Source organism: Desulfogranum mediterraneum DSM 13871 (genome assembly GCF_000429965.1).
GTDB classification, from domain to species: Bacteria; Desulfobacterota; Desulfobulbia; order Desulfobulbales; family Desulfobulbaceae; genus Desulfogranum; species Desulfogranum mediterraneum.
The window spans coordinates 56,021-113,691 of sequence record NZ_AUCW01000018.1; the positions used below are offsets into that span (position 1 = coordinate 56,021).

Consider the following 57,671-nt stretch of genomic DNA (forward strand, 5'->3'; position numbering starts at 1 on the left):
GCGATCCTCCAACCGGGAGGCTGATGGCGTAATCAAACGCCAGGAGGCCGAGCAACTCCTGGCCCAGGTCGGGGCCCTTAAAAAGGGGGTGGTGATTGCCCTCGATCCCCTCGGCAAGCTGCTGGATTCCGAGGGCTTGGCGGCACTGCTTAAACAGTGGCAGGGCAGGGGAGTGGGCACAGCTGCCTTTCTGATCGGCGGTCACCTCGGCCTGGACCAGTCGGTGCTGAAACGGGCCGATCTCAAGCTCTCCCTTTCCCCGCTCACCTTTACCCACGAGATGAGCAGATTACTGCTGATCGAGCAGCTCTATCGGGCCTGTACCATCAATGCCAATCATAACTACCATAAGTGAGGTGACTCAGGCTGATGATCCAGCCCCGTCGGCAGCAGCGGGCGTCTCCGTCTGCTGTCGGCCTGCCTGGGAGGGTGATCTGGACTCCCTGGGCCCCCTGCTGCGTACCCTGGGCTACCGGGTAACCCCGGTTGAGCTGGCGCAGCGCCTGGTCCTGATCCGCCGCCAGTCCGGTGAACTCCTGGTCGCGGAGAAGGGTGAGCAGCTGGTCGGCTGTATCCAGGCAGCCAGGGATATCCGGCTTGCCGAGGGCCAGTGGGGTGAGATCGTCAGCCTGGTGGTCGCGGAGTCGTACCAGGGGCAGGGGGGCGGCCAGCGCTTGCTCTCCTCTGCCGAGTCCTGGTTGCGGGCCCAGGGCCTGGACTCCATCCGCATCCGGGCCAACAGCCGAAGGACAGCGGCCCACAGATTTTATCTTCGCCAGGGCTACCAGGCCCAGAAGCAGCAGCAGCTCTTCATCAAGCAGGGCTGAGTTCGGAGGGGGCCATAGCTTCCGGACCTCTGCAGGGTCGGCCTGGATGGGTTGTGAGGAGCGACTCGTGCCAGGGTCTTTTTCGTCTCCCTTCAGGCTGCGCTTATCTGGGCAGCCATCTCTGCTGCGTACTGATCGGCATTGTTACCGGCCAGCAGGTGGATGAGGTCGTCACCGACCAGCATCACCGCGCCGATCCCCCTGGAGGTCAATTCCTGCTCCTTAATCGCCTCCATATCCACCACGCTGAGCCGCAGCCGGGTTGCGGCGCACATTTCAACCTTACGTATATTGGCTGGCCCTCCCAGTGCCTCGATCCAGGAGGCCACCTTCTGCGGAGCGATGGGGTCGCGTAGCCTGGGAGTCGCGCTGTCGGCCCGGTAGGAGATCTCTGAAGGTGCCTCCTGTTCAGAGATTTCTGCCTCGTCACCGGCCTCTGCCATATACATCTTCATGTCGGTCATCAGGTTTTCAGAGCGCGGACCGAAAATGGCCTGTAAGCCGCTTCCCACCGAGACAACTCCGGCCGCGCCCAAGGCCTTGAGCCGCTCAGGGCTGGCCCTGCCAATATCCGCCACTTCAACGCGCAACCGGGTTATACAGGCATCCAGGTTCTTGATATTCGACCTGCCGCCAAAGGCGAGGACCAACTGCCGGGCCAGGGTATCGGCTGCCACCTCCCTGGCCGTACCAAGGTCAACTTCAGCTTCCTCGCGGCCCGGGGTTTTCAGGTTGAAGAGGCCAATGGCAAGGCGGAAGATAGCGTAATAGACCAGGGCAAAGAGGGGGCCCAGGATCAGCAGCAACCAGGGTTTGATGTCAATGGCATAAAAGAGCAGATAATCGATCAGGCCGTGGGAAAAGGAATAGCCCATGCGTACACCGAGGAGATAGGTCACCAGAAAGGCAAGGGAGACCAGGACAGCATGGGAGAGATAGAGGAGTGGTGCCAGAAAGAGGAAGGCAAATTCAAGGGGTTCGGTGATGCCGGTCAAAAATGAGGTCAATGCCGCCGACATCATGATACCACCGGTCTTTACCCTGTTTTCCGGTTTTGCCATGTGATAGATGGCAAGGGCGGCCGCAGGCAGGCCGAACATCTTGAAAACAAAGCCGCCCCCCAGGATCCCGGCTTGATAGTCTCCGGCAAAGAAACGGTTGAGTACGCCCCGGACGACCTCTCCGTCAGGGGTTGTGTAGCTGCCCAGTTCGAAGAAGAAGGGTACGTTCCAGATATGATGGAGGCCAAAGGGCAGGAGCAGCCGTTCCACAAAGCCGTAAATAGTCACCGCAAGGGCGGTATTGCCTGTCGAGGCAAAATGGGAGAAGGCGTCAATGGCGTGCTGGATAGGCGGCCAGATACCACTCAGGACAAGGGCAAGCCCGATGGCTGCAAAGGAGGTAACAATGGGAACAAAACGCTTTCCAGCGAAAAAACCCAGATACTGGGGCAGGCTGATCCGGTAGAATCGGTTAAAGAGTGAGGCCGCGACACCGCCGATCATGATGCCGCCGAACACGCCGGTGTCGATGGAATCCATCCCCATGACCATCCGGGTATCGAGTCCAAAAATTTTGGCGATAACGCCAAGGGTTGCCACCATGACCGCATAGCCCACGGTAGCCGAGAGCGCGGCGACCCCGTCATTCTTGGTCAGTCCCAGGGAGACCCCAACGGCAAAGAGGAGTGCCAGGTTGCCGAAGATGGCCCCGCCTGCGGCCTTCATGGTGCTGTTGACCACCTCGGGAAGTATGGCAAACTCGGCACTGCCGACACCAAGCAGAATACCTGCGGCCGGCAGAATGGCGACCGGCAGCATCAGGGCCTTGCCGATTTTCTGCAAGAAGGCAAATGAGCTGTTCCACAACTGCTTCATGATGACGCTCCAGGCTTTGAGTCTTCTACAAGTTCACGCACTTCATCCCCTGAGCAGCAGGCGAGTGCCTGCCGGGCCAGAGATTTACAGGCACTAAGCGACCACTGCCGCACCACCGCCTTGGTGGAGGGCAGTGCGGGCACTGCCACGGAAAGCTCATCAACGCCAAGGCCGAGCAAGACCGGGACAGCCTGAGGGTCGGCAGCCATGCCGCCGCAGACTCCCAACCATTTCCCCCTGCTGTGTGCACCTGAGGCGGCAAGCTGGATCAGGTGCAGCACCGCAGGATTGAGGCCATCGATCTTTGCCGCCAGTTTCGGATGGCCGCGATCCATGGCCAGGGTGTATTGGCTCAGGTCATTGGTTCCCACAGAGAAAAAATCGACTTCCTGGGCAAACTGTTCCGCCATGACCGCGGTGGCAGGGACCTCCACCATGATTCCGGTTTCCACCGGCTCTGCCCCAAGCTTCTGTCGTTCCTGTTCAAGCATTGCCCGGGCGTCCCGAAGCTCCTGGATGGTGGCAATCATCGGAAACATGATCCGTATTTTTCCGTGGGCCCCTGCACGCAGGATGGCACGGGCCTGGACCCGGAAGAGTTCCGGCCGTTCAAGGCCGATGCGAATACCCCGCTGGCCGAGAAAGGGATTCTCCTCTCTGGGCAGCGGCAGGTAGGGGAGAGGTTTGTCGCCCCCCACGTCCAGGGTGCGCACGATCAGGGGCCTGCCTTCCAGGGCCAGGAGAACATCGCGGTAGACCGCATACTGTTCCTCCTCTGTCGGTGCGGTCAGCCGCTCGAGAAAGAGAAACTCCGACCGGAGCAGGCCGACTCCCTCTCCCCCCATCTGCACGGATTCAAGGGCGTCCCCAACCCCGCCTATATTGGCGACCACCTCTATGGCTTTGCCGTCGGTGCTCACTGCAGGCTCATGGGCATGGGCCAGATCCAGTTCATGCTGCGCCTTCAGGGCGGCCTGCTCGCTGAGGGTCCTGGCGATACGTTCATCGCCGGGGTTGATGTGGAGCTGCCCCTTGCCGGCATCGAGGATCAGCGGGGTGGCGTCGGCGATCTCCAGGGCTGCAGCCTCGATGCCGGCAACTGCAGCAATGTTGAGCGATCGTGCCAGGATTGCGACATGGGAGGTGGCGCCGCCGGTGGTGGTGCAGAATCCCCTGACCCGGTCGGTGTCGATGGTTGCGGTAAAGGAAGGGGTGAGTTCTTCGGCAATCAGGATGGCATCCTCCGGGACGGTGTGCTCTTCGCTTTCCCTGCCCGTCAAGATGCGCAGCACCCGCTTGCCCACATCTTTGAGGTCATTGGCCCGGCCGGCAAGAATCTCGTTGCTCAAACCGCTGAGTTCCTCGGCTGAGGAGGTGTAGCCACGTTGCCAGGCGTATTCACTGCTCTTTCCCTTGGCCGTAAGGCTGCGCGCCATCTCGATCAGATCAGGGTCGTCAAGGATTTCCCGGTGGGCGGCAAAGATGGCCGCCTTTGCCGGGTCAGCCTGTTTGTGCAGGGCGGCCTGGAGGGCCTCCAGCTGATTTTTTGCCGTTTCAATGGCCGCATCCAGCCTGACGTTTTCCCGGTGGCTGTCTTCGGCCTCTTCGGCAAAGTCAAAGCGCTCTTCCCGGATCTGAAAAGCCTTGCCCACAGCCAGCCCGGGAGCGGCAACCACCCCCAGCAGGAGCGAGGGGTCACCGCTCTTGGGCTGAGGCGGCTGGTACCGGTCCTCGGTCGTTTCCAGGGATGCAGGCGAGTTTACCGGGGTTGTGCCCTGGTCGCCAAGTCCGCTCTCCAGCTTGGGCAGGATCTCCTCCAATGCTGCAGCCGCATCGGGTCCTACCGCGCAGATCTGCACCTTGTCCAGGTGGGCGACATTGAGCTTCATGATGGAGACCACACTCTTGGCGTTGGCTCTCTGCTCTCCCTTGAGGAGACCGATTTCAGCCTGAAATTTTTTTGCCAGGCCGGCAAGTACTGCAGCAGGTCGGGCATGGAGGCCGGTGGTGTTTGGGATGATAACCGCCTCGGAAATGAGCTGCCGACCGGATGGTTCAACTGCGGCAGCAGCCCCCTCGGCAAGGGTGAGGGTGAGGAGGTCTGTTTGCTCTTCTACGGCAAAGCCTGCCGCCCTCACCACCCCCTCCACGATTTCACCGTTTGTCAGGATAATCTGGGTAAGGAGGCTCTTGGCATTGGTGGCCACGAAATCGCTTTCAAAGGTGATAAGCACCTCTCCCTGTTCAACCCGTTGTCCCTCCCTGACCAGGGCCTTAAAGCCCTTGGACTTGAGGGTAACCGTGTCTATCCCGATGTGGATCATCACCTCCAGGCCCGAGTCGTGGGTAAGGGTAACGGCATGCAGTGCACGGTGAAGCTGGGAGATGACACCGGGAAAGGGAGCCTTGAGCTGGTCGCTGACAGGGTCGATGGAGATACCGTCTCCAACCAGTTTCTGTGAAAATACCGGGTCAGGAACCTGCTCCAGGGGGTAAATGACGCCGGACAGGGGCGCCTTGACAAGCACTTTTTGCATAAGGACCTCGTTGCGAAGGGGTTAGAAACTCACACTGCACTTGATACCTGCGACTATCGCTTCAGCAAAATCCTCTGAGCCGTTGGCTCGGATGATGTATTGGAAAGAAGGCATGAGCTGGATTATGTCTGCAGGCCGAACTTCAAGGGAGCCGAAAGATCAGGAGGCCCTTTCCCGGAGGCCTCGCAGGAGGGTGACCATGAAATCCTGGGCATTGGTGAGGATGGATTTTGCGGTGAGGGAGCCCCGGTCGGACAGTTTGTTGACCGCAAACTCGCTCATGTCCACCGAGTAGAAGTAGACCGGCCTGACCTGACCCTGGGGCGTAAGGGTGTAGGAGGGGGTCATGTTGCCGGCGGCTATGGTGTGGAGTTGGGTGGCCAGGGCAATGACCGTGGTAGCCTGGGAGGTATAGCGGCGCATGGCGTCCTGGGCCTGGTAGACATCGCCGAAGATCTCCGGCAGGGGGCCGTCATCACGGATGGAGCCGGCCAGGACATAGGGCACCCCGGAGCAGACCAGGCTGTGCATGATGCCTTCAGTGATCAGCTCCTGGTCGATGGCGGCCTGGATGGAACCGGCCCTGCGGATGGTGTTGAGGGTATCCAGATGATGATAGTGACCGTCAGCAACCGCCCGTTTGTGGTAGAGTTCCTGGCCCAGGGCGGTTTCAAAGAGGCTTCCCTCCAGGTCGTGGGTGGCCAGGGCGTTGCCGGCCAGCAGGGCGTGGACATAGCCAAGCTTGATGAGCCGGGAAAAGGCCTCCCTGGCGTCATGGTCAAAGGTCACGGCCGGACCCAGCACCCAGACAATGAAGCCCTGGTCGCGTTCGTGATCCAGCAGCTGGTAGAGCTGGTCATAGTCGATGCTGAACGAGGTCTCCCTGGTGCGGTTGGAGCGGAAGGCAAACTTGTCGTCCAACTGGTCTGGCCCGGCAAAGCCCTGGGTGTGGACATAGATTCCCTGTTCCCCGTTTTCGCTGCGGCCGACCGCCACCAGGTCGCCCTGGCGCAGGTTGCGAAACTCTTTGACCAGGAGCTCCTTTTCGGCCAGCACCACCACACAGTCCATCCGGGACCGAGCTGCCAGGACCCACTGGCCAGGGCTCAGCTGGAAGTATTCTGGAAAGACCGTGGTGGCATGGTACCCTTCCGGGGCAACCCCGTGTCGGCGTACCGGCGTGAAGGTGGCTGTCGGTGCGGTGCTGAGCCGGGGGGTGGAGAAATCGGGCGGGGTATATCCTGGGAGAGAAAAATTCACTTCACACCTCATCGGGTTGTGGGCTACCATGGAGGAAGGGAGCTTCTAGAGCAATTGTGCGTTGTTAACGCTGAAATGTCAACCACTCACTGGCCTGATAAGGTGACGGAACTGCCATGACCACGAGCAAAACCGGTATCGACCTGATTGGCTTTCCCATGGATCTGGGGGCAGATCGCCGGGGGGTCGACATGGGCCCGTCGGCACTGCGGATCGCCTGTCTTCGGGAACGGCTGGGCCAACTGGGTTACCTGGTCAGCGATCTGGGGGATATCCCCATCGAGATCCGGGAGCGACTCCTGGTGGACAACCCCAGGCTCAAGTACCTCCAGGAGATTGTCCGCCGGGCGGAAATTCTGGCCGGCATGGTGGAGGAGTCCCTGGCCGCTGATCGTCTGCCCCTCTGCATCGGCGGCGATCACTCCATCGGTTTGGGCAGTATCGCCGGAGTCGCCGCCTCCTGTCGGCAGAGGGGCTCTACCCCCGGGGTGCTCTGGATAGACGCCCATCCGGATATGAATACCGAGTCCACCACCCCCTCGGGTAATATCCACGGCATGCCTCTGGCCGCCAGCCTGGGCTATGGTCACCCCGGCCTGGTTAACCTCCATGTTCCGGGCGCGAAAGTTGCCCCGGAACATACGGCCCTGATTGCTGTACGGCGGATAGATCCTGGCGAGCGTGAGCTCATCCGCCAAACAGGGGTGATGGTCTACACCATGACCGATATTGACCGCCGCGGCCTGGCCGAGATTATCGATGAGGTGCTGGATATCCTGGCCCGTCGCGTCCAACACCTCCATGTCAGCTTCGACCTGGACAGCGTAGATCCCGAAGTTGCCGTGGGGGTCGGCACCCCTGTGCCGGGCGGTTTAAACTACCGGGAAGCCCATTTACTGATGGAAACCATAGCAGAATACGGCTGTCTGGCCTCCATGGATATCGCAGAGGTCAATCCCATTGTGGATAGTCGCAACCAGAGTGCGGTCTTTGCGGTGGAGCTCATTGCCTCTGTCCTGGGGATGCGGATTTTATAGGATCTCTGGGAAAGCGTGCTCGAAATGATATCGTTTTCAGGGGAAATTGGGTATAGTGTGTGAACCCTCCCAATTCAGGGATGGAGAAGAGATGAATGACAGGATGAAACGAGATGCAGCCAGGAAACACGGCAAGCCTCCCTGGGGCTTACCAGGGCCACTGTAAAGACATGCGAACAGACGACAACCAGCCCCTCAGCTGCCCCGGGCCCATGAACCTTGACCAGCTCTCCCTGTTCGGCCGACAGTTGGCTGGGATGCTGCTCCCAGGCGATCTCCTTCTCCTCCAGGGAGAACTCGGCGCCGGCAAGACCACCCTGGTGCAGCAGATTGCCCAGGGCCTGGAGGTCGGAGCAGACCAGTATGTCTCCAGCCCCTCGTATGCCCTGCTCCATGAATACTCCGGCCGACTGCCTGTCTATCACATGGACCTCTACCGGCTCAGCGGTGAGGAGGATGTGGAGGGCGCGGGTCTCCTGGATTACCTCAACCATCAGGGGGTGACCCTGATCGAATGGCCGGATCGGCTTGGTTCGCTGCTTCCTGACCAGTACCTTGAAATCCACCTGGCCATGGTCGACGAAGAGAGACGTCGCCTGACCCTGATCTGTCATGGAAAGAGCTGGCAGCTCAGATGCAGGGAGCTTGAGCGGCTCAAGAGCCTCCCCGGTGCCATGGAGTAGCATGCATAACTACCTTGCCCGGCAGCCTGTCTTTGATCGCCGTAAACGACTGTTCGCCTATGAGATCCTCTACCGGGGCAACCTGGATAATGTCTTTCCCGAAAACTTTGACGGTGAGGTCGCCACCAGCACGGTGCTGGCTCACGCCCTGATCAACATCGGCCTGGAGACGATCACCGCCGGTAAGAAGGCCCTGATCAACTTTACCGAAAAGCATCTCCTGGACGGCACCCCCACCCAACTGCCGCAACAGTACTGTATCGTCGAAATCCTGGAAGATGTCCCTGCCAGCGAGCCGGTGCTTGCAGCCTGCCGGGAGCTGAAGCGTCACGGCTACACCCTGGCCCTGGACGACTTTAACTTTGATCAGAGGCTGGACCCCCTGGTGGATTGTGTGGATATTATCAAGGTCGATTTTCAGGCCGCCTCCCTGGAGGAGATTCAGGGGGCCATGGATCGCTACCGCGGCCATGGTAAGCTTAAGTTTCTTGCCGAAAAGATCGAGACCTATGAAGAGTTTGAACGCTCTCTTGGTATGGGCTTCCATTTTTTCCAGGGCTTTTTTTTCAGTAAACCCGAGCTTATCAGGAGACGGAAGCTGGATATAGCCGCGGTCTCTCTCCTGACCCTGATGGCAGAGGTCAACCGCCCTGACTTCAGTTTTAAGCGGGTGGAGAAGATGATCTCCGCCGATGTGGCCCTCTCCTACAAGTTGCTCCTCTATATCAACTCCGCCTTCTACTCCCTGGTGAGTAAGGTCAAGTCCATCCGCCATGCACTCTCCTACCTGGGGGAGTCGGGCACCAGACAGTTCGTCTGCCTGGCGGTGACCTCTCAACTGGCAGTGACCAAGACCTCGGAGTTGATCAGGGCTGCCATGGTCAGGGCACAGCTCTCTAAATTACTGGCCAAAAAGAGTCATCTTGATTACGATGAGTCCGAGCTTTTCCTGCTGGGCCTCTTCTCCCTGTTAGAGGCCATGCTGGATACCCCGATCAAGGATCTGTTGGCCAAACTATCGCTGGCACCGGACCTGAATGCCGCCCTCAGCGACCGCTCCGGTCCCCTGGCGCCATTTTTATGTACCATATTGGCCTATGAAACAGGTAACCTGGACGAGTGTCTGCAGCATCTCGAAGAGATAGGGGTCAGCAGTGAAGACATGGTCACCCTCTACTTTGAGGCCCTGAAGTGGGCCGATCTTTTCAGTGAAGAAATGCCAGACACCTAGTGGCTGTAACCCTCTTTTCCCAACACTCCCTGTAGACATTTTATGAAGATGCAACAACTCCCTCTGCAACCGTGCAAGAAGCAATACACCTATGACCAGGATAAGGCCTGCAGTCCTGAAGAGACGGTTCAGCGTTTCCAGGCGCGTCTCAAGGCGACCAACCTGGATATTTTAAAGGAAGTCAAACGAATCGATAACGGGCGGCTGGATATTCCGGTCTACTTCTCGGTGTGCGGTGCCGATGCTGTCCGGACCATCGGCAATAAAAAACAGATGGGCAAGGGCTCTACCCCGGAACAGTCCAGGGCCAGTGCCTGCATGGAGTTGGGGGAACGATTCAGTTTTTTCAGCTTTAAAGATAATCCTGATAATTTCCTGGTCGGCGACTACCAGCAGATGGAGGCTGCCGGTCATCCGCTCCTGCCCCTGGAGGTTCTGCTCCAGTCGGTCCACGATACCTCCACCTCTGAGGCCACCCTGGCCGAGTTGCTGACCGGTCTGCCCCTACTCTGGACCTGGGCCACCAGGCTCTCCGATATGGAGCTCATCCTGATCCCGTTCAGCTGGTTTTACGCCATTAACGAGTTCAACGGGCCGTCGGCCGGCAATACCTATGAGGAGGCGGTGATTCAGGGGATCAGCGAGGTGATCGAACGCCATGTCTGTGCCCTTATCTCCCGGGACCAGCTGGTTACACCGATCATCGATCAGGACTCCATCACCGACCCGGTGGCCCGGGGCCTGCTCGAAAAATTCAAGGCCCATGATATCGAACTCGTTCTCAACGATTTTTCCCTGGATACCGGCATCCCCACGGTGGGAGCCCTGGCCTGGGACCCTGCCACCTTTCCCGAGAAGAGCGAGATCGTCTATACCGCCGGAACCACCCCGGATGCCACCAAGGCGGTGATCAGGGCCCTGACCGAGGTGGCCCAGCTGGCCGGTGATTTTAACTCCGGTTCCAACTATGTGGCCAGCGGTCTGCCCAAGCCGCTGCAGCTTTCAGAGGTGGAACATGTGGTCCGGAGCAGCCGCCGTATCCGTCTGGAAGAGATGGTCGATGTGGATGATTCGGATATCTATCAGGAGGTGCAAAACTGCGTGGCTGCGGTCCGCCGGATGGGGACCGACGTCTATGTGGTGGACACCATGCATCCGGAACTGCAGATTCCGGCCATCTACACCATCATCCCGGGCGCCCATTTCCGCGAGCGTGCCATGGGCGGCGACGGGGCCATGTTTGCCGCCAAGCTGGCTTCCCAGCTCTTGGAGGGAGCCGCCCTGTCCGCCAAACTCGACGCCATGCAGCAACTCCTGCCCAGCGCCTACTACCTGATGTTTTACTGCGGCAGAGATGCCTATGAGAGCGGCAAGCTGGAGATCGCCCTCAACTACTTTGAGCAGGCCCTGGCTGCGGACCCCAATGAGGAAGACCTCCCCTACCTCTACTCCTACAAGGGAAGCTGCCTCAAGGACCTGGAACAGTATGAAGCGGCTGCTGCCGCCATTGGCCAGGGTCTGGAACTGGATGAGGAACGGCCTGATATGCATAACATCGTCGGCGTCTGCTGTTATAAGTTGGAGCAGTATCCCCAGGCGATTCATCATTTTACCCGGGCCGTGGAGTTGAACCCGGTATCTGCCATCGACTACGCCAACCTGGCTCTCAACCTGGAGATGGTGGGGCAGGGGCAGGAGGCCATCGAGCAGTATCAGATCGCCCTTGGTCTGGATCCTGCCATCGCCTTTGCCCTGGAGCGGCTGGAGGGGCTCCTCCTTGGGCAAGGGGCTGGTCAGAGTTGATGCGTCCCTTACCCCAAGATCCGGAAAAGATCCTGATCCGTTCCACCAACTGGATCGGCGATGCGGTGATGACTACCCCGGCGGTGCGGACCATCCGCGAGCATTTTCCCGACAGTGAAATCTCCCTGCTGGTCCTGCCCTGGGTCAGTGATGTCTTTCGCCATAGCCCCAGGGTGGATCGCCTGATCAGCTATGATCGCCAGGGCCGCCACCAGGGTGTTGGCGGTACGGTGCGCTTGGGCAGGGAACTGGGCAGGGAGAGGTTTGACTGTGCCATCCTGCTCCAGAATGCCTTTGAAGCAGCCTTCCTGGCCAGGGTGGCCCGAATTCCGGTCAGGGCCGGCTACACCACCGATGGTCGCAGTCTGCTCCTCTCCCACCGGGTGCGGAAAAGGCCCGATATTCACACCAGACACCAGGTCTTTTATTACCAGGAGATGGTGGCCGGCCTGGGGATGAGCCCGGGGGCCAATGCCCTGGAACTCTTTATTCCCGCGGAAATCAGCCGCCAGGCCCGGGAAAAACTGGAGCAGCTGAGTGGTGGTGTTTTTGCCGACAGGCCCCTGGTGGGGCTTAATCCCGGTGCGGCCTATGGCCCTGCCAAGCGCTGGCCCGCAGAAAAGTATGCGGCCCTGGCAGCCAGGATCGTCACAGAGTTGGACGGTCAGGTGGTGGTCTTTGGGACCGCTGCCGATAACGAGGCGGCCAGGCAGATACAGCAGGCGGTGGACCATCCTGAACGGGTGATCGATGTGACCGCCAAGACCGATCTGATCGAGGCCATGGCGATGATAGAGCTCTGTCAGGCCTTTGTCACCAACGATTCGGGCCTGATGCACGTGGCTGCGGCGCTGAAGGTGCCTTTGGTGGCCATCTTCGGTTCCACCGACCACATCGCCACCGGACCCTTTTCCCAGCGAAGCTCTGTGATCCGCAGGCCCCTGGCCTGCAGCCCCTGCAAACAACCTGTCTGCCCGGAGCAGCACCTCCAGTGTCTGCGCCTGATCGGGGTGGACGAGGTCTTTGCCGCCACAGCCACCTTCCTGCCCTAACCTCCGCCCCATGAGCAGACGACCATGACCTCAAGACCTCTCAAGCCCGCCGTATTCCTTGATCGCGACGGCACCATCAATGAACAGATGGGCTATATCAACCATATCTCCCGCTTTCAGCTGCTCCCGGGGGTGGCTGCGGCCATTGCCGAGCTGAATCAGCTCCAGATCCCGGTGGTGGTGGTAACCAACCAGTCGGGCCTTGCCAGGGGCTATTTCCCGGCAAGCCTGCTCGAGGAGGTACACCGGAAGATGGAGCAACAGCTGGCCGAGGCCTGCGCCCATGTGGACGGGATCTACATCTGCCCCCATCACCCGGAGGCCAAGGAAGCCCGTTACCGCCTTGCCTGTAACTGCCGTAAACCCAAAACCGGCCTGCTGGAACAGGCTGCAGCAGAGCTGCAGTTGGATCTGAAACGTTCCTTTGTGGTGGGGGATCGCTGGTCGGATCTCCGCTGCGGAGCAGCCGTGGGCGCAAGCCCGGTGCTGGTGCTCACCGGCTATGGTCGGGGTGATGCCCAATATATCGGGCCGCAGCAGGCGGTACAGCCAGAGCATACGGCTACGGATCTGCAGCAGGCCGTTTCCTGGATCAGCAATCAGTTAGCCCTGAGGGGAGCTGAAGAGTAGACTGGTTGGCAAACTGCCGGCTGTGCCCCTATCCCAGAGATGGCTTCTCGTCTCACCCCGGATCGGTCAGGGGAGGCTGGGGCCGGGGAGCCCGTCAGCTAGCCTAGAGGACACTCTGGTTGAAACGCCCCAGGCCGTCGATAAAGCGGGCGCCCACCCGGTCGATGGCAATATTCTGAATCCGGATCTTGCGCTGGCTCATGATCCCTGTGCTGGAACGGTACTTGATGTTCAACTCCTGGTTGAGCTTGAACATCCGGGCATTGCCCCTGGTGCGAAAACCGATGCCACCTGGTGAGATATCGTTGAGCTGGACCGATATCTGACGCTGCTGGCCCATGATAACCTGAGCCCTGCCGCGGATGGATTCCCTCGGTGCACCGCGATAGTTGAGGGTATATACCCCTGATTTACCGCACTTGCAGCGCACCGTCTTCCTCCGCGAAGAGGAAGAGACCGACACATAGCGGATGGCCTTACATCGGGCACAGACCACCCGAATCCTGCCGCCCTTGACGTCGTAACTTCTTGATCTGCCAAACATCTGTCCCCCTTGGATTCTGGAGCCCCATTCTGGGACTCTGACCGCCATTGCCAGCGCTCTTATTAGCTGGCAGGGATCAGGGCAGCCCCCCCTGGTTCGACCTAGAGAAGCTCCCCTGATAAATTGTGGTGGAAATAGATAAAAGTATAGTATTTAATAGAACAACTGTCCACGGAATCCAAGGGGTATCGGGAAATCACCTTGAGCCATCATCCTGTAGTCCCCTGCGCCTGCCGTCGCCCTGCTCCAGCTGTCCTTTGACTCCGGATACAGCCCGGTCAACGGCGAAGCAGAGCCCCAAGAGAAAGGGCGGCGGAGCTTGAGCTGTCCCTTTTCTGAGCTGAGTCCACTGTCCAAGGAGGATGTATGTCCCCCCCGCAAAAGGATGTACGTGTCTGGCGCCCCTTTATTGTCCGCATCATCCTGCCCTCCCTGTTTGCCATCACCCTCTTTGTGGCGGTGATCTTTTTTCTGATCCTGCCCAGCCTGGAAAAATCGATGATGTCGGCCAAACGGGAGATGATCAAGGAACTCTCCATTGCAGCATGGAGCATCATCGACAAGGCCGAGAATCTGGAAAAAAACGGCAGCTTGAGCCGCAGTCAGGCCCAGGAACAGGCCCTGCTCTACATCCAGTATCTCCGTTATGGTGATGAGATCAAAGACTACTTCTGGGTTATGGACCTGACCCCCAGGATGCTGATGCACCCCTATCGATCCGACCTCATCGGCAAGGATCTCAACAGTTATACCGACCAGGAGGGACGCCGCCTCTTTGTTGACTTTGTCAGGATAGCAAAGGCCAGCGGCGATGGCTATGTCCAGTACTTCTGGGAGAGTAAGGATGAGCCTGCCAGGCTGGTGCCCAAGCTCTCCTATGTGAAAAATTTTGAGCCCTGGGGTTGGATTATCGGCACCGGCATCTACCTGGACGATGTCCGGCTGGAGATCCGCTCACTGACCAACCGCCTGCTGGGGAGCTCCCTGGCGATAACCCTGGTGATCGCCTCGCTGCTCTTTGTGATCACCAGGGAAAGCATGAAGATCGAAGCCAGGCGTCAGGAGAATGAGGCTCGCCTGCGTGAGGCCGGGGAAAAGTACAAGACCCTGGTCGAGGCCTCCACCGAAGGGGTGATGATGATCATCGATCAACAGATCATCTATGCCAATAAAATTCTGGAACGTATCAGCGGCTACAGCGAGCGGGAGATTATCGATCTGGGATTGGCAGATCTCATCGTGCCTGGTCCGCTTCCCGGTCCTGGTATCAGCCGGGTCAGCGAGATCCTCTCCCTCAGAGAGCAGGGCCAACTGGAGGTACTTATACGCCATAAGTGCGGTACCACCTTTGATGCCCTGCTCTCTGTCTCACCCATTGAAATGGGCGGCCGCCAGGGCGTTATCCTGATTATCAAGGATATCAGCACCCAGAAACAGATCGACAAGGAGCTTGGCTCCAGGCAGGAAAAGTTTGAGCACCTCACCGATAACATAGCGATCGGTGTCTTTCGTACCACCTTCGGGGATCAGGAGGTCCTGGTGGAGGCCAATCCTGCGGCTGCGAGGATCTTTGGTATGGCCTCCAGGGAAGAGCTCTTCTCCCTTACCCTGAAGCAACTCTTCACAGATCCGGCAAAGTATCAGCTCTTTGTGCAGACCCTGCGAACCGAGGGGAGAGTCAGCGACATGATCCTGGATCACAGTCAGCCTGGCGGTGCGCGCTTGACCCTGTCGCTGACCGGAGTCGTGGTGTGCAACGAAAGCGGCAGGCAGGCCTACTGCGATGGTCTGGTCGAAGATATCACCGAGCGCTACCGCAGGGAACAGGAGCGGGAGGGGCTGTTGAGTGAGCTCCAGGCCAGTCTGCTCTTCCAGAATGAACCGATACACCGTGCCCATGCCGTGGCCATTCCCTGCTGTCAGCTGGATACCTCCATCGAGCTGGCTGCGCGGTTCATGGTGCATGCCGGCTCAAGCGCCATCCTGGTCCAGGCCGACGGCCAGAGAGAGCCCATCGGGATCCTTACCGACAACGATATTCGTGAACGGGTGGTCGCCGCAGGCCTGCCCTCGAGTGCAGCGGTGTCCACCATCATGAGCGCCCCGCTGATCGGCATCTCCGCCGATGCCCTGGTCTTTGAAGGGATCGTCAAGATGCTGGAGAACCGGGTGGATCATCTCCTGGTCCGCGATGCCACGGGAGCATATTATCGGGTGATCAGTGCCAAAAACCTGCTTAAGAATCAGCAGTATATTCTGACAAAATTGATCAGCGACATAGAGCGGATCGAGAGTCCCCTGCAATTGGCCGAACTGCGCGATCGCCTGCCCAGGCTGGTCCAGCGACTGTTCGACAGTGCCCCGGACGCCCGCAACCTCACCCGGATCATCTCGGCGGTTGCCGAGGCCATCATGCGAAAATGTCTCCTCCTGGCCGTGGACCAACTGGGGCAGCCTCCCTGCAGGTTCGCCTTCATGGCCCTGGGCAGTGTGGGGCGGGAGGAACAGACCCTGGTCACAGATCAGGATAACGCCCTGATCTATGAGGATGTCGACTCTGCCTCGGCGGACAGCACAGCCGACTATTTCCATGCCATGGGTGAGCTGGTCTGTACCTGGCTGGACCAGGCCGGCTATGCCCTCTGCAAGGGTGAGGTCATGGCCAAAAATCCTAAGTGGTGTCAACCTGTATCGGTCTGGGAGGAGTACTTCCGGACCTGGGTCTCGGCCATGGAACCTGCCGATCTCCTCGACACCAAGATCTTTTTTGACTTCCGTTGGGTTTATGGCGACCAGGAACTGGTGGATAATCTTCGTGGCTATCTCCATGAACTTACCGCCAAGAGGCCGTTGTTTTTCTATCACCTGGCACAGAACTGTCTCCAGTCCAAGCCTCCCCTGAATATCTTTAAAAATATAGTGGTGGAATCCAGCGGTGAACACCGGGAGAAGTTCAGTATCAAGAAGGCGATGACTCCGCTGGTGGACTATACCCGGATCTATGCCCTCAGGTATGGGATCGGCCAGACCAACACCTTTGCCCGCTTTCGCCAACTCCTGGCCAAGGGACATCTCAGCGACAAGGAGTGTCAGGAACTGACCATGGTCTACAAGTACCTGCTGGAGTTACGCTTCAAGCACCAGATCCTTGCCCTTGGCGAGAACCGTGAGCCGGACAACTACATCAATCCAAAACTGGTTACCGAGATGGAGCAGGTGCTCCTGCGTGAGGCCCTGGTTCAGGTGGCTGATTTTCAAACCAAGATGGGCTTTGACTTCAAGCAGGTCTGAGCCGCAGCAGCCTGCGCCCAGGGAAAGTTCGGCCAGGCGTGACAACAGGGAGAACCCATGTACCGCACCCCATCCCTCTCCATGATCATCCTCTGCATCCTCCTTGGCCTGGGCGGCTGTGGCTATAACGAACTGCAGGTCAGGGAGGAGGGGGTCTTCAAGGCCTGGGCAGATATCGAGGCCAACCTCCAGCGCAGAAGCGATCTCATCCCCAACCTGGTGGCAACAGTCAAGGGCTACGCAGCCCATGAACAGGCAACCCTGGAGGCCGTGGTCGCAGCCCGGAGCAGGGCCTCCTCGCTGCAGCTGGGGCCGGAGGAGCTGAGCAGCCCTGCGGCCATGGAGGCGCTCCAGGCAGCCCAGGGAGGATTGACTGCGGCCCTGTCCCGCCTGATGGTGGTGGTGGAGCGGTATCCCCAGCTCAAGGCCAGCGCCAACTTTCTCGACCTCCAGAACCAGCTGGAAGGTACGGAGAACCGCATCAATGTGGCCCGCCAACGCTACAATCGGGCGGTGGAGATCTTTAACAGCGGACTTCGCCGTTTCCCGGCCAACCTCACCAACCGCTATCTCCTCCAGCTTGAGCGCAAGGAGTACTTTCAGGCCACGCCCCAGGCAGGTCCGCTCCCCCAGGTCAACTTCAATGGGGCATAGAGGGGCTGGAAGGAGACCGGTGTTCGGGGGCCTGTCCCTGGCCGCGCTGCTGCTCCTGCTCAGCTGGCCTGCGCTGGCCCTGCTCTCACTGCCTCCCCTGACTGCTCTGGTCAATGATCATGCCGACCTGCTCTCCCCTGAGAAGAGGCAACTCCTTGAACAGCAACTGGTACAACTGGAGGCAGAGGATTCCAGCCAGCTGCTCCTCCTGACCGTCCCCTCGCTCCAGGGGGCATCGGTTGAGGAGTATGCACTTGAGGTGGTGGAGCGGTGGCAGCCCGGTCAACAGGGCTTGAACAACGGGGCCCTGCTGTTGGTTGCCGTGAAGGAGCGCAAAATCAGGATAGAGGTGGGCTACGGCCTGGAGGGGGTGCTCACCGACCTCGTTGCCGGTCGGATCATCCGGGAGATCATGGTGCCCGCGTTTCGGGACAATCGCGCCGAGCAGGGGGTCGTGGACGGGATGGAGGCCATGATCCTGACCGTCAGAGGCGAGTTCAGCCGAGTCGCTCTGCCGGCTAAGGAACCGGGCGGTGACCTTTTTGGGGTAATGGTCGCCGCCCTGGCAGGGATCTCATTTTTAGGCCTGATATTTCGACGCAGGCCGCTGTTGGCGAGCCTGGCAACTGGAGGCTATGGGGCCCTCTTAGCCCTGGTAACGCCTCTTATCCAGGGTGGCCTGGCCCTGGCCGCTGTGGCGGCTGCTGCAGCCCTTGGTGGACTGCTGATGGCGGTTGGCGCTCTCAGGTTCTCTGTTGGTCGCAAGCCCGGTGGTCGGCGCCAGGGGCGCCCGGACGGGCCGCGTCGCTCTGCCAACCACTCTGTGGACAGATCCCGGCTGAATGGAGAGGGGAGAGAGGAGGGCAGGGCAGAGACTTCCCGGGGGGCAGGAAGGGGAGGTGGCGGTGGCTCCGGTGGCGGCGGTGCCTCTGGGGAGTGGTGATGATTCGGGGCTGCTGTAGTCCCTGTATCGCCTCGACCGGTCGGAGAGGCTACCAGCAGCGAAAACGGACGTTCCAGCCGCTGTTGAGGATGGTGCCGATCACCGGCGACTTGATTTCCCTGGGCCGGAACTCAAAATCGTGGGCCTGTCTGCCCCTGTAGGCCTCCAAATTCCACTGCTCGCCGCGTTTGAGCTGGAGCATGGGCCTTGGCCGGGCAAAGAGGGCGGTCTTGGCCCGGGCCGTACCCGGCTCAAAGCTGACCCTGCGAAAGCGATCACTGACCAGTACCGTCCGGGTGGCCGGCTGAAAGACCAGGTGCAGTTCATAGAGTCGCTTCAAGCCGGCCCGTTCCAGGTGCTTGCGCCAGGCCTGGTCCTGGTGATGCCAGCTGATGATCAGCTTCTTGCGGCGCTCCCTGGTCCGGACTGGCCCGTTGAGCGCATTGATGTCCAGGAGCAGGCTCTTCAGTTCCTCCAGGGGCAAGGGCTCGCCCTGGCCCGGAAAGAACCAGATCTTGCCGATGAGCAGGGAAAAGGCAGGGGGCAGGGAGCAGAGGACCAGGAATCCCCAGGAGCAGAGGGTCAGCAGGTAGGTCCTGCCCTCCAGGGCTGCCCCGGCCAACAGTACGGGGACCAGAGTGAGGCAGTAGCAGAGGCAAAGCAGGAGGAAACCCACCAGGGTCAGCAGGTAGCGTTTCAACATGGGCTGGTCGCTCTGGGAAAGATCATCATGACTGGGCTCTGCAGAGGCGCCTCTAGGCTGGTCGCATTCATCTTCCGGTTCATTCTTCCATTCTTCTAAAGGGCCTGCACCGATTGGGGGTGGAGCCGGAGTTTGCCGCTTGAGGAATCCATGGTGGCCTCCATGCCCATGATCAGTGCCTGGTTACGCTGCTGGTGGCCCAGGGGAAAGTTCCCCCAGATAGGCAGCCCCAGGCCCTGGGTCAGCTCCAGAACCCGCTCCCAGACCTGTTCCTGGAGGCGCAGGCATTCCAGCTGCCGATCATCTCCCGGATCAAAGGTTCCCAGGATCAGACCGGCCAGCTGTTCCAGCCGGCCGCTGAGCGCCAGCTGGGTCAACATCCGATCCAGGCGATAACCGCACTCTGCCGTATCTTCCAGAACCAGAATTTTTTTCTCCCAGGAGCCGTCCCAGGGGGTACCCAGGAGATGGACCAGGGTGGTCAGGTTACCGCCGCTGAGTCGCCCCCGGGCGGTGCCGCCGCGGAGGATCTCCAGCTGTCTGCTCTGCAGATACTCGGGGATTTCGCCGCTGAGCAGTGCAAACAGCTGGTGGACACTCTCCTGGTCATGACGGGCCAGGGAGGTGACCACCGGACCGTGGATGGTGGCCAGGTTGGCGCCATTCAGGAGCCCGTTGAGCAGTACGGTCAGGTCACTGAAGCCGACGAGCAGTTTGGGATTGCGCTGCAGGGCTTCAAGCGGGAGATGGGGTAAGAGCCGCAGACAGCCATAGCCGCCCCGGATGGCCATCACCGCCTGGACCGTGTCATCTGCCCAGAGTGCGAGCAGGTTGCCGGCCCTTGAGCGGTCATCATCGGCCAGGTAGGGATGGTTGGCCTGGACAGGGCCCTGAACCTTGACCTGAAAACCAAAGTCCCTGATCAGCCGGACCCCGTCCTCAAAGGCACGCATATTTCTGACTGGTCCTGCAGGGCAGAACAGGCCGATGGTGTCACCCCTGCGCAGACGGGGCGGTAAGAGGGGTCTCTGATTCATCGCTTGCTCGTATTGAGTTCATGGAGCAGCTTCAAACCGTTTAAGGTGAGCTGGGTATCGATATCGGTGAGGCTCTGGGCATAGGGCCTGATCAGCTCAGCCATGCCGCCGGTGCCGATGACCCGGACCTCTTCGCCCTCCCTGACCAGCTCCCTGCTGAGGACCTTGATCATTCGATCGATCAGGCCACCAAAGCCATAGAGCATCCCGGAATGGATCGCCTTGACCGTGGTGGTGCCTATGGGGTTCTCCGGGGTGACATCGATATCCAGACGGGGCAGCTTGGCCGTGCGCGAGGCCAGGGCATCGAGGGAGATGCCGATACCGGGATGGATGGTGCCGCCCAGGTATTCCTGGTTATTGCTGACACAGTCAAAGGTGATGGCCGTACCGAAATCGACCACAATAAAGGCAGAGCGGTACCGCTCCCAGGCTGCTACGGCATTGACGATCCGATCGGCGCCTACCTCGGCTGGATTTTCAATCTTGATCTCCAGGCCGCCCAGGTTGAGCAGATGATTCACGGCCAGGGGGGGATGATCCAGATTGAGATAGTTTTCGGCAAAGTTGAACCAGCTGCTTTCCAGGGTAGGGACCACCGAAGAGACGATAAAGCCGGTGATGGTCTTGGGGTCGATCTTGGCCATCTGAAAGAGGGCATGGTAGCGGATAGCCAGTTCATCGGCGGTCCGGTCCTGGCTGGACTGGAGGCGCCAGTTTGCAATAAATCTGTTGTTATGCAGTATACCACTGACAGTGTGGGAATTACCGACATCAACGGCAAAAAGCATGTAATCACCTGCGGTTAAGGGTAAGGCTGGAAACTGGTTGTCTCGCTGCTTTCCGGCCATGGGGTGGTTGAAACGATACAGGGGCGGCCGACGACAGCGTCCCTGTCCGACCGGCCTGGGGTTGGCCCTGCAGTTGAGCAGGGTTCAAGTAATTTGGCCAGGTTTCCTGGGAATAATTGTCTTTTTAGCCTGGGGTTGTTAAGATATTCCACTTTGAGAAATAATTCCAGCTTGAGGGCCTCTTGGCGAATGATATTTTTTCGGCAAGGACCAGCCTGATCTGAAAGTTTCTCCTGTTTATCTATTTGTTATTGTTGCGTTAATTATTTGCAGCCCGTCCCCGGGGCAAGGGGAAAGGATTTGGCGCAGGCGTCTCCTGCACCGAGCTCCGCCGGCCGGCCCCACCAAGAGGAGGACCAGATGTCTCAGCTCTATATCCAGGTGCAGACCACTGTTGCAGCCGAGGGCGATGCCCAACGCTTGGCCCACCAGGTGATGGAGAAACACCTGGCCGCCTGTGTCCAGATTGCGCCCTGCAACTCCATCTACCGCTGGCAGGAGAGGCTGGAACAGGAAACCGAGTTTCTCTGTACCATGAAAACCAGAGCAGATCTCTTTCCTGCCCTGGAGCAACTCATGGACGAGGTCCACCCCTATGAGTTGCCCGAGCTCATCGCCCTGCCCCTGGTTGATGGCTCTGCCGCCTATCTGCAATGGCTGGAGCAGGCCCTGCAGAGTCCGGAGAAGGCGTAGGGAGCGGCAGCTTCAACGGGAGGCGGTGGCCGGTGTTAACACTCCATGCCCCCATTCCGGGGATCGTTCCCTGTTCCTAAAACCCAGATGGAGCCCCATGTCTGAGAGCGCCTCGCCTCGGCGGAGAAGACGCCGTAAAGCATATAAGTGTCACTGCTGTCAAGAAGAAAAACCCTTTTGTTGGAGCTGTACCTGCGGTTTTGAGATCTGTCCCGAATGTTTTCAGGAAAACAAGTGGGGCATCAGCAACGGTCCGACCTGGATCTGTCCCGACTGTGAACGTATCCATATGATGGAGTAGCGGCAGCAGCGACGCGGCACAGAGAAGGGTCGCAGGCCGCATGGTGGCTCAACCCGCGACCAGGTAGCCATCAGGCAAACAGTACTATTTTTTCAATCCATACCCACGAGCTTCATGTCCAACCATCAGTACGACGAATCAAAGATCAAGACCCTCAGTTCGCTGGAGCATATCCGCAAACGACCGGGCATGTACATCGGCCGCCTGGGAGACGGCAGTCACCCCGACGACGGCATCTATATCCTGCTCAAGGAAGTCATCGACAATGCCGTTGATGAGTTCATCATGGGATTCGGTAAGCGAGTCGAGGTCGGTGTCGAAGACACCGGCATGTGCCGGATCCGCGACTATGGCCGGGGTATCCCCCTGGGCAAGGTGGTGGAGTGTGTCTCGGTGATCAACACCGGCGCCAAGTACAACACCGATGTCTTTCAGTTTTCCGTCGGGCTCAACGGGGTGGGTACCAAGGCGGTCAACGCCCTCTCCACCAGCTTTACGGTCTGTGCCTTCCGGGACGGGGCCTTTAAACGGGCGACCTTCTCCCATGGCACCCTGGTGAGTGAAGAGGAGGGGGAGAGCGCAGAGAAGAACGGTACCCTGATCGAGTTTTATCCGGACCCGGACCTGTTCCCCAACTATGTCTATGACCCGGCCTATATCGAACAGCGGCTCTGGCGTTACGCCTATCTTAACGCCGGTCTCACCCTCCAGTGGGGGGAGCTGACCTTCTTCTCCAAGAACGGGCTCCAGGATCTGTTGGAGCGGGAGGTGAACAGTAACGGCATCTACAACCCGGTCCACTTTGTCGACCCGACCCTGGAGTTTGCCTTCACCCATACCGATGACTACAGCGAGGTCTACTTCTCCTTTGTCAACGGCACCTATACCAGCGAGGGCGGCACCCATCTCTCTGCCTTTCGCGAGGGCTTGCTCAAGGGGGTCAACGAGTTCAGCGGCAAGAAATTCAATGGTCAGGATGTGCGTGGCGGGATGGTGGGGGTCTTTGCGGTCAAGGTCCAGGAGCCGGTTTTTGAATCCCAGACCAAGAACAAACTGGGCAACACCGACATCCGTTCGGCCATCGTCACCACGGTCAAGGATGCGGTGGCCAACCACCTCTACATGAACCAGGAGTTTGCCGAACTGCTGATGGATAAGGTCCAGCGCAACGAACGGGTTCGACGGGAACTCCAGTCGGTGCGGCGGGAGGCCAAGGCCAAGGCCAAGAAGGTGGCCCTGAAGATACCCCAGCTCAAGGACTGCAAGTACCACCCCAGCCGGCAGAAGCCCTCCAAGAAGGGACGGCAGAACATGCTCTTCATCACCGAGGGGCAGTCGGCGGCCGGCTCCATCGTCAGCTCCCGGGATCCCATGACCCAGGCGGTCTTCTCCATCAAGGGCAAGCCCATGAATGTCCTGGGGCAACGGCTGGACCTGCTCTACAGAAACGATGAGATGTACTCCCTGATGCGGGCCCTGGACATCGAGGATTCCATCTCCAACCTGCGCTTTGACCAGGTGATCCTGGCCACGGATGCCGATGTGGACGGCCTGCATATCCGTAACCTCTTGCTCACCTTCTTCCTCCACTACTTTGAACCCCTGATCAAGTTCGGCCATGTCTTTATCCTGGAGACCCCCATCTTCAGGGTACGCAACAAGAAGAAGACCATCTACTGCTACTCCGATGAAGAGAAGGAAGCTGCCTTTGACGAGCTCAAGGTCAACGGCAGGGGGGAAAAGTCCATCGAGATGACCCGCTTCAAGGGCCTGGGCGAGATCTCCCCTCCGGAGTTTAAACAGTTTATCGGTGCAGATATGCGGATCAAGCAGGTCAGGATCGACTCGCTCAGTGAGGTCAGCCGGGTGCTCAAGTTCTACATGGGCAAGAACACCCCGGAACGGCGCCAGTATATCATGGATCATCTGACATTGAGGCCGGTATGAGTGAACTCGTAGAGCACCGCCAGGGAAAGCTGCATCAGCTCTTTGATTCCAACTTCCTGGAATATACCTCCTATGTGATCCGGGAACGGGCCATCCCTGACGTGGATGACGGCCTCAAGCCGGTCCAGCGGCGGATCCTCCAGACCCTCTACAACATGGATGACGGTCGCTTTCACAAGGTGGCCAATGTGGTGGGGGAGACCATGAAGCTCCACCCCCACGGTGACCAGTCCATCTTTGCTGCCCTGGTCAACCTGGCCAACAAGGAGTACCTGATCGAGCGTCAGGGCAACTTCGGTAACATCTTTACCGGCGACCAGGCCTCGGCGCCCCGTTATATCGAGTGTCGACTTACCCCCCTGGCCCGGGAGACCCTGTTCAACCCGGATCTGACCGAATTCATCGACTCCTATGACGGCAGGATGGCGGAACCGGTCTGTCTGCCGGTGAAGATCCCTCTGCTGCTGCTCCTGGGTGCCGAGGGTATAGCCGTGGGCATGGCCACCAAGATCATGCCCCATAACTTCAACGAACTGCTCCAGGCCCAGATCGATTACCTCCAGGGCCGGGAGTTCACCCTTTACCCTGATTTTCCCAGGGGCGGGATCATCGATGTCAGCGACTATGACCACGGCAACGGCCGGATCCGCTGTCGGGCCAGGATCGAACAGCCTGATTCCAAGACCATTCACATCACCGAGCTGCCCTACAACATCACCACCCATACCCTGATCGATTCCATCGAACGGGCGGCCAAGAACGGTAAGCTCAAGGTGGCCTCGGTCAACGACTACACCGCCGAACAGGTGGAGGTGGAGATCAAGCTGCCCCGCGGCATCCATGCCGAAGAGACCATCGACGCCCTCTACGCCTTCACCGACTGCGAGGTCAGTGTCTCCCCCAGCCTGATTGCCATCGAAGAGGCCATGCCCAGGCAGATCAAGGTGGAAGAGGCGCTGGCACGCAGTACCGATCGTCTGGTGGCCAACCTTACCAGGGAACTTGAAGTCGAGCTGGGTCGCCTCCAGGCCAAGTGGCATGCCCGCAAACTGGAGCAGATCTTCATCGAGGAGCGGATCTATAAGCGGATCGAGGAGGAGACCAGCTACAAGGCGGTGATCAGTGTGGTCCGCCAGGGCCTGCTGCCCTTTGCCGACGAGCTGCAGCGCAAGGTGGTGACCGCTGATATCGAGCGCTTGCTGGAGATCAAGATCAGACGGATCTCCCGTTACGATATCAAGCGGCAGCAGAAGGAGCTGGCCGAGATCACCAAGGGAATCGAGACCATCAGCGGCCATCTCAAGGATATGGTGGTATATACCACCAACTATATCCAGGGGTTGCTGAACAAGTTCGGCCAGTTCTATCCACGCAAGAGCAAGCTCGGCACCCTGGGAGAGGTGGATGCCCGCGCCGCGGCCCTCTCCAACCTCAGCCTGGTCTATCAGAAGGAGAGCGGTTTCCTCGGCTGCAAGCTGAAGGTGGAACACCCGCGCAAGGACGTGGAGCTGGCCTGTTCCGAGTATGATCGGATCCTGCTGATCTTTAAGAACGGCAGCTACAAGGTGGTGAGTGTCCCGGAAAAGCTGTTCATCGGCAGTGAGCTCTATTGGATGGGGTTGGTCCAGCCTGAGCAGACCTTTAACCTGATCTACCGTAACGGCTTGGAGAACCTGACCTATATCAAGCGCTTCAAGACGCCTAAGTTCATCCTCAACCGGGAGTATCAGCTCTTTGAGGAGCATAAACGCTCGGCTATCCTCTTCCTGGTCACCGGGGAGACAGATATCCGGGCCCGGGTCAGTCTGGTCCCCTCTTCCAGGGCCCGCTACAACAGTCAGGAGATCGAGTTTAACGACTACCTGCTCAAGGGTCCCACGGCCAAGGGCAAGCGGGTCTCCAACCGGGTTGTCCGCCGGGTCAGCAACCTCACCGGTACCCCCAGGAAAACGGCCACCGTCCCGGCTGAGCTGCCAGGTTTTGCCCCCAAGAAAGAGGACACTGCTGACTAGGCCTCGCTGCCCCGTCCATCCTGCCAGAAAAACAGGCTAAAAAAAAGCCGGTCGCCCCGGCCTGAGGCTGGGGCGACCGGCTTAGCCACTCCCTCTCCGGAGGAGGGGGGGGCGACCGGATGTAGGCGTCTTTAGATGGAGGTCTTTTCCAGGATCTCCCGGCTGCGCTTTACCGCACAGAGGTCACCGCACATGGTGCAGACGTCCTCGTCAATGGGCTGGGAAGACTTACGATAGGCCCGGGCCTTCTCCGGATCCATGGAGAGCTCGAACATCTTCTCCCAATCCAGTTCCTTCCTGGCATGGCTCATGGCGTTGTCCCAGTCGATGGCGCCAGGGATGCCCTTGGCCACGTCGGCGGCATGGGCTGCGATCCTGGAGGCGATGATGCCCTCCTTCATATCCTGCTCATCCGGGAGGCGGAGGTGTTCCGCCGGGGTGACGTAGCAGAGGAAATCGGCGCCATAGGTGGCGGCCAGGGCGCCGCCTATGGCGGAGGTGATGTGATCGTAGCCTGGGGCCACGTCGGTGACAATGGGACCCAGGACATAGAAGGGCGCACCGTGACAGAGCTTTTTCTCCAGCTGCATGTTGGAGACCACCTCGTTGAGGGGCACATGGCCGGGGCCTTCGATCATCACCTGGACATCTTGCTCCCAGGAGCGCTTGGTCAGCTCGCCCAAGACGATCAACTCCTGGATCTGGGCCGCATCGGTGGAGTCGTGGAGACTGCCCGGACGGAGGCCGTCTCCCAGGCTCAGGGTAACGTCATACTGGCGACAGATCTCCAGCAGCCGGTCATAGTGCTCGTAAAAGGGGTTCTCGGCGTCGTTCTCCTCCATCCAGTGAAGCAGCAGGGAACCGCCACGGCTGACCACGTTGGTCAGGCGGGGGTTGTTCTTCAGCCGTTCCACGGCGGTACGGGTCAGGCCGGCGTGGATGGTCAGGAAATCCACCCCGTCCTCGGCATGCATCTTGACCACATCAAAGAAGTCGTCCACGGTGATTGCGGGTACATTCTTGCCGTAGCGGGCAACCGCATCGTAGACCGGCACGGTGCCGATCATGGCCGGGCAGACCTCCACGGTCCGCTTGCGGAATGCCTGGGTATCGCCAAAGGTGCTCAGGTCCATGATGGCGTCGGCCTTGAGTTCCACCGAACGATGGACCTTGACCAGCTCGGCGTCTACGTTACAGCAGTCCTCGGAGACGCCCAGGTTGACGTTGATCTTGGTGCGCAGGCCGGAACCGATACCGCAACCCACCAGGTTGGGGTGGTTATGGTTGGCAGGGATGACAACCTGGCCGGCAGCCAACTTGCTCAAAAGCTCGGACTCGGAGATGGCCTCAGAGGCCAGCACGTCCTTCATCTGCTTGGTGACAATGCCCTGGCGGGCGGCATCCATCTGGGTGGTATAGTTGCTCATGAAATTCTCCAAAAATAATCCGTAAGAAAGGAATAATCCGTTCCCCGCTCTCTTTTGGCGGAAGAATCGGGGCTCACTGTTACTGGTTAAAACTCTGATTCAGGGTGCGGACCATGGCCGGGATATCCTCGGCCCCGACGATCTCGCTGACCAGGCAGACGCTTTCGGCGCCGCGGCCGGTGACCTCGGTGATGGTGTCCTCCTTGATGCCGCCGATGGCCACAAAGGGCAGATCCGAGTGGTTGACCGCGTAGTCCAGGTACTCCAGACCCACGGGTGCACAGACATCCTCCTTGGTCTGGGTGGCATAGATGGGGCCCACCCCGATATAGTCTGCGCCAACCGTGGCGGCAGCGTCGGCCTGGGCCGGGGAGTGGGTGGAGAGGCCGATCAGCTTATCAGGGCCGAGCAGGCGGCGCACCGCCTCCACCGGCAGGTCATCCTGGCCCACATGGACGCCGTCGGCATCCACCAACTGGGCGATGTCCACGAAGTCGTTGACGATAAAAACAACCCCGTGATTTCTGGTAAGCTCCCTGATCTGCCGACACTCCTCAAGGATGGACTGGTAGCTCTTCAGGTGTCTCTTTTCCCGATACTGGATCACCTTGATGCCGCCGTCGATCATTGCCCGGGCAACCTCCAGGTTGGAACGACCCTGGGAGAGTCGTTCGGCGGTGATCCCGTAGAGACCAGAGGGGAGGGTAGGTTTAGCTCTATTCATGCTGTGTACCGTGTTGAAGGAGTATTGCCGTCATCCGGGCAGCCACGGCCAGTACCTTATGGGCATAGAGCCGGTTGGTGCTGCAGTCGCTGACCATGTCGCCGACAATATGACAGTTGCCCAGACGCCGGCTGGTGATGGTGTCCACCTCCAGGCCTGCGATACCGCTGGCTGAGACCACCAGGGATTTACCGCTGCTGAACTGTTCCAGGATCATCTTCTTGTCATCACCGTTGTCCAGCCCCTCGACAATGGGATCACAGTCTGCAAACAGGGACTCGATGTTGGCCGGGGTGATGGTCTCCACCACCGTGGTGATTTCCACCTCCGGATTGATCCGGGTCAGGTTCCGGGCCAGGGTCTCCACCTTGAGCCCGCCCACCTGATCGGCGAAGTAGAACTGCCGGTTCAGGTTGGAGGGCTCGATCCGGTCAAAATCGACGATCTTCAGGCAGGTAACCCCGCTGCGGACCAGGTTGACGGCCACGTTGGAGCCGATCCCGCCTGCCCCGGCGATACCGATCATCATATGCCCCGGTCCCAGTCCTTGTAGATCGTCTGGTAGCCGTGGGCGCTGATGGCCTCGGCCACCTGGACCACACTGCGGTCGTCGGTGATCTCAAACTGGGGAGGATCCCGGTCCTCCTCCATGGAGTAGCCGCCTACGCTGGTGCAGACCCCGGCGGAAAAGCGGGTGGCTCCCAGTTGGATCAGGTTATCCCGCATCCTGGCGTTCTCACGGGTGGAAACCGTGACCCCGAAACGGGGCTGGAACAGGCGCAGGGCCAGGAGGAACTGGACAAAGGTCCGGTCATCCACCGGATAGTCTGGCTGGAACTCGCAGTCTGCCGGATTGAAGCGGGGCAGGGAGATCGAGATCTCGGTGTCGATATAGCGCCGGTCCAGGTAGTCGGCGTGCAGGCCGGTGAAAAAGAACTCACTCCTTTTTTCCCCAAGCCCTAAGAGAGCCCCGATGTTGACCATCCGCATTCCGGCCTTGGCGCCCCGCTCCGGGCCGTCCAGACGGTAGCGGTAGTCCCGCTTCTTGCCGCGGAGATGGACCTGTTTGTAGAGCTCCTCGTTGTAGGTCTCCTGGAAGAGGGTGAGTCCATCGACGCCTGCCTGCTGCATCTGGCGATACTCGTCGGTATCCATGGGAAATATCTCGATGGATACCGAGGCAAAGTGCTTCTTCAAACAGGCCACCGCCTCCAGCAGGTACTCCATGGGGGTCACGGCCTTGGCCTCACCGGTGAGCATCAGCAGGTGCTGGATTCCGGTCTCGGCGATGGCCCGGGCCTCCAGGTCGATCTCCTCCAGGTTGAGCTTGCGGCGCTTGATGGAGTTGGAGGTGTTAAATCCGCAGTAGATGCACTGATTGGAGCAGTAGTTGGAGATATAGAGCGGTGCAAAGAGCTGGATGGTCCGACCGAAGTACTGGACCGTGAGTCGATTGGCCTTTTCGGCAATCAGCTCCAGGTGATTGGCCGCCTCCGGGCTGAGCAGGGTCAGGAAATCCAGGGGTTGGAGGGTATCCTTGGCCACCACCTGATGCACCTCCTCGGCGCTGATCCCAGCAAAAAAATCCTCAAAGGGAAAATCTTGATACTGTTGGACTATTTCATAAAATGACATGGCTGCCTCCTGGGCAGAGGATGGGATCAATCAAGAAAACCGGTCAGGGGTGATGAGGCCCTGGCTGTGAGGCTGGTCTCTGCAGATTCGGCCAGATAGGCGGCGCGGCCGGCACGGACGGCCAGATCAAAGGCCTGACCCATGACCTCCGGATCGCGGGCCGTGGCAATGGCGGTGTTGACCAGGACGGCATCGGCGCCCATCTCCATGGCTGCAGCTGCCTGGGAAGGCAGGCCGATACCGGCATCAACGATCACCGGTACGCTGCAGTTTTCGATGAGCATGGCCAAAAGCGGTTTGGTCTCCAGGCCCCGATTGGTACCGATGGGCGCACCCAGGGGCATGATCGCAGCAGCTCCTGCCGATTCCAGCCGTTTGGCCAGGGGCAGGTCAGGCAGCACATAGGGAAGGACCACAAAGCCCTCCTCGGCCAGAATCTCGGTGGCCTTGAGGGTCTCGTAGTTGTCCGGCATCAGGTACTTGGAATCGGTGATCACCTCGATCTTGATAAAGTTGCCGCAACCGGCTTCCCTGGCGATCCTGGCGACCCGGACGGCCTGTTCGGCGGTACGTGCACCAGAGGTGTTGGGCAACAGGGTGACCGTATTTGGGATGAAGTTAAGGATATTCTCGGTCTCAGAAGTGAGGTCGATCCGCCTGAGGGCTACGGTGATCATCTCCGAGCCGCTGGCAGCGAGCATCTGGGGGATCTGGCTGTTGGCGGCAAACTTACCGGTACCGGTGAAGAGGCGGTTGGTAAAGGTCTTCTCACCCAGGGTGAGGGCTGTGTCTGACATGGTTCATCCTCCTCCGACAAAGCTGAGCAGTTCAAGAACATCATCTTGGCTGAGACGGGTCTGTGCCCACTGCTGCTGTCGGACAATTTGACTGTTATGCTCTACCACCAGTGATTCCCTGGGCAGTTCAAGCTCGCTGATGAGTTCGTCCAGGGTGGTGGCGTTGATTTGGGTGGCTTGTCCATTGATCTGTAGCTGCATACCTATTTCCTCTGCGCAAAAAAAAAGCCGCCTACCCGGCACGGGCAAGCGGCTTAAATATCAACAGTGTAATCACAGGTGATTCAATGTGAGCCGCTTTCCTTCGCCGGTATTACCCGGATCAGGTTCTAAGGGTTGGATCGTGTTCCTCTCAGCAAAGAATGCACCCCTAGCGATTGGCGTCTTAATATCCGGGTTCGTGGCCTTTGTCAACTGCTTATGGAAAAAAAGATGGAGGAAAGAGGGGCGCTGCAGGGACGTGCTCAAGGGGGAGGCAGAGGGAGATGGGCTCCAGGAGACTGGCTTGACTAGAAATTGTCAGGAAAGGCGTTGGAGTCGCGGCGATAGAACTTATGGGAACCGTAGCGGGCGACAAAGGTCATATCTGCTGCCCAGTGGGGATTGACCCGCAGGTGGTGGTAGTAGGTGGACCCCTGGGTAAAGTCAGGGGTGGTCAGGGCCTTGAGGGCCATGCTCAGGCTCTGCTGAAAGGCATTGATCTCGGTGGGCAGGTAGGATCGCTTCTGTTGGGTCCAGCTGAACTGGTAAGGGGCCCTGACGATCTCGGCAACGCTCTTCTGGCGGATGATGGCCCGGTTCAAGGTGACATGGGCCACGGCCAGTTGGCCGATCTCAGGTTCCCCCCGGGCCTCATGATAGATGTTGAGGGTCAGCCACAGTAATCCTTCCAAAAAACTCATACGACACCGTTTCCAGCGGGGATATTTCCAGGCCGGTTGGCCAGGGAAGTTCCCTTTAGACAGTTTTAGAGGAGCCTGCTCTCCAGATCGCGCAGGGAGTAAGTCGCAGTCAAGCGACACTTCCGGGGGAGGCAAGCTCCTCCACCGGCGGGACCATGCTGTGCTGGCCCAGCTCCGACTTCTCCAGTGTTTTGAGGAGATCTGAGGGAGGTCCGGCCGGAACCCGGGATTCTGCTGCTCTCCCTGGTGAAGAGGCATCAACATACCATGAGCTGGCAAAAGCGGCAACAAAGACTCTGAATGGAGACAGTTTTGCACCTTTCCACTATCCGGGAAAAATCCAGGGTTACTGTTGAGCAGGTCACCTCCCACAACAGCGGCAGCGCTTGGGCGGTGCTCAAATGGTCTCCCTTTGGCGGTTCAGGCGTGTACGGGAAGGGGTGACAGTCACAGCCAGCCCTCTCTTCACTTCTCCTGGCAACAGGGGCAGAGAAGAGCTGTTGAAAAGAGAAAATTATGCTATGATCACTTGAAATATTGTGCAGCTGTGATAGTTTGCGCCTTTTTTTTCCGAGCTACGCACTATCCTTTCAGCCAATCCCGTACCAAGAGCAGACAGAAGACAATGAGCGCAACAGTTATCCGAGGATCAGAGATTGCCCAGACCATCCGGGCAGAGATCGCCGAAGAGGTAAAAAAACTCCAGCAGGAGCAGCAGATCACCCCCGGCCTGGTTACCATCCTGGTGGGCGAGGATCCTGCCTCCCAGTCCTATGTGGCGGCCAAGAACAAGACCGCCGGCCAGCTGGGCATCCATTCCAAGCAGCTAACCCTGCCGGCAGAGACCAGCGAGGCCGATCTCCTGGAGATCGTGGCCCGCTATAACCAGGATGAAACCATCCACGGTATCCTGGTGCAGCTGCCCCTGCCCAGGCATATTGATGAGGGCAAGGTCCTCTTTGCCATCGATCCTGCCAAGGATGTGGATGGCTTTCATCCGGTCAATGTGGGCAAGATGGTCCTGGGCGAGCAGTGCTTCCTGCCCTGCACCCCCCACGGTATCCTGGAACTGCTCAGCCGTTCCGGGGTGGAGACCTCCGGAGCCGAGGTGGTGATCATCGGCCGCTCCAACATCGTGGGCAAGCCCGTGGCCAACCTGATGCTCCAGAAGCGAGATAGCGGCAATGCCACGGTGACGCTCTGTCACACCCGGACCAGGGACCTCCAGTTTCATACCCGGCGTGCCGATATCCTGATTGTGGCCGCAGGGGTGGCCCAGATGATCGGAGCAGAGGATGTCAAGGAGGGGGTGGTGGTCATCGATGTGGGCGTCAACCGGGTGGGCGAGACCGCCTCGGGTAAGGCCAAGCTGGTGGGTGATGTGGACTTTGAGGCTGTGGCCGCCAAGGCTGCCGCCATCACCCCGGTACCCGGTGGGGTTGGTCCGATGACCATTACCATGTTGATGAAGAACACCCTGCAGGCCGCCCGGCAGGCAGGAGAACTGCAGACCTCATAGAACCAGGATCGAGGTGAAGCATGGAGACGAGCAAGAGAACGATCTGTGATACCTGTGGCGGTTCCGGTGAGATCGGCTTCTTCCAGGGGGAGAGTCGATTTCTGCTTACCCGGGAAGAGTGCCCGGCCTGCTGCGGCCTCGGCTACCTCCTTGACGAGGAGTCAGCTTCGGACGGGGAACAGGGCAAAGAGGAAGATCAAGCCTAAATTCCCAGGCCCTTCGCCATGTTCCAGCCCTTTCCCAAGGCTGAGCATGGCGAGCTTTCCCCGCTATCCGTTATCCACTATCCCCCAGCGTCTCCAGCCTGATTATGAACTTTCTGCTTCCAGGCAGAGCTCACACCTGAGCCGCGCGTCTAACAGCGCTTCCCCCTTCACGCCCCCCCTGGAGGATACCCCAGTAAAGATTTTGCCCATGGCCAGTTCCTTCCCTCTTTTCCTTTTCCTGCTCCTTCTGCTCCTGCCCCTCAGCTCTTCGGCGAGCCCCCGGGAGCGGTGTCTTAGGCAGTTACTGGCCAGTGCCGCAGACAGCGTCACCGTAGGAGAGTTGCGGGCACGCTGCCGTGCGCAGCAGGAGGATCTGTCACCGGACCTGAATCCGCTGGCCCTGGCCGAACCGGCGGCGTCCCCAAAAGGTGCACCTCCCGGTGTCCTGGGCCAGCGACTGCAGGAGGAGGGCTGGCAGGTGCTCAAGCCCTTTACCCTGATGGCCCACCGGCCCAACTATCTCCTGGTTGGGGCCTATAACGATTCCGGCTACAGTCCCAGCCACTTTGAAGAGGCCCTGGGCCAGAAATCCATCAAGCTGGACCGGGTGGAATCCCAGTTTCAGCTCTCCATCAAGTTTCCCCTGCTGCTGGATATCCTGGGTTCTCCCCTGGATCTCTATGCCGCCTATACCAACCGTTCCTTTTGGCAGGTCTTTAACGATGACCTCTCCTCGCCCTTTCGCGAGACCAACCACGAGCCTGAAGTGTGGCTCCAGTTTCCCGGGAGCCGGAATCTTCTCGGTTTCCATAACCGGATCAATGCCATCGGGATCAACCATCAGTCCAATGGCCAGGGAGGATCCCTGTCAAGGAGCTGGAACCGGATCTTTGCCTGGTTTACCCTGGAGCGGGGCGACATGGTCCTGAGTTTCAGGCCCTGGATCCGGATTCAGGAGAGTCAGGAGAGTGATGACAACCCTGATATGACGGATTTTTTAGGTCACTACGAGCTCGCTGCCGCCTACCGCTGGGATGAGCATGTCTTTACCATCATGAGTCGCAACAATCTGGAGTCCGGTTTCCGTCGCGGGGCGGTTGAGCTCAGCTGGAGCTTTCCCCTCTGGGGCTGGCCCTACCTTCGCGGCTATCTCCAGTACTTCAACGGGTACGGTGAGAGCCTGATCGACTACAACCAGCATGCCAACCGGATCGGTATCGGCTTTTCCCTGACCGATTGGCTCTAAATCCTTTCCTGAAATCCTAGCCTTTGATTTTCCCTGCTAAGGGCATATAATAAAAGCTAATCCCCATCGGTAAACTCCCCGGGCATGTCGCTGTCTCTGCAGGCCGCTGCCCAGGGGAGTGATGTCTCTGCCCCCGCCCCTGACCATGGAGGGGGATTCGTTCCTCTCTTTTTTAAAGGGTATCTTGAATAATGAGATTTTTCGATCAAGGTCAAGGCGCGAGATCAAATTTTAGTGGAGGCATATAGTCGATATTCCGAGACTAAAATTTTGAGCGCAACGCCGAGGTTGGAAGAAAAAGCCATTATTCAAGGTAGCCTAAAGAGGTTTGCCATGCCGAAGAACCATCTCCTGCTTCTGCTCCTGTCCTTCAGCCTGTTCCTGATCAGCGGCTGCAGCCCGGTTCAGGTCAGTTATGATTATGACCAGGACGTCGACTTCAGCACTATCCGTAGCTATGCCTGGCAAGAGGCCAGGAGCAGCGATAACGGTCTGGAGGATAATCCCCTGCTTAAAAAACGGATCATCGCCTCGGTGGAAGCCTACCTGGGGACCAGGGGCTATACCAGGGCCGCCCCGGGCACGGCGGACATCTATCTGGTTCTCCACGCCGGAGTAGAGGAGAAGACCCGGGTAACCAACTGGGGGGGGGGGCCGCCGATGGATCCCTGGTACTCTCCCTGGAGGGGGAGAGGAGGGAGCTATTACTACCCTGATCGGGTTGAGGTGCGTACGTACACCCAGGCTACCCTGATCATCGATATGCTGAGCCCGGAGAGGAGAGAACTCATCTGGCGGGGTGTCGGCAAGGGGCTGGTCCGGGAGTATCCAGATCCCAAAACCATGCAGCGGGAGGTTGACATCTATGTGGCGGAGATCCTCAGCCGTTTCCCGCCGGGAGGTGGAACAGAGTAGGCATGATCGCAGCCCGCGCCTTTCAGCTTGCAATCGTTCCGGCTTGCTGGTACCCGTTGTGGAGGTGGCGCACGGTCTCAGGCGGGAAGAACGTCCACCGGTCCCATGGCGGACTAGAGGAGAAGAGGTATGGTTTTCAGTGAACAGGAAGGCGTGAACAGCAGCAGGCAGGATATGGCAAAGAATGTAAAGACCTTGGAGATCGAGGCCCCTGAAATTGACCTTAGCAGTCATCAGTGGTTCCTCAACCGTGAGCTGACCTGGCTTGAATTTAATCGCAGGGTGTTGGCCGAGGGCCAGGATAAGCGTAACCCCCTGCTGGAGCGGGTCAACTTTCTGGCCATCATCAGCTCCAACTTTGACGAGTTCTTCATGAAACGCATCGGCGGCCTGAAGCAGCAGGTCGGGGCAGAGTTGAAGAAGCTCTCCGATGACGGCCGTACCCCCCAGCAGCAGATCGATGAATCCTACCAGGTTGTCCGTGACATCCTGGGCCAGCAACAACTCCTGGAAGACCAGCTGCTCCAGCAGCTCAGGAAGAAGGGCATCCAGTTGCTGGAGTATGGCCAGCTCAACGATACCCAGCGTAAGGGCATTGATGCCTACTTCCTGGAAAATATCTATCCCCTGCTTACCCCCCAGGGCATGGATCCGGCCCATCCCTTTCCCTTTATCTCCAACCTCTCGCTCAACCTGCTGGTCTCCACCCATCACCGGGGCAACGATCATATCTATCTCAACCGGATCAAGGTGCCCACCGGCGTGGGAATCCCCCGCTTCATCCGGATTGCCCCAAAACAACACCTCTATGTGCGTTTTGAGGATGTGATCGCCAACAATTTGGAGACCGTCTTTCCCGGGATGGTGATTGCCAGCAGTGAGCTCTTTCGGGTCACCCGCAATGCGGTCACCGAAAACACCCTGGATCAGGCCATCGACCTGCTCTCCATGATCGAATCCGCCCTCAGGGACCGTAAATTTGCCGAGATCGTCCGTCTGGAGGTGAGCGACAACATGAGCCGCCAGCATCGGGGGATGCTGGCAGCAGAGCTGGGCATCGACTCCCGCAAGGATGTCTTCACGGTCAAGGGGATCATGGATAAGCGTGATCTGTTTCAGATCGTAGGCCTGGATCTGCCGGAGCTCCATTTTCCCATCCACCAGCCCCTGGACCACTTCCGGCTGGCCGGTGATTTCCCCAATATCTTCCACCAGATTCGGGAAGAGGGCACCATCCTCCTTCAGCATCCCTACGAGTCGTTCAGCTCTTCGGTGGAGCGGTTTCTGATGGAGGCGAGCTGCGACCCCAAGGTGTTGGCCATCAAGATGACCCTTTACCGCACCTCCTCGGATTCCCGCATCATCCAGTATCTCCTGGATGCCGCCCATAACGGCAAGCAGGTGGCCGTGGTGGTGGAGTTGATGGCCAGATTTGACGAGTCAGCCAATATCCACTGGGCAAGCGCCCTGGAAGAGGCCGGGGTCCATGTCACCTACGGGGTCGTCGGCCTCAAGACCCACTCCAAGGTGATCTTTGTGGTCCGCCAGGATTATGGCGGTCTCAAACGTTACGCCCATATCGGCACCGGTAACTATCATTCAGGCACGGCCCGGCTCTACTCGGATCTGGGCATTCTCACCTGTGACCATGATATCGGTACCGACCTCACCGAACTGTTCAACTACCTCACCATGGGCTACGCCCCCCTGCGTAACTACACCAAGCTGCTGCCTTCACCCAAGGTCTTGAAGGCCACCCTGCTGGAGTACATCCAGCAGGAGATTCAGCTCCACTCGGAAAAATGCCCTGGCCTGATCCAGTTCAAGACCAACGCCCTCACCGACTCGGACATCATCACCGCCCTCTATCAGGCCTCCCGGGCCGGGGTCCAGGTGGACCTGCTGGTCCGGGACAGCTGTCTGCTCAGACCGGGCCTCCCTGATCTCTCCCATAACATCCGGGTGGTCTCCATCGTGGGGCGCTTTCTCGAACATGCCAGGATCTACTACTTTCAACATAAGAACAATGAAAAATACTTCATCGGTTCAGCAGATCTGATGAAGCGTAACCTGGAACGGCGGGTGGAGGTGATCACCCCCATCGAGACAGCCGAACTGCGCAGTCAGCTCCGGGAGATCATCGATCTTCAGCTCGATGATCAGCGCGGCGCCTGGGACATGCAGCCTGACGGCAGCTATATCCAGCGACACCCCAGGGGGCGGGGCGAGAGACGCTGCTCCCAGGAGATCTGCATGGAGCGCAGTGCCGTGCGTCTGGCCGAGGCCAAGCGTCGCTTCAAGAAGGAGAAGTACGCCAAGAAGATCGCCAAGCGAAAGAAGAAGTAGCGCTCTTCAAGGACCGCTGCAGGCTCCATGACTCCTTTGCCATCCCCTTTACCCTTTAGCCGGGGTAGGGGGGGGAATCGGTGTAGCCAGCCGGTCCGGGGGTGTACCAGAGGGACATGTCCTCGTACGGGGCCAGGGGCCAGCCATGTTGCCAACGCTCCACCAGGTCGGGATTGGTGATATAGGGCCGGCCAATGGAGACCATCTCGGCAACGCCTGCGCCGATGCGCTCTTCGGCATCTCCCCTGCTGTAGCCGCAGTTTCCCATGATCAGTCCATCGTAGCCTGCCCTGCATTCTGCCAGAGTCACGGGCTCTCCCAGGCCATGAAAGCCAAAGGCCAGACCATCCATGATATGGAGATAGCCCAGGCCAAGCGGCCTGAGTTGCTCCAGCACATAGAGAAAGAGCTCGCGGTAATCCCTGCTGCCCATGTCATTGAACACGCCGTTGGGAGAGAGCCGCACCCCGACCCGGTTGGCAGGCCATACCTCCATCACCGCGGCAAGCACCTCTCCCAGCAAACGGTAGCGATTTTTCAGGCTGCCGCCATAGCGGTCCTGCCGGAGGTTGGTCTTGGCATCGAGGAACTGGTTGAGGAGATAGCCGTTGGCGCTGTGCACTTCAATCCCGGAGAAACCGGCCTCCATGGCATGGAGTGCAGCCAGGCGATAATCGGCAACCGTGGCCAGGATCTCGTCTGTCCCAAGCGGCCTGGGCGTTTCATACTCCTTGGTTCCCAGGGGAGTGTGGATATGATCACCCTGCAGTTTCACCGCCGAGGCCGAGACCGGCAGCGCACCTGCGTGAAAATCACTGTGGGAGACCCGGCCGCAGTGCCAGAGTTGCAGAAAAATCGGGGTGCCGCTTGGTTCAAGTCTGTGAGTCACCCTGCGCCAACCCTCCACCATTTCCGGGGTATAGATCCCCGGCGATCCTACCCAGCCGTTGCCCTGGGCAGAAACCACGGTGGCCTCGGTGATGATCATCCCGGCGGAACGCCGCTGATAATAGTATTCGGCCATCAGTTCATTGGCCACCCGGCTCTCTCCTGCCCGTCCCCTGGTCATGGGCGCCATGGCGATCCTGTTGTTCAGGCTGAGGTCTCCTAGGGTCAGTTGCTCAAACAGTCTGCTGCTCATCATCTTCTCCTTGCAAAGTCTGCTGTTCTCGATGGGCCTGGGAATGGACCTCTCAACGATTGTACTATAAGTCACTTTCTTGCCCTGTCCCTGCTTTAAAGCCCTGAAGCAGGAAACTTTTGGCTCCTCCTCTCATCCCGCCCCCTTGTTCTCAATTTCCAGAGTCCAGCTTCCCGGGGTCACCTCTTTGTGTCCGTCTATAATTTGAAAGATGGAGATTCAACGGTAAAATAAGATCGTTACAAATACTTACATATCATAACAAAAACACAACAGACAAGTATTGCCATTTGTAGCATTTTTTGAGCAGAATAAAGTCCAGAGCGATTGTTATCATCGCATCAGGATAATTACCTTGTCTTGGAAAGTGAAGAGTGCGAACTATCGATGACAAGCAATAACCCTAAGTTTAAAGGCAATTGGAAATGAAAAAAATAGTATCGTTCTTGGTGATGTTTGGGGCTGTTTTAATGCTGATGGGGTGTGGTCATACTGCCGCTCGTTATCAACCTATTGTGGATGGCCCCAAAGATAGCAAATACTTTACCGACCTGAGTTCCTGTCAACAGATTGCTGAAGAGCGATCTTACATGAACGACGAGGTGAAAACGAGAGCACTTTTAGGAGCTGGTTTGGGGGCGGTGGTAGGTGTAATTGATGACGGCGCCGGAGGTGCTCTTGCTGGAGTGATTGGGGGGTCTTTGATTGGTGGAGGTGCTGGCTCTTGGAAGACACGCACAGATCGCAAAAATATAGTGCTCCAATGCATGCGGATGCGGGAGTATAAGGTTGTCGAGGTGCCCGAACAAAGTTTAGTTTCTTTCTGGCTCTAATAATTCCATAGTTTAGCTGCAATTAAGGCAATCAGCTAACTTGTTGTTCAACCCTAACTGATAAAGGACAAAAACATGCAATCAAAAAGAAAACAGGTGGTATCTTTGATATGCCTTTTGGCGATCAGTCTTTCCACTCTTGCTGTTCCAAAGAGTGTGTTTGCCGGTCGCCCTATGGATGGATTCTATTTGGGGGGACAAGGTGAATATGCGTTACTCGATCTGAGTGGGACCTACGAGCTAGTCCCGCCAACGTCTGTGCGCGACAAGACTCCACTGGATAGGGACTCTAGTGAATTTGCCTTAGGGATTTTTGCCGGTTGGGGTCATTATCTTGAAAATGACTATTATTTAGGTATTGAAGGGGGATGTTCATTCTATGGGAATGAAATTAATGCTGTAAAAACTCGAACCGGAGAAAAAGGAACGGTCACGACTTTTGGCATAAATAATAAATATAAAGTCAACTTGTCGGGAATCGTTGGAAGAAGCGTCTCTGAAGATGCACTTGTTTATGGTAAGATCGGTGTAGCTTACACAGATATTGAAGTGACAGCTCTTTCTGATTTAGGTAATTATTATTCAGTTGGTTCGGTTCATGATTGGATTGGAGGAACGGCTGGTGTAGGAATAGCTTATAACTTTTGGGGTAATTTGGCACTTAGGGCAGAGTATAATTTTACAACCTATTTCATTGGTCCCAAATATGACAATGATAAAAATGATGGGGAAAAAACAGATTACGATCTATATGATAACCGTTTTACAGTCGGAGTGGTTTATTCGTTTTAGGCAGGTTCTCTGTCGAAATATATTTACCAAAAGGTTGAGTGGCCATAACGCCAATACTTAAGCAAGTTGCTTCTCGGCTTTCAATATACAGAGCCTGAAGAGCAAAACCTCGGATAGTACAAGCCGTCTCACTTTGGCTGGTAGACAGACAGTCAAAGCTGGTGCTTTCCCAGCTGATGTTTTTAATAACAGTAGCACTAAAAAACTCTGCACTCTGGTTTTATTATCGACATGAAAAAGTATCTATATCGTCTTGGCTGTGGCCTTCTTGGCACATGTGCAGCATATCTTCTGATCCATACACTTATCGCTGAAGAAAATGGCACAAACAGTTCCTACGATTTTATTATGGGCATTGGGTTTGGCTTGGCTTTCGGGGCAGGGCTTCCCGAATGGTTGAGTATCGCGATTGGAACAACCGTATTCCTGGCTATTTTGGCTCTGGGGTGTTTCGTTGGCATCAAACTGGTAAACCTGCTTTGGCCCAATGCTGGCCAGGCTCCCTCTTTACAGAAGGCTTTGCTAATTACATTGCCTCTGTTCGCTTGCGCCACTCACATTTTTGAAGATCAACAGCCGAGGGTAGCACCCTCACTAGCTGGCACAACATGGATATTGAGCAATTTTATTGAAAAGGATACATGGATAAAGCCATCAACACTTTGGATTGCCGCAGATCTCGGCCATCCGGTTACTATCACTTTTTCGGAAGAAACGGTGCGTGGCCAGACGGGCTGTAATGATTTTGCGGCAAAATACGGTCAGGATGGTGCAGACCTGGTGGTTGAGGAGGTGGAGTTGACAGATGCGGTTAATTGTTCTGACGCCCTAGCAGAACAATCCGAGAAAATCCTGCAACATCTGCGAACGGCACAATCTATAGAGATAATAGAAGATACTATGTTCTTAATGAATGGTCGGTTCCGTGGAATAGTCTTTGATCGCTACAGTCCTTGCAGATCTGAGATCGGTCCTCAATAGCGGACACCAGATATCCTCATGCAGCTTTTCGATTTGGCTCATGTTGCGTTTCGGGGTCGTAATTTGGTAAAAGAAACTTCCATTTCTATTAACTACTAAAAAATAGCACAACCATATGGAAGTAAACATAAAAACCATGATAGATGATGCACAGTGTTACGATACCGTGCGTGAGCTACGCTGGCCCGAAGGCAGAGAGTGTCCGTTTTGCAATTCTAAGAAAGTTATCAAGAGAGGTTATGACGACAAGGAACCTGCAAGACAACGCTATGAATGTAAAGGCTGCGGTAAACGATTTGACGATTTGACTGGAACTATTTTCTCTGGGCATCATCAGTCTCTTAAGGTCTGGGTATTGTGTCTTTATTTTATGGGGTTAAATCTTTCCAACAAACAGATCGCCACCGAACTGGAACTGGATCGTACCGATGTTCAAAAAATGACCACTCAGCTCCGTGAAGGCGTGATTAAAAAAAGCCTCAAGTGACCCTTCATGGTGAGGTCGAGTTTGATGAGGTTTATATCGTGGCAGGGCACAAAGGAAACCCAAAAGCCGTAATCAAAAAAGGACGAAAAGGCCGTCGAAATCGTCTCAAGGGTGCACGTGGTCGAGGGACGCTTGCGAAAGAGAAACCTCCTGTCTTTGGTATGATACAGCGTTGTGGGGAGGTCGTGATTCATATGCTTGCCGGTGTCCGCCAAGTAACCATCGAGCCATTGATAAAATCCACTATGTTGCCCGGGACTTTGGTTTATACCGACGAATACGGTATTTATGCTCGGCTGAAAAAATGAGGTTACGGGCATAAAAGCGTGAATCACGGAGCTGGTGAATATGCAAGGGACGAGGATGGAGATGGTTTCCATGAAGTCCATGTAAATACGATGGAAGGTTTCTGGTCCCTGTTGCGGAGCTGGTTGCGCCCACACCGCGGCATCTCACAAGAGAAGCTCCCTTTTTACCTTGGTTTCTTCGAGTTTGTTCATAATGTTGGCAAGCGCGGGAAAACCTTGCTTCATTCACTGATTGACGTGCTGGTCAAGTAAGACCCTGAAACACAACATGAGCCAAGATTTATCCCCCCAGCAAGCCCAATCGGATCAGCACTAATATACCTTCCAGTACTCGGATCATAATATCTGTGCCAGTTATAATGAAGCCCAGTTTTAAAATCGTAATTTTGTCCCGGAAACCGCAGATTGTTCCCCAACTGATCAATAACCACCCTGGTCGCGCCAAAGGGTTCCGCCTCGCCTTGCCAGGCTAGCTGCTGATTGGCATCCACCAGCAGCTGGCCGGTCCCCAGGTGGTCGCTGATGAAGTAGTAGACGCGGGGCTCATCAACCACCCTCCAGACAAAGAGCGGATCCAGGTCGCCGAGCTCAAGCTCGGTCTGGTTGGCTGGTAGCCGATGATGTTGATGGTGGCTGACCAGTGCTGACTCCCCTTGGCATCCACCCGGACCTTATAGGCTCCTTCCGGGAGGATAAAGGCGGCCTGGCCCAGGGCATCGGTGCGTTCGCTCCGGCCAAGATAACTGCCCCCGGCGGTGAAGAGGTAGACCCGGGCACCTTCAAGCTCACTATACCGGTCAGTGATCCGGAGTGCCAGCTCACCGTAGAGGATGGTGATTTGGGTATCGTGAAAAATTCCGTGAAAAATTCCGGGGACAGGATACGCAACTCGGTTGAGTTAGGTATCCTGTTCCCGGAACTGGTGTCCCTGGAACTTGGCTATAAGCTACTGGAAAACGCTCAGAAGCGCTGGAAACGGATAAAGGGATTCCGCAGGTTAGCAGAGGTCATAACCGGGGTGGAGTTCAGAGATGGAGTACGAGTTACAGATCAGCCTGACAGGAAAGCTGCCTGACCCTCGTACACCACATTTGACAATAACTCGGTGTGCCAGCCAGGGCAACCCCTTGGAGAGCACCTGGGTAGAGCCTGCTCAGCAGGGTGCTTCTCCGGAAAAGGGCGGGCAGGGCAGGGAGGATCATGAGTCGGAGCCAACATCCAGAGCGTCGATGGACGGCAGGCAGGCCCATACCCTGGTGCCTGGGGCACCGTGGGGCAGGCCAGGCTATCCGCTCAATGTCTGGTATTCGTAGAGCCTGCCCTTAGTTGGGGCCTCAGTGTCGGGCAGCAGAATGGAGTGGTAATGAGCGGCTGTCATTAATCTGTTCCTGTCCTAGATGTTGGTGGGCAACTTCTTGTTAGATCAGAACTTTCGCGACATAAGTTGCATGTCCGTTGTGCTGGTTGATCTTGGATATCTGGTGGTATCAACCCCCTGACGCGCCTTATGGGTGATATCGTTCGCCATCCAGAGGGAATAGTTTGATTGAATTCCTGGCTCCAGAACTGCTGCCCCAGGTAATCGAGTCTGGCGGAATAGGGCTGGGGGCGGCAGGTTGAAGACCACCTGGCCGTTCCCCCATATTCTCAGTCAGGGCGGTGATGGTGACCGCCTGTTCTGCACCTATGACAACGAGCCAGAAAAAAATCTCTGGAGTCATTCTTCCAGAAGCTTTCCCCTCAACAAATCAGGAAGATCAAGGCCGTGGGGATCGATCGGGCTGGTGCTTATATTTCGAAATAGCTTGACAGTAAAGTATCAAGCGATATATATCATCTGATATGATTGTTTTAGTGAGATTTTCTCAAAGCACAAGCCTCAGTCCCTTAGCCCAGCGAAACAGCATCTGTTTAATGCGGTATTCTGAATCGTTATTATTGGAATCGTGCCTTAATCTAGAATGTCTAGAATGCGAAAAATTGTGATTGTTTTTAATTAGCTTAGTAAATCATCAACAACAGAATTGTATTAAAATATGCCGCCAAATCAGAAGTTTACCAGAGATGAGATCGTAGAGGCCGCCTTAAGCATTGTTCGTGATCAGGGGTGGGAAAAGTTAACTCAACGATCTGTTGCCAAAAAGATGAATGCCTCCATCGGGCCTATTTATTCTTATTTTAAATCCATGAGTAGCCTTGAGAGGGCGGTTATCAAAAAAGCATATGAGCTGCTGCTTCACTACATGATGAACGCTCGTACAAAGGAAGGAGAGGAGATTCCCGGCATTGGGTACGTTCAATTCGCCAAAAATGAAAAAAAATTGTTCAAGTGTTTTTTTTATGAAAAACATACTGAAATCCATAAGGAGTACGCCCAGCATCTATGGCAAACTCTTCGCGAGGAAAAGAAAAATGATCCCGTTTATTCAAAATTGTCTGAACATCAGAAAGATGAACTCAATTTGAATAGTATTATTTTCTGTTATGGGCTTGCAATTTTGATCAATATTTCATTTTACGACGAGTTTACAGATGAGGATATCAGTACACTCATATTGAATAATAAACGGATGTTTTTGAAAGGGATCAAGGAAGGTGCTGACTGACCCGAGAGACTAACTGAACAATCGAAAAGGGGGAAACAATGAAATCAAGCTTTATCCAACGGGTTTACTCACAGCCGTTCTTCAGGGAATGTATTGTAATTTGTCTGATTCTGCCCCTCACCATTATCGGCAGTTTAGAAATAACATATGCGGGGCCTAAATATGGAGGCAGTCTGCAAGTAGCTGACGAAATGGATGCCAGGGGATTCGATGCTATTCAGACAAGGGCCTTAGTGGGCAACGGCGGAACGGCTGCAAACCTGGTAATGGAAAGATTGTTCAAGATGGACAAGGACAAGCGGTTGATCCCGGTCTTGGGATTATCTGCCTCACCTTCATCGGACGGCAAAACCTGGACTATTCGACTACGCGAAGGCGTATTCTTTCACGATGGCACACCGTTCAATGCCGATGCCGTGGTTCAACACTGGCAGCGCATTTTGAATCCGAAAAACCGCTATAGCAATCTGCTGCTCCTTCAACCCATCAAATCAGTAGAGAAAACTGGCAACTATGAAGTGCGCTTCAATCTTGAACATCCCTGGTATTCGTTTACAGCTGTCCTGGCTTCACCGTACGGGCTTGCTGCCTTGATTCCCTCCCCTACGGCAGTAACAAACGATACCCAAAACAAGGCTCCTGTCGGCACAGGCCCTTTTTTTTTAAAGCAATGGAAACGCGGTGATCGCATTATTCTAGTTCGAAATCCCCGGTATTGGCAGGCAGGAAAACCCTACCTGGATAAGATTGTCCTGCGAACTATCCTGGACCATGAGGCCCGCTATGCCGCAACCGTCTCGGGCCAAGTGGACTTGATGATTACCGACCGACCCAATCATATCAAGAACCTGACTGAACATTCTGAATTTACCTCTATTTTTCGTGAGCCGACAGGTGCCTATATACTGGCTTTTAACACCTCAAAGCCTCCACTTGACGACGTGAGAGTGCGTCGTGCTGTTGCATATGCCTGGGATCAGAAAAAATACCTGAAAGCCTCCTATAAGAATACAATGAAATTTGCTGAAAACTGGTATGGAAACAGGTTCGGTTGCAATGAAACCGGCTACCTACATCCTGATCTTGAAAAAGCAAAGGCCTTGATAGCCGAATATGGCAAACCCGTAGAGGTAACATATCATCACACACCGACGATCCGTGGACGGGAAACCGGCGAGATATTACAGCAAATGCTCAAGCCCATCGGCGTCAGCGTGAAATTGGTTCCCGCAGACTGGGCCGCTATCATCAAACAGGTATTCAGTAAAGAGTATAACATCGCAACCTGGGCCATCTGGAATTCTCAGTATGAAACTGAACCATATACAATGGCGTCGTTTAACTCTCAGAGCCCTAGAAATATAACCCAGTACAACAACAAAGAAGTGGATACACTCCTGCTCGATTTGCGCACCAGTATGGACCCGGCAAAGAGACGGGCAGCGTTCTGCAAGATTGGCCGGCAAGTAAATCATGATGCTCCGTTTCTTTATCTGTGTGCACCTGTATACCACGCTTTTGCCGGCAAGACCCTTAGAAACCTACCCATATGGCGGGACAGATTTCTTCCACTTTCGGATGTTTGGTTAGATAAATAACTTTCTTCTCATGAAGCTTCCATGAAACATATCTCAGGTAAAGTTCCCATGAATCAACTTTCCGCACATTCTTTCAATACAGTTGTAGCTGATTATCTAGGAAAACAACTCCCCAATGCAATGGCTTCTGCTCTATCTTTTAGGTCAATGCCCAGTGATGTGCAAGACTTCATCACCCGTATGCTTATTCTCATGCAGAAGGCGCATTTTCCTGTAACGGATTTTACCCCTTCGCTTATCTGGCAGCTCGGCAACATTATTCCTGGATTTTTGCCCTGCGCGTGGCGTGGCATGGTGCCGCCGTTGACGCTTTCTAAACGCCACGCAAAAATAGATGCCTATGTCAGCAAACATATCTTTCCTGACAGGTTGACCAGCCCTGTGTTTGTCGACATAGGTTGCGGCTTTCCGCCGATAACTACCATGGAATCGGCAGCAACACTTTCTGAGTGGCGTGTTTTCGGAGTCGATCAATCCTTCTCTGACTATTTGCTCCATGACCGTGAAGGCAACTATGCCTGCTTTAACGAGCAGGGGGAGTTCGAATATTTTCAACCCAGATTTAGCCGAGTCGGGGTCCGGATGTACCAGAATTCAGCGGAGGTCCAGTCGAGATTTAAAAAGATATTCGATGAGTTACAACTCCTGCTATCGAGCAAAACTGGGCAGGCAAATGAGACCATAGATAAAGACGGATACAAACTCATTCATCATCCCATTCGAAATTATGAAGCACCTAACCTCAGTTTTGTTGAGTCAAAGCTGGAAGACGTACAGACACCGCCCGCCCATATCATCCGGTGCATGAACACACTTCTTTATTTTAAGCCGGAAACCCAGCAACACATGCTGGTAAAGCTTGGATCACAGCTTGCCGATGGTGGTATGCTGATTGTTGGATCAAATCTGATGAATGGTGCAAGTTGTCGTTATACCGTCTATAAAAGGGAGGGGGCTTTTGTTGTGCCCATAGAGTTTGCCTTGACTGTAGATAATCTTGGACCCTTCAATGTCATGCCTTGGTACACCTTGCATGATAATGACCCCGAGGCTATGCAGCTTGCAGATATGATCCATCAACTCCGTGCCAATCAATCATTTTGGCCCGGATTTACAAAACGTTTAGACCATTTGATGGAACATTACGGTTTGTTTCAGCGTGACGGCGAAGGTTTCTTTCATGCCCCTGAAGATGAACATCTGGCTGCTGATTTTTCAGAAAGAGTATCTCATATGTGGCGACAGATCGAGGAAGAAGGCTTAACGAATGAAGCCGTGGATGCACTACAATGTGCAGGATATACGGCTTGGAAAAATCCGGTTGGGGATATAGCAATCCAGCCAAATGCTCCCTCTTTCAAGCTGCCGGAATGAATGAAGAGATAGTATGTTATGAAGTTTCTCAAGCATAAGCTGCTTCAATTTTTTTTAACCATTCTATTTGTCTCGGCAATAACTTTTGCCATGGTAGATCTGCTGCCAGGAGATGCAGCCATCGTGTTCGCCGGCCCGGAAGCATCGGTAGAGACCGTGGTGGCGATCCGGCATGAAATGGGTTTGGACGCCCCTGTTATTGTACGTTATTTTTGCTGGATCAAGGGTGCTGCAAGGGGCGACTTTGGTTTCTCCCTGATCACACGGGAACCAGTATGGGATACATTGGTAGAAAGACTGCCGGTAACTCTTGAATTGCTGCTGTTTGCCCAGATGATGGCACTGACTCTGGCGATCCCTGCAGCGATGATATGCGCAAGCAGGCCTGGTGGTACCATCGACAGGATTTTGACCACAGTGGGGTTTGCATCCCTTTCCATTCCGAGTTTTGTGATGGCTATTCTCCTGGTTTTCTTTTTCGTTCTACAGCTCCAATGGCTTCCGGCAACGAGCTTTGAGCCTCTTTCCAATGGCTTGGCAGCGAATATACGGAGTCTGCTTCTACCCGGCCTGAGTATAGCACTGGTGGAGTGGGTTATCCTTTTCCAAGTCCTTCGCAGTGATCTTATTACCACTCTTGGGGAGGACTTCATCCTTATGGCACGCTCGAAAGGGCTGAGCAGCACCCAGGTTCTGTTTCGGCACGCCCTCCGCCCTTCCTCCCTTAACCTGCTCACGGTTGTCGGCCTCCAGATGGGCAATCTCATCGGTGGAGCTCTTGTTGTGGAAACGATCTTCGCTCTTCCCGGCATTGGCCGGCTGTTATTAACCGCCATCTATACCCGTGATATTTTCATGATCCAAGGGTGTGTGCTCTGGATCACCCTGGGATATGTGGTTGTCAACCTTTTCGTTGACCTTCTGTATGCGGCTTTAGACCCTCGTATTCGAGTTGAAGTGTCCATAGAATGAAACAAGTAAAAACATTCCCTTTGTTGACCTTCTGGATCCCATTGATATGGCTTCTGTTGGTGATCTTCTGTGCAATTACTGCTGGATGGATGCCGATTCCTCCACCTGATATCATGGATTATGAGCATCAGAACGCATTACCGGGCACCGTTATTACATTTCTAGATCAGAACGCGACCGGATCAATGCTCAACTACAAAAGCCGGGTCTCCTGGCTCGGCACGGACCCCATGGGCCGAGACATGCTTTCCCGGATCATCATCGGTTCCAGGGTATCTCTTGCGGTAGGAGTCATTGCTCCTCTCGTTGGTCTTGTCATTGGTGGTTCACTGGGCATGATAGCGGGATATTATCGCGGTTTTGCTGAAACTGTCATTACAGGACTAATGGATGTGATCTTGGCCTTTCCGAGCCTGGTTTTGCTGCTCGCTGTGGGGTTTTATCTGGGCACCAATCTATGGACATTAATACCGTCCTTAGGGGTCCTCACGGTTCCTGCCTTCTGCCGTGTTTCACGGGCAGCAACATTGCAACTGAGCAACCGCGAGTTCGTTACCGCAGCTAAAATGATTGGGAATAGCAACACTGCCATCCTGGCAAGAGAAATACTTCCCAATGTTGCCGTTCCCCTCTGCGTATATGGGCTCATCATCATGGCCCTGATGATTGTAGTTGAAGGTGTGCTGAGTTTTCTCGGCTTGAGCGTGCCGCCGCCGACACCAAGCTGGGGCGGCATGATCGCCGCAGGACGGGAGGTTCTCAGCGAAGCCCCCCACGTATGTCTGGTTCCGGCAACAATCCTTTTTCTTACAGTGTTATCGCTCAATGTACTAGGCGATACCTTGCGTAGACAGACCTCGTAGCCATAATGAATATAATCAGTGCGAGTAAAACTGAATCGACCTCCTCTCTTCTTTCGCTAACCGACTTAGTCGTCCGGATTGATACCCCAAAAGGTACTGTCTATCCTGTTAATGGTGTGTCTTTTTCCCTTGATTCCGGTCGGACCCTCGGTATTGTGGGTGAGTCCGGATGCGGTAAATCAATGCTCTGTCGTGCTCTAATTGGTCTCTTGCCACCTGAGGGTCAGGTCGTACGAGGCGTGGATATGCATTTTAACGGAGTTGATATCGGAACACTTCCGGACAAATTTTTCAACCGAATCAGGGGCCGTGATATATCCATGGTTTTCCAGAATCCGATGACGTCCCTGAACCCTGTAATGCGTGTGGGAAAACAGATAGGTGAGAATTTGCGTTTGCACACAACCATAGCATCAAAAGAGGTACGTGAAGCTTCTGTAAATTGTCTCCTGCAGGTAGGGATGCCTAATCCTGAATGTTATTTAGACTGCTACCCACATCAACTCTCGGGCGGTATGCGCCAGCGTGTGGTAATTGCGATGGCGCTGAGTGCTCGCCCCAAGCTGCTCATTGCAGACGAACCCACCACGGCTTTGGATGTGACCGTTCAAGCGGAGATTCTGGAACGTTTTCACACTATGCAAATCGAATTCGACATGGCTATCATCCTGGTCACCCATAATCTGGCCATTGCAGCCAACCACACCGACGAGGTGGCTGTGATGTACGGGGGCAAAATTGTCGAATATGCTCCTACCTCCATATTGTTCAGTCGGATGCTTCACCCCTACACCAGAGCCCTTATGAACGCCATTCCCCGGCTGGACACAGCCGTAGATGAACCCTTTAAGCTTATCGAGGGAAACCCTCCGGACTTGGCAAACCCGTCCCTTGGCTGCGGTTTTGCGAATCGATGTCCCTATGCCTCTGATATTTGTCATCGCACCGCACCACCATTGGTAGGCTGTAAAAATAACAATGGCCACAGGTTTGCTTGTTTTTTCCCACTTGACCCAGAGAAAGAATAGCGATGAAAACTTACCAGTCATCTAAAACCGGGGCTGTTCTTGAAGTAAGGGATATTCAGGTGTCATTTAATATCGGTCGCAAACAGACCATTCACGCTGTTTCCGAAGTCAGTTTTAAGATAAATCGGGAGGAAACTCTCGGACTGGTAGGTGAGTCGGGGTGTGGTAAATCCAGCCTTGCCCGTGCCATTATGCAGCTTCCACCGCCAATATCAGGTCAGGTGTTTGTGGATGGTTACGATTTGTCTGCAATGGATGCAATGGCCCTCAGGGGCTTCCGCTCCAGGATTCAGATGGTATTTCAGGATCCTGCCTCTTCTCTAAATCCTGGTCGCCGGGTCGGTCGATCCATTGCCGAGCCACTGCGAATACAGGGAGTTAAGGACAAAACAGAGAGAATATCCCGGGTTCGGAGCATGATGGCAGCCGTCGGACTAGATCCTGAACAGTATGAGGATCTGTTCCCCAGTCAACTTTCCGGTGGTCAATGCCAGCGTGTGAGCATTGCGCGGGCCCTTATGACGCGTCCCGATATGCTGATCTGTGATGAATCGGTTTCAGCCTTGGATGTATCCGTCCAGGCACAGATCCTCAATTTGCTTAATCAGATCAAAGTAGATTTCGGTCTTGCCATGCTGTTCATTTCCCATGACCTTGCCGTGGTCAAGAGAGTATCCGACCGGGTGGCGGTCATGTATAAGGGAACCATCTGCGAGTTGGCTCCAGTCCAAGAACTCTACTCCCGCCCAACCCATCCTTATACAGTCGTTCTGCTCAACGCCGTTCTCCAACCACTCCCAGGAAAACGACGGTTGGCAGACATCAAGGTACCAAATCGCAATGAGTTATCATCTTCCACTGCTTCACCTTGCGGATGTCGTTTTCATCCTCGCTGCTCACTGATGAAACGGCTTTGCGCCGAACAAGCTCCACGGTTATCGGAAATTGAAAATGGACATTTTGTGGCATGCCATTTCCCTTATTCTAAAACATAAAACACTATTAAACTGAATTGTCTGATCCTCTGTTATAAATTGCTCTTTGTCATAGTTGCAGAACGGGAGGAGATGCCCAATTCCTCTCTGTCACCATCCATCACCGTGCATAACACGGATGCGGTCCTTGGTTAAAACTTTCTTTCGGGTTTCCCTCACGCCAGTTTTTACGTAAAATTAGGGCATTGCATTGAATTTCCGGACAGGCCTATTTTCGACTAAACTGCTGTAGCAGGGCGGGGTTAGCTGTTAAACCCTTTTGGGAGATCCGGATATAGCCAGATAAATGACTGGGAAGGGAGAGCCCGCCCTGCCATACCTTGGGAGATCCCGAGAGACCCGAATGGAGTTGCCGAAAGTTGGACCAGGGCCGAGTTGCTCACCCTGGATCTCCGCTGCCAGTCGATCGGCTGGATCCTTTCAACTCTTTATACCCTTTTAGCTCTATGGCAGGTGAAGTGGCGGCTGAAGAGATCGTCCTCTCCGGAAGGGAAGAGGGCCGGGGTTCGTGGTGATTGGGCTCAGGACACCTATATATTCAACCCATTGTATTGTTATCCCTGGTATGCTCAACCAAATCACAGTAGATTGCTGTGTGCCAACAGCCTGCTCCGGGCCGCCCTCCTCCCCATGTATATAGCAAGGTGAGATATGTCTAAGAATTTGTACATCACAGCTCTTGAGCCCCAAAGCGGCATGTCCCTCATCAGTTTGGGGGTCATGGAATTCCTGGTGCGCAACCTGGAACGGGTGGCCTTTTTTCGACCGATCATCAACACCAGCCGCTATGAAGACGGGATCGATAAGACCATTGAGCTGATCTCCAGCTACCATAATCTGGACATCCCCTATGAGCAGATGTACGCCTTTACCTTTGATGAGGCGCGGAGGCTGATCACCGCACAGCAGAGCGACAGCTTAGTGGAGGGTATCCTCAGCCAATATAAGGCCCTTGAAGCCGAGTATGATTTCGTCCTCTGTCTGGGCACCGACTTTGAGAGCGATTCTGCAGCCTTTGAGTTTGAGTTGAATGTAGATATCGCCAACAACCTGAGTTGTCCGCTGCTGATGATCGCCAATGCCTCCCAGGCCACGGTTGACGGGATGCTCAAGACCTGTGAATTTGCCATCGAAGCCTTTGGCGACAGGGGCGCCGGTCTGGTGGCCATGATCCTTAACCGCACCCCTCCTGCCATACAGGACCTGCTCCTGGCAACCTTGGAGGAAAAACTGGGATCCAAGCTTGATCGTATCTATTCCATTCCCATGGATGAATCCCTGACCAGGTTGACCATGGCCGAGGTCGTCAGCGCGCTCAAGGGCGAGGTTCTCTATGGCAAGGATCAACTCAACCGGCTGGTGAGCCGTTTTGTGGTGGCAGCGATGAACCTGCAAAACTATCTGCCAAGGCTTGCCGATGACAACCTGGTCATCACCCCGGTGGATCGTCTTGACATCATTCTCGGTACCCTGGCAGCCTACCGCTCAACCAGTATGCCGAATATTTCCGGTATGGTGCTGACAGGTTATCTCCAGGCGGACAAGACCCTCCGGGACCTGCTTGAAGGGGCTGAAGGTCTGGTCCCCATCGTCAAGGTTGAAGACGATACCTTTAATACGGCCCTGGAGATCAAGGCCATCCGTACCTACATCACCCCCCAGTCGCCTCGGAAGATAGCCACCGCCCTGGGCCTCTTTGAAGACCATGTGGATACCACGGCCCTGCGGAAAAGAATCATCCGCTACTCCAGCCTCTATACCTCACCCAAGATGTTTGAGTTCGGCCTCTTAAAACGCGCCAGAAGCCATAAACAGCTCATTGTTCTCCCTGAAGGCGAGGAGGAGCGTATCCTGAAGGCAGCCGAGATTCTCATCCATCGCGACGCCGTTGATATTATCCTCTTGGGGAGGCCGAAAGAAATACGAAGTAAAATAAGTGAGTTCGGGCTTTCGCTCGAAGGGGTCGAGATCATCGAACCGACGGCTTCTCCGCATTTTGACGACTATGCGGCCACCTATTTTCAACTCCGCCGTCATAAAGGCATCACCGCCGATAATGCCCGGGACGTCATGAGCGGGGTCAATCACTTCGGCACCATGATGGTCTACAAGGGGCATGCAGACGGCATGGTGTCCGGTGCGGTCCACTCCACCCTGCAGACCGTGCGGCCCTCCCTGGAATTCGTGAAGACCAAGCCCGGCAGCACCATCATGTCCAGCGTGTTTTTCATGTGCCTGGAAGATCGGGTGCTCGCCTATGCCGACTGCGCCGTCAACCCCAGGCCCAGCGCCGAACAGCTTGCCGAGATTGCCATCGAAACTTCGAAGACCGCCAGCCTCTTTGGCATTAAACCGCTGGTGGCCATGCTCTCCTACTCTTCGGGCTCCTCAGGCAGAGGGGAGGAGGTGGATAAGGTAAAGGAGGCCACCCGGATCGCCCAGGAACGTGCCCCGGAGCTCCTCCTGGAAGGTCCCATCCAGTACGATGCGGCGGTTGACGCCGAGGTCGCCAGGACCAAGATGCCGGAGAGCAAGGTGGCGGGCAGGGCCACGGTCTTTATCTTTCCGGATCTCAACACCGGCAACAACACCTACAAGGCGGTGCAGCGTTCCGCCGGAGCAGTTGCGATCGGTCCGATCATGCAGGGCCTGAACAGGCCGGTGAATGACCTGAGTCGAGGTTGCCTGATCCCCGATATCGTCAATACCGTGGCCATTACCGCCATCCAGGCCCAGGCGGAAAAGGGCTTGAGCTGATACGCTCTAATCCAGGCCCCCTGGGCCAGGGTGCCACCTTTTGCCAATCGTTTGACCTGGTCCTGTCCATGGATGACAGGTGTGTACGCGCCTGCAACGGCGATTAAGCCGCTTGGCTTTGGAGACCGGGGACGACTATCAGGAATAAATTCGGGTCTGTCCCCGATTTGACTGTACAAATGGGTAGCTATCGATTCATTGAAATTAATATGATTACAGGCCGGGATCTGTAAACCACTGTTAGAGTCTGATGATCTCCTGCGGGGCACGGGTTAAAACCTGAAGCCCGTCTGGTTTGAGGCAACAGCTGTTTTCAATGCCTATGGCTCCTTCCGGGAAGACGAATTTAGGTCCTTCCAGGGCAAAGGTCATGCCAGGCACCAGCGGCGTCTTCACGCCTTTGGCAAAGATCGGGTATTCATCCAGTTCCAAGCCGATTCCATGGCCGATGAAACGAGCCCTGTCCTTGCCGATCCCCATGAAATGATCTCCCAGTCCCCTCTCCTCGGCCAGTGAGACTGCCCGTTCATAGATATCTTCGCAGATGGTTCCAGGCCTGATCATCTCGATGAGTTCGTTTTGGATGCTCAAGGCAGCATTGTGGGCCTGTTGCAACTGTTCGGAGACCGAGCCGAGGACAAACATCCGTGCCCCGTCGGCAAGATAGCCGTTAATCAGGCAGGAGTAGTCGATGAAGATAATCTCGTTGCGGCCGATGGTTTTCCAGCCCGCCCCATGCGGGTTGTTGGCCGGGGTCAGACCGCTGCCGTTCACCGCACTGTCGAAGTAGGAGGGAACCGCTCCGCTTGTCCCGGAGACGATGTTGCCGAGGAAAAAGTCCTGATTAAAGGTCCGCATCTTGCTGCAACCCGCATACCCCCGCCGTCGCAACCCTGCCTCAAAGAGGCTGGCCAGCTCGATCTCAGTCATTCCCTCGCAGACCATGGCAGGTACCTCGCTAAAGACCTGATCGAGGATGGTGCAGGCTTCCTGAAGTAGGTTTATTTCGTGGTCAGACTTGATCATCCGAATCCTCTTGAGCGAGTCGGAAATGTCCGTCAGATTGGTGTCGTAGAATATTTTTTTATAGAATTTCCAATTGTTGTACGGGATGACATCCAGCTCCATTCCCAGGTTTTCCAGGGGACACCCCCTCTGCTGAAGGATCTCGGGGATCTTTTTCAGACTTTGTAACTCCATGATCTGCTCAATCGGTGATTCAATCAGGGCGCGGTGATAACTCTTGCGGGCCATGAGCAGCGGTTCGCCGATCCGGGGGATAAACAGATGGCAACTTTGTGAGGTGCCGCTGAGATAGAAGAGGTTGGTATGATGGACAATCAGAGCCCCGTCCATCTCCTGTTGTGCCAGGATTGCCTGGAGGGCCTGGATACGGGTATCGATTTCGTTCTTGGGTGTGTAGAGCATCTCGGTCATTGCTTCGCTTCTCCCGGTGATAATGTTCCTCGATAACAAGTGTTGTTTAAAGTGTTGTATCCACGATTTATGGTGACCGGAGCCTACCCGTTCTGGTAAAGAAATAACAGCAGCAGAAACTGGGAAAAAAAACCATAACAGAAGGGGCGTTATGGCTGCAGGGGAGAAAGAACTGACACCAGGTTTTCGTTACCAACAGCTCGCTTTGGAGTTGGAGGAGAAGATCAGGGGAGGGCAGTACAGGGTGGGGGAACGGTTGCCTTCGCTCCGAGAGCTCCATAACCGTACCGCACTCAGCATCACCACCATTGCCCATGCCTATATGGAATTGGAGGCACGCGGCATGGTTGAGTCCCGGGAAAGGTCAGGTTACTATGTCCGGCCTCTGATCAGGAATCTATTGCCCCTGCCACTGACTGAGCTGCAGCCAGTCGCTCGGCCGCGTAAGGTACCGATCAATCCGCTGGCCGAGTCGATCCTCTCGGCGATTCGTGACCGGGACGTGCTGCCTTTTGGTGAGGCCCTGCCGGCAAATACGTTGCTGCCGTCGCGGCAGTTAGCGCGATCCGCGAGAGCAGTTACGGCTACGTATTTCGAGGGCGGAGGACTCCATTACGATCCCGCCAACGGGGTTGCTGCACTCAAGCGGCAGATAGCCGCTCGCTCCATCGGTTTTTGCCGGGGGATCGATGCGGAGGAAATCATCGTCACCAATGGCTGCATGGATGCTATTCGGCTCTGTCTTCGTGCCGTGGCCCAGCCGGGTGATATCGTCATTATAGAGTCACCGACTTTTAGCTGTTATCTCCAGCTGATCGGAAAAATGGGACTGCTTGCCCTCGAGATTCCGACCAGTCCGCGTACAGGGATTGATCTGGGCCTGCTCGAAGAGGCGCTGTTCAACGGGGTGTGGCGGCGCAATCGTGTGGCAGCCTGTCTGCTTAACCCCTCCTTTCATAATCCCCTCGGATTCCATATGGCTGACGAGAGCAAGAGGGAACTGGTGGAGATGCTCGCCGTCCACGGAGTTCCGCTCATTGAGGACGACAGCTGCGGTGAGTTGTCCATCGGTGATTCCCGTCCGGCCCCGCTTAAGAGCTTCGATACCCGAGGCTTGGTACTCTACTGCTCATCTTTTTCCAAGACAGTGGCCCCGGATTTCCGGGTGGGCTGGGTGGTGCCTGGCCGTTTTCGGGAAGAAATTCTCCGTCTCAAATTCAACTCGTCGATTGCTCAGGCAAAACTACCCCAGCTGATTCTCGCCGATTTTTTTGAGAACAGACAGTATGAACGCCATCTCAGGAGATTGCGGGTCGCTATCAAGGGTCAGCTTGGGAGCACGAGCCATGCCATTGCCCGTTATTTTCCTGAAGGCACCAAGATGACGGCGCCGGAAGGGGGCTATATGATATGGCTTGAGTTGGCGGCAGATGTGGACGGCGTGAAATTGTTTCATCTGGCTAGAGAAGAAGGTATCTTTATCGTTCCAGGGGTGGTCTTCAGCAGCACCGGCAGGTTCAATAACTGCATCCGGATCAGTTGCGGCACCCCCTGGAGTGAGCGAATGGAAAAGGGCATGGAAAGGCTTGGGGTGCTCGTCGACCGGCTGCAGTCGGCATAAGGCTACCTTGAAAAATTGCTTATTCTTCCAAACTTTGCTTGTGGCGATTATTTTAGTCCGGGATATCAGTTGAATGCCTGCGATCAAGTCTTCCCCATGCTGTATTCTTGATCAAACTATATAATTCTTCAATGTACCCATAAGCTGGCGAAAGAGAGGGGAACGATCAGGAATTAAGATCACCTTTTGTCCCGGAAAATGGTCAGTGCTGGCGAGCGGGAAGAACTGATACTTTGGGATAATCCGGG

Annotated in this window: 48 protein-coding genes, 2 pseudogenes and 1 riboswitch (1 of these 51 cut by a window edge); of the genes and pseudogenes, 33 read left to right on the forward strand and 17 right to left on the reverse strand. The window is 56.0% G+C overall.

Features of this window, described 5'->3' with window-relative positions:
• Positions 1 to 355, forward strand: partial view of a 23S rRNA (pseudouridine(1915)-N(3))-methyltransferase RlmH gene (locus tag G494_RS0109675; RefSeq protein ID WP_028584378.1) — the 3' portion only. 119 nt of this gene lie to the left of the window's left edge; 355 of the gene's 474 nt are visible here — the last part of the coding sequence; the start codon falls outside the window, past its left edge; it ends in the stop codon at positions 353 to 355.
• A 1-nt stretch (position 356) separates the two neighbouring features.
• The gene (locus G494_RS0109680) at positions 357 to 827 is read left to right on the forward strand and encodes a GNAT family N-acetyltransferase (protein WP_051305572.1); all 471 of its coding nucleotides are present in this window, start codon (positions 357 to 359) and stop codon (positions 825 to 827) included.
• 92 nt (positions 828 to 919) lie between these two features.
• Here G494_RS0109680 and ptsG read toward each other — a convergent pair whose 3' ends face one another.
• The 3 genes from ptsG to G494_RS0109695 form a co-directional block, all read right to left on the reverse strand.
• Positions 920 to 2,704, reverse strand: a complete 1,785-nt coding sequence (gene ptsG, locus G494_RS0109685) for a PTS glucose transporter subunit IIBC (protein ID WP_035246090.1) — start codon at positions 2,702 to 2,704, stop codon at positions 920 to 922.
• Positions 2,701 to 5,241 (reverse strand): phosphoenolpyruvate--protein phosphotransferase, encoded by a 2,541-nt coding sequence (gene ptsP / locus G494_RS0109690; protein ID WP_028584381.1) that lies wholly within the window; start codon positions 5,239 to 5,241, stop codon positions 2,701 to 2,703. Before ptsP ends, ptsG begins: the two co-directional genes overlap by 4 nt.
• Before the next feature lie 159 nt (positions 5,242 to 5,400).
• Positions 5,401 to 6,501 carry a putative NPN-dependent ornithine cyclodeaminase gene (locus G494_RS0109695; RefSeq protein ID WP_028584382.1) on the reverse strand — a complete coding sequence of 367 codons (1,101 nt, stop codon included), beginning with the start codon at positions 6,499 to 6,501 and terminating at the stop codon, positions 5,401 to 5,403.
• A 116-nt stretch (positions 6,502 to 6,617) separates the two neighbouring features.
• On the opposite strand from G494_RS0109695, the gene rocF reads away from it, so the two are divergent.
• The 6 genes from rocF to gmhB all read left to right on the forward strand — a co-directional run bounded on the left by rocF (position 6,618) and on the right by gmhB (position 12,937).
• A complete protein-coding gene (rocF, locus tag G494_RS0109700; RefSeq protein WP_028584383.1) occupies positions 6,618 to 7,538 on the forward strand; it encodes an arginase in 921 nt (306 codons plus the stop codon).
• Positions 7,539 to 7,651: 113 nt separating this feature from the next.
• Positions 7,652 to 8,221, forward strand: a complete 570-nt coding sequence (tsaE, locus tag G494_RS0109705) for a tRNA (adenosine(37)-N6)-threonylcarbamoyltransferase complex ATPase subunit type 1 TsaE (RefSeq protein WP_208597658.1) — start codon at positions 7,652 to 7,654, stop codon at positions 8,219 to 8,221.
• A gap of 1 nt (position 8,222) precedes the next feature.
• The gene (locus G494_RS0109710) at positions 8,223 to 9,452 is read left to right on the forward strand and encodes an EAL and HDOD domain-containing protein (RefSeq protein WP_028584385.1); all 1,230 of its coding nucleotides are present in this window, start codon (positions 8,223 to 8,225) and stop codon (positions 9,450 to 9,452) included.
• A 42-nt stretch (positions 9,453 to 9,494) separates the two neighbouring features.
• Positions 9,495 to 11,255: a YcaO-like family protein gene (locus G494_RS0109715; protein WP_028584386.1), complete on the forward strand. Its 1,761-nt coding sequence runs from the start codon at positions 9,495 to 9,497 to the stop codon at positions 11,253 to 11,255.
• Positions 11,255 to 12,307, forward strand: a complete 1,053-nt coding sequence (gene waaF / locus G494_RS0109720; RefSeq protein ID WP_028584387.1) for a lipopolysaccharide heptosyltransferase II — start codon at positions 11,255 to 11,257, stop codon at positions 12,305 to 12,307. Before G494_RS0109715 ends, waaF begins: the two co-directional genes overlap by 1 nt.
• Before the next feature lie 24 nt (positions 12,308 to 12,331).
• A complete protein-coding gene (gmhB, locus tag G494_RS0109725; RefSeq protein WP_028584388.1) occupies positions 12,332 to 12,937 on the forward strand; it encodes a D-glycero-beta-D-manno-heptose 1,7-bisphosphate 7-phosphatase in 606 nt (201 codons plus the stop codon).
• Between the two features lie 103 nt (positions 12,938 to 13,040).
• Here gmhB and G494_RS0109730 read toward each other — a convergent pair whose 3' ends face one another.
• Entirely contained in the window at positions 13,041 to 13,481 is a 441-nt protein-coding gene (locus G494_RS0109730) for a PilZ domain-containing protein (RefSeq protein ID WP_028584389.1), read from the reverse strand.
• A gap of 366 nt (positions 13,482 to 13,847) precedes the next feature.
• Between G494_RS0109730 and G494_RS25370 the strand changes: the two genes are divergently transcribed.
• The 3 genes from G494_RS25370 to G494_RS0109745 are packed head-to-tail and all read left to right on the forward strand — an operon-like array spanning position 13,848 to position 18,369.
• Positions 13,848 to 16,772 (forward strand): DUF294 nucleotidyltransferase-like domain-containing protein, encoded by a 2,925-nt coding sequence (locus G494_RS25370; RefSeq protein ID WP_051305573.1) that lies wholly within the window; start codon positions 13,848 to 13,850, stop codon positions 16,770 to 16,772.
• 57 nt (positions 16,773 to 16,829) lie between these two features.
• Positions 16,830 to 17,426 carry a LemA family protein gene (locus tag G494_RS0109740; RefSeq protein WP_028584390.1) on the forward strand — a complete coding sequence of 199 codons (597 nt, stop codon included), beginning with the start codon at positions 16,830 to 16,832 and terminating at the stop codon, positions 17,424 to 17,426.
• Positions 17,427 to 17,445: 19 nt separating this feature from the next.
• The gene (locus G494_RS0109745) at positions 17,446 to 18,369 is read left to right on the forward strand and encodes a TPM domain-containing protein (protein ID WP_051305574.1); all 924 of its coding nucleotides are present in this window, start codon (positions 17,446 to 17,448) and stop codon (positions 18,367 to 18,369) included.
• A gap of 49 nt (positions 18,370 to 18,418) precedes the next feature.
• Here the strand turns inward: G494_RS0109745 and G494_RS0109750 are convergent, their stop codons facing one another.
• From G494_RS0109750 to G494_RS0109760, 3 genes are all read right to left on the reverse strand, one after another.
• Complete coding sequence (locus tag G494_RS0109750) at positions 18,419 to 19,072, reverse strand: hypothetical protein (RefSeq protein WP_028584392.1); 654 nt, start codon at positions 19,070 to 19,072, stop codon at positions 18,419 to 18,421.
• Positions 19,073 to 19,167: 95 nt separating this feature from the next.
• Positions 19,168 to 20,109 carry a S66 peptidase family protein gene (locus G494_RS0109755; protein ID WP_028584393.1) on the reverse strand — a complete coding sequence of 314 codons (942 nt, stop codon included), beginning with the start codon at positions 20,107 to 20,109 and terminating at the stop codon, positions 19,168 to 19,170.
• A complete protein-coding gene (locus tag G494_RS0109760) occupies positions 20,106 to 20,900 on the reverse strand; it encodes a type III pantothenate kinase (protein WP_028584394.1) in 795 nt (264 codons plus the stop codon). Before G494_RS0109760 ends, G494_RS0109755 begins: the two co-directional genes overlap by 4 nt.
• Positions 20,901 to 21,320: 420 nt before the next feature.
• On the opposite strand from G494_RS0109760, the gene cutA reads away from it, so the two are divergent.
• The 3 genes from cutA to G494_RS22755 all read left to right on the forward strand — a co-directional run bounded on the left by cutA (position 21,321) and on the right by G494_RS22755 (position 25,913).
• Positions 21,321 to 21,653 (forward strand): divalent-cation tolerance protein CutA, encoded by a 333-nt coding sequence (cutA, locus tag G494_RS0109765; RefSeq protein ID WP_028584395.1) that lies wholly within the window; start codon positions 21,321 to 21,323, stop codon positions 21,651 to 21,653.
• A 415-nt stretch (positions 21,654 to 22,068) separates the two neighbouring features.
• Positions 22,069 to 23,901: a DNA topoisomerase IV subunit B gene (locus tag G494_RS0109775; RefSeq protein WP_028584397.1), complete on the forward strand. Its 1,833-nt coding sequence runs from the start codon at positions 22,069 to 22,071 to the stop codon at positions 23,899 to 23,901.
• Complete coding sequence (locus tag G494_RS22755) at positions 23,898 to 25,913, forward strand: DNA topoisomerase IV subunit A (RefSeq protein ID WP_051305575.1); 2,016 nt, start codon at positions 23,898 to 23,900, stop codon at positions 25,911 to 25,913. The genes G494_RS0109775 and G494_RS22755 overlap by 4 nt, the downstream gene beginning before the upstream one ends.
• A 131-nt stretch (positions 25,914 to 26,044) precedes the next feature.
• Here G494_RS22755 and thiC read toward each other — a convergent pair whose 3' ends face one another.
• From thiC to G494_RS0109815, 7 genes are all read right to left on the reverse strand, one after another.
• On the reverse strand, positions 26,045 to 27,340 hold the full coding sequence (gene thiC, locus G494_RS0109785; protein ID WP_035246093.1) for a phosphomethylpyrimidine synthase ThiC: 1,296 nt from the start codon (positions 27,338 to 27,340) through the stop codon (positions 26,045 to 26,047).
• A 79-nt stretch (positions 27,341 to 27,419) separates the two neighbouring features.
• Positions 27,420 to 28,064: a thiamine phosphate synthase gene (gene thiE, locus G494_RS0109790; protein WP_028584399.1), complete on the reverse strand. Its 645-nt coding sequence runs from the start codon at positions 28,062 to 28,064 to the stop codon at positions 27,420 to 27,422.
• Positions 28,057 to 28,593 (reverse strand): sulfur carrier protein ThiS adenylyltransferase ThiF, encoded by a 537-nt coding sequence (gene thiF, locus G494_RS0109795; protein ID WP_028584400.1) that lies wholly within the window; start codon positions 28,591 to 28,593, stop codon positions 28,057 to 28,059. The genes thiE and thiF overlap by 8 nt, the downstream gene beginning before the upstream one ends.
• On the reverse strand, positions 28,590 to 29,699 hold the full coding sequence (thiH, locus tag G494_RS0109800) for a 2-iminoacetate synthase ThiH (protein ID WP_028584401.1): 1,110 nt from the start codon (positions 29,697 to 29,699) through the stop codon (positions 28,590 to 28,592). Before thiH ends, thiF begins: the two co-directional genes overlap by 4 nt.
• 26 nt (positions 29,700 to 29,725) lie before the next feature.
• The gene (locus G494_RS0109805) at positions 29,726 to 30,496 is read right to left on the reverse strand and encodes a thiazole synthase (RefSeq protein WP_028584402.1); all 771 of its coding nucleotides are present in this window, start codon (positions 30,494 to 30,496) and stop codon (positions 29,726 to 29,728) included.
• Between the two features lie 3 nt (positions 30,497 to 30,499).
• Positions 30,500 to 30,697 carry a sulfur carrier protein ThiS gene (gene thiS, locus G494_RS0109810; protein WP_028584403.1) on the reverse strand — a complete coding sequence of 66 codons (198 nt, stop codon included), beginning with the start codon at positions 30,695 to 30,697 and terminating at the stop codon, positions 30,500 to 30,502.
• An 81-nt stretch (positions 30,698 to 30,778) separates the two neighbouring features.
• Positions 30,779 to 30,878: riboswitch (TPP riboswitch) on the reverse strand.
• A gap of 127 nt (positions 30,879 to 31,005) precedes the next feature.
• Positions 31,006 to 31,398: a cell wall hydrolase gene (locus G494_RS0109815; RefSeq protein WP_028584404.1), complete on the reverse strand. Its 393-nt coding sequence runs from the start codon at positions 31,396 to 31,398 to the stop codon at positions 31,006 to 31,008.
• A gap of 625 nt (positions 31,399 to 32,023) precedes the next feature.
• On the opposite strand from G494_RS0109815, the gene folD reads away from it, so the two are divergent.
• The 5 genes from folD to ppk1 all read left to right on the forward strand — a co-directional run bounded on the left by folD (position 32,024) and on the right by ppk1 (position 37,630).
• Positions 32,024 to 32,917 (forward strand): bifunctional methylenetetrahydrofolate dehydrogenase/methenyltetrahydrofolate cyclohydrolase FolD, encoded by an 894-nt coding sequence (folD, locus tag G494_RS0109820; protein ID WP_028584405.1) that lies wholly within the window; start codon positions 32,024 to 32,026, stop codon positions 32,915 to 32,917.
• Positions 32,918 to 32,937: 20 nt separating this feature from the next.
• Positions 32,938 to 33,123, forward strand: a complete 186-nt coding sequence (locus tag G494_RS0109825) for a hypothetical protein (RefSeq protein WP_028584406.1) — start codon at positions 32,938 to 32,940, stop codon at positions 33,121 to 33,123.
• A 208-nt stretch (positions 33,124 to 33,331) separates the two neighbouring features.
• On the forward strand, positions 33,332 to 34,369 hold the full coding sequence (locus G494_RS0109835; RefSeq protein WP_028584407.1) for a phospholipase A: 1,038 nt from the start codon (positions 33,332 to 33,334) through the stop codon (positions 34,367 to 34,369).
• Between the two features lie 333 nt (positions 34,370 to 34,702).
• Positions 34,703 to 35,284, forward strand: coding sequence for a DUF4136 domain-containing protein (locus G494_RS0109840; protein ID WP_028584408.1), 582 nt, complete (start codon positions 34,703 to 34,705; stop codon positions 35,282 to 35,284).
• Positions 35,285 to 35,458: 174 nt separating this feature from the next.
• Positions 35,459 to 37,630, forward strand: coding sequence for a polyphosphate kinase 1 (gene ppk1, locus G494_RS0109845; RefSeq protein WP_028584409.1), 2,172 nt, complete (start codon positions 35,459 to 35,461; stop codon positions 37,628 to 37,630).
• 55 nt (positions 37,631 to 37,685) lie between these two features.
• Here ppk1 and G494_RS0109850 read toward each other — a convergent pair whose 3' ends face one another.
• On the reverse strand, positions 37,686 to 38,774 hold the full coding sequence (locus G494_RS0109850) for an alkene reductase (protein WP_035246096.1): 1,089 nt from the start codon (positions 38,772 to 38,774) through the stop codon (positions 37,686 to 37,688).
• A 422-nt stretch (positions 38,775 to 39,196) separates the two neighbouring features.
• On the opposite strand from G494_RS0109850, the gene G494_RS22760 reads away from it, so the two are divergent.
• The 4 genes and pseudogenes from G494_RS22760 to G494_RS28070 all read left to right on the forward strand — a co-directional run bounded on the left by G494_RS22760 (position 39,197) and on the right by G494_RS28070 (position 42,424).
• On the forward strand, positions 39,197 to 39,604 hold the full coding sequence (locus tag G494_RS22760) for a glycine zipper family protein (RefSeq protein WP_051305576.1): 408 nt from the start codon (positions 39,197 to 39,199) through the stop codon (positions 39,602 to 39,604).
• Between the two features lie 75 nt (positions 39,605 to 39,679).
• Positions 39,680 to 40,396: an outer membrane protein gene (locus tag G494_RS26080; protein WP_084456640.1), complete on the forward strand. Its 717-nt coding sequence runs from the start codon at positions 39,680 to 39,682 to the stop codon at positions 40,394 to 40,396.
• A 231-nt stretch (positions 40,397 to 40,627) separates the two neighbouring features.
• Positions 40,628 to 41,377, forward strand: a complete 750-nt coding sequence (locus tag G494_RS0109860) for an META domain-containing protein (protein ID WP_084456641.1) — start codon at positions 40,628 to 40,630, stop codon at positions 41,375 to 41,377.
• Positions 41,378 to 41,492: 115 nt separating this feature from the next.
• Positions 41,493 to 42,424, forward strand: a pseudogene (locus tag G494_RS28070) (IS1595 family transposase).
• Here G494_RS28070 and G494_RS28075 read toward each other — a convergent pair.
• The gene (locus G494_RS28075; RefSeq protein ID WP_408608376.1) at positions 42,394 to 42,726 is read right to left on the reverse strand and encodes an RHS repeat-associated core domain-containing protein; all 333 of its coding nucleotides are present in this window, start codon (positions 42,724 to 42,726) and stop codon (positions 42,394 to 42,396) included. The pseudogene G494_RS28070 and the gene G494_RS28075 overlap by 31 nt on opposite strands.
• Before the next feature lie 371 nt (positions 42,727 to 43,097).
• Here G494_RS28075 and G494_RS27630 point away from each other — a divergent pair.
• The 9 genes and pseudogenes from G494_RS27630 to pta all read left to right on the forward strand — a co-directional run.
• Positions 43,098 to 43,247: pseudogene (locus G494_RS27630) on the forward strand (IS256 family transposase); the annotation flags it as partial.
• Positions 43,248 to 44,208: 961 nt separating this feature from the next.
• Complete coding sequence (locus G494_RS0109880; protein ID WP_028584412.1) at positions 44,209 to 44,778, forward strand: TetR/AcrR family transcriptional regulator; 570 nt, start codon at positions 44,209 to 44,211, stop codon at positions 44,776 to 44,778.
• 38 nt (positions 44,779 to 44,816) lie between these two features.
• Positions 44,817 to 46,376 carry an ABC transporter substrate-binding protein gene (locus G494_RS0109885; protein WP_028584413.1) on the forward strand — a complete coding sequence of 520 codons (1,560 nt, stop codon included), beginning with the start codon at positions 44,817 to 44,819 and terminating at the stop codon, positions 46,374 to 46,376.
• A 21-nt stretch (positions 46,377 to 46,397) separates the two neighbouring features.
• The gene (locus G494_RS0109890) at positions 46,398 to 47,750 is read left to right on the forward strand and encodes a CheR family methyltransferase (RefSeq protein ID WP_153305827.1); all 1,353 of its coding nucleotides are present in this window, start codon (positions 46,398 to 46,400) and stop codon (positions 47,748 to 47,750) included.
• 18 nt (positions 47,751 to 47,768) lie between these two features.
• A complete protein-coding gene (locus tag G494_RS0109895; RefSeq protein ID WP_028584415.1) occupies positions 47,769 to 48,722 on the forward strand; it encodes an ABC transporter permease in 954 nt (317 codons plus the stop codon).
• Positions 48,719 to 49,585 carry an ABC transporter permease gene (locus G494_RS22775; RefSeq protein WP_051305577.1) on the forward strand — a complete coding sequence of 289 codons (867 nt, stop codon included), beginning with the start codon at positions 48,719 to 48,721 and terminating at the stop codon, positions 49,583 to 49,585. The genes G494_RS0109895 and G494_RS22775 overlap by 4 nt, the downstream gene beginning before the upstream one ends.
• Positions 49,586 to 49,590: 5 nt before the next feature.
• The gene (locus tag G494_RS0109905) at positions 49,591 to 50,613 is read left to right on the forward strand and encodes an ABC transporter ATP-binding protein (RefSeq protein WP_035246098.1); all 1,023 of its coding nucleotides are present in this window, start codon (positions 49,591 to 49,593) and stop codon (positions 50,611 to 50,613) included.
• A gap of 2 nt (positions 50,614 to 50,615) precedes the next feature.
• Positions 50,616 to 51,608, forward strand: coding sequence for an ABC transporter ATP-binding protein (locus G494_RS26100; RefSeq protein ID WP_084456648.1), 993 nt, complete (start codon positions 50,616 to 50,618; stop codon positions 51,606 to 51,608).
• Between the two features lie 651 nt (positions 51,609 to 52,259).
• A complete protein-coding gene (gene pta / locus G494_RS0109915) occupies positions 52,260 to 54,365 on the forward strand; it encodes a phosphate acetyltransferase (protein ID WP_028584418.1) in 2,106 nt (701 codons plus the stop codon).
• A gap of 240 nt (positions 54,366 to 54,605) precedes the next feature.
• On the opposite strand, the gene G494_RS0109920 is transcribed toward pta, so the two are convergent.
• A complete protein-coding gene (locus G494_RS0109920; protein WP_035246121.1) occupies positions 54,606 to 55,793 on the reverse strand; it encodes a M24 family metallopeptidase in 1,188 nt (395 codons plus the stop codon).
• A gap of 160 nt (positions 55,794 to 55,953) precedes the next feature.
• Between G494_RS0109920 and G494_RS0109925 the strand changes: the two genes are divergently transcribed.
• Entirely contained in the window at positions 55,954 to 57,423 is a 1,470-nt protein-coding gene (locus G494_RS0109925; RefSeq protein ID WP_028584420.1) for an aminotransferase-like domain-containing protein, read from the forward strand.
• Positions 57,424 to 57,671 lie beyond the last annotated feature (248 nt).

Excerpts from the sequence above, each read along its gene's own strand:
- ptsG (WP_035246090.1), bottom strand. The coding sequence starts at position 2,704 with ATGAAGCAGTTGTGGAACAGCTCATTTGCCTTCTTGCAGAAAATCGGC.
- ptsP (WP_028584381.1), bottom strand. The coding sequence starts at position 5,241 with ATGCAAAAAGTGCTTGTCAAGGCGCCCCTGTCCGGCGTCATTTACCCC.
- rocF (WP_028584383.1), top strand. The coding sequence starts at position 6,618 with ATGACCACGAGCAAAACCGGTATCGACCTGATTGGCTTTCCCATGGAT.
- tsaE (WP_208597658.1), top strand. The coding sequence starts at position 7,652 with ATGCAGCCAGGAAACACGGCAAGCCTCCCTGGGGCTTACCAGGGCCAC.
- G494_RS0109710 (WP_028584385.1), top strand. The coding sequence starts at position 8,223 with ATGCATAACTACCTTGCCCGGCAGCCTGTCTTTGATCGCCGTAAACGA.
- G494_RS0109715 (WP_028584386.1), top strand. The coding sequence starts at position 9,495 with ATGAAGATGCAACAACTCCCTCTGCAACCGTGCAAGAAGCAATACACC.
- waaF (WP_028584387.1), top strand. The coding sequence starts at position 11,255 with ATGCGTCCCTTACCCCAAGATCCGGAAAAGATCCTGATCCGTTCCACC.
- gmhB (WP_028584388.1), top strand. The coding sequence starts at position 12,332 with ATGACCTCAAGACCTCTCAAGCCCGCCGTATTCCTTGATCGCGACGGC.
- G494_RS0109730 (WP_028584389.1), bottom strand. The coding sequence starts at position 13,481 with ATGTTTGGCAGATCAAGAAGTTACGACGTCAAGGGCGGCAGGATTCGG.
- G494_RS25370 (WP_051305573.1), top strand. The coding sequence starts at position 13,848 with ATGTCCCCCCCGCAAAAGGATGTACGTGTCTGGCGCCCCTTTATTGTC.
- G494_RS0109740 (WP_028584390.1), top strand. The coding sequence starts at position 16,830 with ATGTACCGCACCCCATCCCTCTCCATGATCATCCTCTGCATCCTCCTT.
- G494_RS0109750 (WP_028584392.1), bottom strand. The coding sequence starts at position 19,072 with ATGTTGAAACGCTACCTGCTGACCCTGGTGGGTTTCCTCCTGCTTTGC.
- G494_RS0109755 (WP_028584393.1), bottom strand. The coding sequence starts at position 20,109 with ATGAATCAGAGACCCCTCTTACCGCCCCGTCTGCGCAGGGGTGACACC.
- G494_RS0109760 (WP_028584394.1), bottom strand. The coding sequence starts at position 20,900 with ATGCTTTTTGCCGTTGATGTCGGTAATTCCCACACTGTCAGTGGTATA.
- cutA (WP_028584395.1), top strand. The coding sequence starts at position 21,321 with ATGTCTCAGCTCTATATCCAGGTGCAGACCACTGTTGCAGCCGAGGGC.
- G494_RS0109775 (WP_028584397.1), top strand. The coding sequence starts at position 22,069 with ATGTCCAACCATCAGTACGACGAATCAAAGATCAAGACCCTCAGTTCG.
- G494_RS22755 (WP_051305575.1), top strand. The coding sequence starts at position 23,898 with ATGAGTGAACTCGTAGAGCACCGCCAGGGAAAGCTGCATCAGCTCTTT.
- thiC (WP_035246093.1), bottom strand. The coding sequence starts at position 27,340 with ATGAGCAACTATACCACCCAGATGGATGCCGCCCGCCAGGGCATTGTC.
- thiE (WP_028584399.1), bottom strand. The coding sequence starts at position 28,064 with ATGAATAGAGCTAAACCTACCCTCCCCTCTGGTCTCTACGGGATCACC.
- thiF (WP_028584400.1), bottom strand. The coding sequence starts at position 28,593 with ATGATGATCGGTATCGCCGGGGCAGGCGGGATCGGCTCCAACGTGGCC.
- thiH (WP_028584401.1), bottom strand. The coding sequence starts at position 29,699 with ATGTCATTTTATGAAATAGTCCAACAGTATCAAGATTTTCCCTTTGAG.
- G494_RS0109805 (WP_028584402.1), bottom strand. The coding sequence starts at position 30,496 with ATGTCAGACACAGCCCTCACCCTGGGTGAGAAGACCTTTACCAACCGC.
- thiS (WP_028584403.1), bottom strand. The coding sequence starts at position 30,697 with ATGCAGCTACAGATCAATGGACAAGCCACCCAAATCAACGCCACCACC.
- G494_RS0109815 (WP_028584404.1), bottom strand. The coding sequence starts at position 31,398 with ATGAGTTTTTTGGAAGGATTACTGTGGCTGACCCTCAACATCTATCAT.
- folD (WP_028584405.1), top strand. The coding sequence starts at position 32,024 with ATGAGCGCAACAGTTATCCGAGGATCAGAGATTGCCCAGACCATCCGG.
- G494_RS0109825 (WP_028584406.1), top strand. The coding sequence starts at position 32,938 with ATGGAGACGAGCAAGAGAACGATCTGTGATACCTGTGGCGGTTCCGGT.
- G494_RS0109835 (WP_028584407.1), top strand. The coding sequence starts at position 33,332 with ATGGCCAGTTCCTTCCCTCTTTTCCTTTTCCTGCTCCTTCTGCTCCTG.
- G494_RS0109840 (WP_028584408.1), top strand. The coding sequence starts at position 34,703 with ATGCCGAAGAACCATCTCCTGCTTCTGCTCCTGTCCTTCAGCCTGTTC.
- ppk1 (WP_028584409.1), top strand. The coding sequence starts at position 35,459 with ATGGCAAAGAATGTAAAGACCTTGGAGATCGAGGCCCCTGAAATTGAC.
- G494_RS0109850 (WP_035246096.1), bottom strand. The coding sequence starts at position 38,774 with ATGATGAGCAGCAGACTGTTTGAGCAACTGACCCTAGGAGACCTCAGC.
- G494_RS22760 (WP_051305576.1), top strand. The coding sequence starts at position 39,197 with ATGAAAAAAATAGTATCGTTCTTGGTGATGTTTGGGGCTGTTTTAATG.
- G494_RS26080 (WP_084456640.1), top strand. The coding sequence starts at position 39,680 with ATGCAATCAAAAAGAAAACAGGTGGTATCTTTGATATGCCTTTTGGCG.
- G494_RS0109860 (WP_084456641.1), top strand. The coding sequence starts at position 40,628 with ATGAAAAAGTATCTATATCGTCTTGGCTGTGGCCTTCTTGGCACATGT.
- G494_RS0109880 (WP_028584412.1), top strand. The coding sequence starts at position 44,209 with ATGCCGCCAAATCAGAAGTTTACCAGAGATGAGATCGTAGAGGCCGCC.
- G494_RS0109885 (WP_028584413.1), top strand. The coding sequence starts at position 44,817 with ATGAAATCAAGCTTTATCCAACGGGTTTACTCACAGCCGTTCTTCAGG.
- G494_RS0109890 (WP_153305827.1), top strand. The coding sequence starts at position 46,398 with ATGAAACATATCTCAGGTAAAGTTCCCATGAATCAACTTTCCGCACAT.
- G494_RS0109895 (WP_028584415.1), top strand. The coding sequence starts at position 47,769 with ATGAAGTTTCTCAAGCATAAGCTGCTTCAATTTTTTTTAACCATTCTA.
- G494_RS22775 (WP_051305577.1), top strand. The coding sequence starts at position 48,719 with ATGAAACAAGTAAAAACATTCCCTTTGTTGACCTTCTGGATCCCATTG.
- G494_RS0109905 (WP_035246098.1), top strand. The coding sequence starts at position 49,591 with ATGAATATAATCAGTGCGAGTAAAACTGAATCGACCTCCTCTCTTCTT.
- G494_RS26100 (WP_084456648.1), top strand. The coding sequence starts at position 50,616 with ATGAAAACTTACCAGTCATCTAAAACCGGGGCTGTTCTTGAAGTAAGG.
- pta (WP_028584418.1), top strand. The coding sequence starts at position 52,260 with ATGTCTAAGAATTTGTACATCACAGCTCTTGAGCCCCAAAGCGGCATG.
- G494_RS0109920 (WP_035246121.1), bottom strand. The coding sequence starts at position 55,793 with ATGCTCTACACACCCAAGAACGAAATCGATACCCGTATCCAGGCCCTC.
- G494_RS0109925 (WP_028584420.1), top strand. The coding sequence starts at position 55,954 with ATGGCTGCAGGGGAGAAAGAACTGACACCAGGTTTTCGTTACCAACAG.